This window comes from Ruegeria sp. BI11 (assembly GCF_056538005.1).
Genome location: NZ_JBQFSM010000006.1, coordinates 1 through 56980, shown reverse-complemented (window position 1 = coordinate 56980; position 56980 = coordinate 1). Strand labels below are relative to the sequence as shown.

General features: G+C 54.7%; 55 protein-coding genes (1 of these 55 cut by a window edge). 31 read left to right on the top strand and 24 right to left on the bottom strand.

Annotated elements, in window-relative coordinates; all coding sequences use genetic code 11:
- The 3 genes in view from ACR0DT_RS14090 to ACR0DT_RS14080 are tightly spaced (at most 2 nt apart) and all read right to left on the bottom strand, a layout consistent with a single transcriptional unit that may run on beyond the window.
- Positions 1–27 carry the 5' end (the start) of a dimethylsulfonioproprionate lyase family protein gene (locus ACR0DT_RS14090; RefSeq protein ID WP_480711359.1) on the bottom strand. The gene continues 546 nt to the left of window position 1, outside the view, so 27 of the gene's 573 nt are visible here — the first part of the coding sequence; it begins with the start codon at positions 25–27; the stop codon falls past the left edge of the window.
- Positions 28–29: 2 nt separating this feature from the next.
- The gene (locus ACR0DT_RS14085) at positions 30–1112 is read right to left on the bottom strand and encodes an alcohol dehydrogenase family protein (RefSeq protein WP_480711358.1); all 1083 of its coding nucleotides are present in this window, start codon (positions 1110–1112) and stop codon (positions 30–32) included.
- Positions 1109–3565 carry an FAD-dependent oxidoreductase gene (locus ACR0DT_RS14080; RefSeq protein ID WP_480711357.1) on the bottom strand — a complete coding sequence of 819 codons (2457 nt, stop codon included), beginning with the start codon at positions 3563–3565 and terminating at the stop codon, positions 1109–1111. Before ACR0DT_RS14080 ends, ACR0DT_RS14085 begins: the two co-directional genes overlap by 4 nt.
- Before the next feature lie 68 nt (positions 3566–3633).
- Between ACR0DT_RS14080 and ACR0DT_RS14075 the strand changes: the two genes are divergently transcribed.
- The 6 genes from ACR0DT_RS14075 (at position 3634) to ACR0DT_RS14050 (ending at position 8679) form a co-directional block, all read left to right on the top strand.
- Complete coding sequence (locus ACR0DT_RS14075; protein ID WP_480711356.1) at positions 3634–4521, top strand: MurR/RpiR family transcriptional regulator; 888 nt, start codon at positions 3634–3636, stop codon at positions 4519–4521.
- Positions 4518–5609: an aromatic ring-hydroxylating oxygenase subunit alpha gene (locus tag ACR0DT_RS14070; protein ID WP_480711355.1), complete on the top strand. Its 1092-nt coding sequence runs from the start codon at positions 4518–4520 to the stop codon at positions 5607–5609. Before ACR0DT_RS14075 ends, ACR0DT_RS14070 begins: the two co-directional genes overlap by 4 nt.
- Positions 5610–5625: 16 nt before the next feature.
- Positions 5626–6519: a hypothetical protein gene (locus ACR0DT_RS14065; RefSeq protein WP_480711354.1), complete on the top strand. Its 894-nt coding sequence runs from the start codon at positions 5626–5628 to the stop codon at positions 6517–6519.
- Positions 6464–7204, top strand: coding sequence for a sulfotransferase-like domain-containing protein (locus ACR0DT_RS14060; protein WP_480711353.1), 741 nt, complete (start codon positions 6464–6466; stop codon positions 7202–7204). Before ACR0DT_RS14065 ends, ACR0DT_RS14060 begins: the two co-directional genes overlap by 56 nt.
- A 17-nt stretch (positions 7205–7221) precedes the next feature.
- Positions 7222–7605 (top strand): carboxymuconolactone decarboxylase family protein, encoded by a 384-nt coding sequence (locus ACR0DT_RS14055; protein ID WP_480711352.1) that lies wholly within the window; start codon positions 7222–7224, stop codon positions 7603–7605.
- A gap of 282 nt (positions 7606–7887) precedes the next feature.
- Positions 7888–8679 (top strand): inositol monophosphatase family protein, encoded by a 792-nt coding sequence (locus ACR0DT_RS14050; RefSeq protein ID WP_480711351.1) that lies wholly within the window; start codon positions 7888–7890, stop codon positions 8677–8679.
- 3 nt (positions 8680–8682) lie between these two features.
- Here the strand turns inward: ACR0DT_RS14050 and ACR0DT_RS14045 are convergent, their stop codons facing one another.
- From ACR0DT_RS14045 to ACR0DT_RS14025, 5 genes are read right to left on the bottom strand one after another with little or no spacing between them, the layout of a single operon-like run.
- Positions 8683–9249, bottom strand: coding sequence for a histidine phosphatase family protein (locus ACR0DT_RS14045; RefSeq protein ID WP_480711350.1), 567 nt, complete (start codon positions 9247–9249; stop codon positions 8683–8685).
- Positions 9250–10320, bottom strand: coding sequence for an ABC transporter ATP-binding protein (locus ACR0DT_RS14040; protein ID WP_480711349.1), 1071 nt, complete (start codon positions 10318–10320; stop codon positions 9250–9252).
- Complete coding sequence (locus ACR0DT_RS14035; RefSeq protein ID WP_480711348.1) at positions 10317–12533, bottom strand: ABC transporter permease; 2217 nt, start codon at positions 12531–12533, stop codon at positions 10317–10319. The genes ACR0DT_RS14040 and ACR0DT_RS14035 overlap by 4 nt, the downstream gene beginning before the upstream one ends.
- Positions 12534–13559, bottom strand: a complete 1026-nt coding sequence (locus ACR0DT_RS14030) for an ABC transporter substrate-binding protein (RefSeq protein ID WP_480711347.1) — start codon at positions 13557–13559, stop codon at positions 12534–12536.
- A 59-nt stretch (positions 13560–13618) separates the two neighbouring features.
- Positions 13619–14083 (bottom strand): NUDIX hydrolase, encoded by a 465-nt coding sequence (locus ACR0DT_RS14025; RefSeq protein WP_480711346.1) that lies wholly within the window; start codon positions 14081–14083, stop codon positions 13619–13621.
- Positions 14084–14313: 230 nt separating this feature from the next.
- Between ACR0DT_RS14025 and ACR0DT_RS14020 the strand changes: the two genes are divergently transcribed.
- Genes ACR0DT_RS14020 through ACR0DT_RS13995 form a run of 6 tightly spaced genes read left to right on the top strand, consistent with a single transcriptional unit; the run spans position 14314 to position 19540 of the window.
- A complete protein-coding gene (locus ACR0DT_RS14020; RefSeq protein WP_480711345.1) occupies positions 14314–15123 on the top strand; it encodes a DeoR/GlpR family DNA-binding transcription regulator in 810 nt (269 codons plus the stop codon).
- 58 nt (positions 15124–15181) lie between these two features.
- Positions 15182–16156 carry a phosphate/phosphite/phosphonate ABC transporter substrate-binding protein gene (gene phnD / locus ACR0DT_RS14015; RefSeq protein WP_480711344.1) on the top strand — a complete coding sequence of 325 codons (975 nt, stop codon included), beginning with the start codon at positions 15182–15184 and terminating at the stop codon, positions 16154–16156.
- Between the two features lie 60 nt (positions 16157–16216).
- Positions 16217–17011 carry a phosphonate ABC transporter ATP-binding protein gene (gene phnC, locus ACR0DT_RS14010; RefSeq protein ID WP_480711343.1) on the top strand — a complete coding sequence of 265 codons (795 nt, stop codon included), beginning with the start codon at positions 16217–16219 and terminating at the stop codon, positions 17009–17011.
- Positions 17008–17823, top strand: a complete 816-nt coding sequence (phnE, locus tag ACR0DT_RS14005) for a phosphonate ABC transporter, permease protein PhnE (RefSeq protein WP_480711342.1) — start codon at positions 17008–17010, stop codon at positions 17821–17823. Before phnC ends, phnE (ACR0DT_RS14005) begins: the two co-directional genes overlap by 4 nt.
- Positions 17823–18638 carry a phosphonate ABC transporter, permease protein PhnE gene (phnE, locus tag ACR0DT_RS14000; RefSeq protein WP_480711341.1) on the top strand — a complete coding sequence of 272 codons (816 nt, stop codon included), beginning with the start codon at positions 17823–17825 and terminating at the stop codon, positions 18636–18638. The genes phnE (ACR0DT_RS14005) and phnE (ACR0DT_RS14000) overlap by 1 nt, the downstream gene beginning before the upstream one ends.
- The gene (locus ACR0DT_RS13995; protein ID WP_480711340.1) at positions 18602–19540 is read left to right on the top strand and encodes an HAD-IIA family hydrolase; all 939 of its coding nucleotides are present in this window, start codon (positions 18602–18604) and stop codon (positions 19538–19540) included. The genes phnE (ACR0DT_RS14000) and ACR0DT_RS13995 overlap by 37 nt, the downstream gene beginning before the upstream one ends.
- Positions 19541–19814: 274 nt before the next feature.
- On the opposite strand, the gene ACR0DT_RS13990 is transcribed toward ACR0DT_RS13995, so the two are convergent.
- Positions 19815–20576: a helix-turn-helix transcriptional regulator gene (locus ACR0DT_RS13990; RefSeq protein ID WP_480711339.1), complete on the bottom strand. Its 762-nt coding sequence runs from the start codon at positions 20574–20576 to the stop codon at positions 19815–19817.
- 129 nt (positions 20577–20705) lie between these two features.
- Between ACR0DT_RS13990 and ACR0DT_RS13985 the strand changes: the two genes are divergently transcribed.
- The 8 genes from ACR0DT_RS13985 (at position 20706) to ACR0DT_RS13950 (ending at position 31254) form a co-directional block, all read left to right on the top strand.
- Complete coding sequence (locus ACR0DT_RS13985; RefSeq protein ID WP_480711338.1) at positions 20706–22682, top strand: CocE/NonD family hydrolase; 1977 nt, start codon at positions 20706–20708, stop codon at positions 22680–22682.
- A 21-nt stretch (positions 22683–22703) separates the two neighbouring features.
- Positions 22704–24269, top strand: coding sequence for an ABC transporter substrate-binding protein (locus ACR0DT_RS13980; RefSeq protein ID WP_480711337.1), 1566 nt, complete (start codon positions 22704–22706; stop codon positions 24267–24269).
- 86 nt (positions 24270–24355) lie between these two features.
- Complete coding sequence (locus tag ACR0DT_RS13975; RefSeq protein ID WP_480711336.1) at positions 24356–25294, top strand: ABC transporter permease; 939 nt, start codon at positions 24356–24358, stop codon at positions 25292–25294.
- Positions 25295–25306: 12 nt separating this feature from the next.
- A complete protein-coding gene (locus ACR0DT_RS13970; RefSeq protein WP_480711335.1) occupies positions 25307–26164 on the top strand; it encodes an ABC transporter permease in 858 nt (285 codons plus the stop codon).
- Positions 26161–27141: an ABC transporter ATP-binding protein gene (locus ACR0DT_RS13965; protein WP_480711334.1), complete on the top strand. Its 981-nt coding sequence runs from the start codon at positions 26161–26163 to the stop codon at positions 27139–27141. The genes ACR0DT_RS13970 and ACR0DT_RS13965 overlap by 4 nt, the downstream gene beginning before the upstream one ends.
- Positions 27138–28061, top strand: coding sequence for an oligopeptide/dipeptide ABC transporter ATP-binding protein (locus ACR0DT_RS13960; protein WP_480711333.1), 924 nt, complete (start codon positions 27138–27140; stop codon positions 28059–28061). Before ACR0DT_RS13965 ends, ACR0DT_RS13960 begins: the two co-directional genes overlap by 4 nt.
- Before the next feature lie 11 nt (positions 28062–28072).
- Positions 28073–29722 (top strand): amidohydrolase, encoded by a 1650-nt coding sequence (locus ACR0DT_RS13955; protein ID WP_480711332.1) that lies wholly within the window; start codon positions 28073–28075, stop codon positions 29720–29722.
- Positions 29719–31254, top strand: coding sequence for a M81 family metallopeptidase (locus ACR0DT_RS13950; protein WP_480711331.1), 1536 nt, complete (start codon positions 29719–29721; stop codon positions 31252–31254). The genes ACR0DT_RS13955 and ACR0DT_RS13950 overlap by 4 nt, the downstream gene beginning before the upstream one ends.
- Positions 31255–31419: 165 nt before the next feature.
- Here ACR0DT_RS13950 and ACR0DT_RS13945 read toward each other — a convergent pair whose 3' ends face one another.
- From ACR0DT_RS13945 to ACR0DT_RS13925, 5 genes are all read right to left on the bottom strand, one after another.
- Positions 31420–32088 (bottom strand): GAP family protein, encoded by a 669-nt coding sequence (locus ACR0DT_RS13945; RefSeq protein WP_480711330.1) that lies wholly within the window; start codon positions 32086–32088, stop codon positions 31420–31422.
- A gap of 99 nt (positions 32089–32187) precedes the next feature.
- The gene (locus tag ACR0DT_RS13940) at positions 32188–33414 is read right to left on the bottom strand and encodes an HlyD family secretion protein (RefSeq protein WP_480711329.1); all 1227 of its coding nucleotides are present in this window, start codon (positions 33412–33414) and stop codon (positions 32188–32190) included.
- Positions 33407–33745 carry a hypothetical protein gene (locus ACR0DT_RS13935; protein WP_480711328.1) on the bottom strand — a complete coding sequence of 113 codons (339 nt, stop codon included), beginning with the start codon at positions 33743–33745 and terminating at the stop codon, positions 33407–33409. Before ACR0DT_RS13935 ends, ACR0DT_RS13940 begins: the two co-directional genes overlap by 8 nt.
- A 613-nt stretch (positions 33746–34358) precedes the next feature.
- Positions 34359–34817: a hypothetical protein gene (locus tag ACR0DT_RS13930; protein ID WP_480711327.1), complete on the bottom strand. Its 459-nt coding sequence runs from the start codon at positions 34815–34817 to the stop codon at positions 34359–34361.
- A gap of 6 nt (positions 34818–34823) precedes the next feature.
- Positions 34824–35087 (bottom strand): spike base protein, RCAP_Rcc01079 family, encoded by a 264-nt coding sequence (locus ACR0DT_RS13925; RefSeq protein ID WP_480711326.1) that lies wholly within the window; start codon positions 35085–35087, stop codon positions 34824–34826.
- A gap of 417 nt (positions 35088–35504) precedes the next feature.
- Between ACR0DT_RS13925 and ACR0DT_RS13920 the strand changes: the two genes are divergently transcribed.
- From ACR0DT_RS13920 to ACR0DT_RS13910, 3 genes are all read left to right on the top strand, one after another.
- Positions 35505–36872 (top strand): glycosyltransferase family 4 protein, encoded by a 1368-nt coding sequence (locus ACR0DT_RS13920; protein WP_480711325.1) that lies wholly within the window; start codon positions 35505–35507, stop codon positions 36870–36872.
- Between the two features lie 321 nt (positions 36873–37193).
- Positions 37194–38507 (top strand): oligosaccharide flippase family protein, encoded by a 1314-nt coding sequence (locus ACR0DT_RS13915; RefSeq protein WP_480711324.1) that lies wholly within the window; start codon positions 37194–37196, stop codon positions 38505–38507.
- Positions 38494–39309, top strand: coding sequence for a sulfotransferase domain-containing protein (locus tag ACR0DT_RS13910; RefSeq protein WP_480711323.1), 816 nt, complete (start codon positions 38494–38496; stop codon positions 39307–39309). Before ACR0DT_RS13915 ends, ACR0DT_RS13910 begins: the two co-directional genes overlap by 14 nt.
- A gap of 661 nt (positions 39310–39970) precedes the next feature.
- Here ACR0DT_RS13910 and ACR0DT_RS13905 read toward each other — a convergent pair.
- Together ACR0DT_RS13905 and ACR0DT_RS13900 are read right to left on the bottom strand one after the other, a co-directional pair.
- Positions 39971–40783, bottom strand: a complete 813-nt coding sequence (locus tag ACR0DT_RS13905) for a DEAD/DEAH box helicase family protein (protein ID WP_480711322.1) — start codon at positions 40781–40783, stop codon at positions 39971–39973.
- Positions 40784–40971: 188 nt separating this feature from the next.
- Complete coding sequence (locus ACR0DT_RS13900) at positions 40972–41670, bottom strand: hypothetical protein (protein WP_480711321.1); 699 nt, start codon at positions 41668–41670, stop codon at positions 40972–40974.
- Between the two features lie 369 nt (positions 41671–42039).
- Here ACR0DT_RS13900 and ACR0DT_RS13895 point away from each other — a divergent pair, with 369 nt between their 5' ends.
- The 3 genes from ACR0DT_RS13895 (at position 42040) to ACR0DT_RS13885 (ending at position 45622) form a co-directional block, all read left to right on the top strand.
- Positions 42040–42438, top strand: coding sequence for a nuclear transport factor 2 family protein (locus tag ACR0DT_RS13895; RefSeq protein WP_480711320.1), 399 nt, complete (start codon positions 42040–42042; stop codon positions 42436–42438).
- A gap of 770 nt (positions 42439–43208) precedes the next feature.
- Entirely contained in the window at positions 43209–43703 is a 495-nt protein-coding gene (locus ACR0DT_RS13890) for a DUF6714 family protein (RefSeq protein WP_480711319.1), read from the top strand.
- Between the two features lie 797 nt (positions 43704–44500).
- A complete protein-coding gene (locus ACR0DT_RS13885) occupies positions 44501–45622 on the top strand; it encodes a linear amide C-N hydrolase (RefSeq protein ID WP_480711318.1) in 1122 nt (373 codons plus the stop codon).
- Between the two features lie 225 nt (positions 45623–45847).
- Here the strand turns inward: ACR0DT_RS13885 and ACR0DT_RS13880 are convergent, their stop codons facing one another.
- On the bottom strand, positions 45848–47563 hold the full coding sequence (locus tag ACR0DT_RS13880) for an AfsR/SARP family transcriptional regulator (RefSeq protein WP_480711317.1): 1716 nt from the start codon (positions 47561–47563) through the stop codon (positions 45848–45850).
- A gap of 160 nt (positions 47564–47723) precedes the next feature.
- Between ACR0DT_RS13880 and ACR0DT_RS13875 the strand changes: the two genes are divergently transcribed.
- Positions 47724–47999 (top strand): DUF4242 domain-containing protein, encoded by a 276-nt coding sequence (locus ACR0DT_RS13875; RefSeq protein WP_480711316.1) that lies wholly within the window; start codon positions 47724–47726, stop codon positions 47997–47999.
- Between the two features lie 255 nt (positions 48000–48254).
- On the opposite strand, the gene ACR0DT_RS13870 is transcribed toward ACR0DT_RS13875, so the two are convergent.
- The 3 genes from ACR0DT_RS13870 to ACR0DT_RS13860 all read right to left on the bottom strand — a co-directional run bounded on the left by ACR0DT_RS13870 (position 48255) and on the right by ACR0DT_RS13860 (position 50104).
- Positions 48255–49133, bottom strand: coding sequence for an ergot alkaloid biosynthesis protein (locus tag ACR0DT_RS13870; RefSeq protein WP_480711315.1), 879 nt, complete (start codon positions 49131–49133; stop codon positions 48255–48257).
- On the bottom strand, positions 49126–49581 hold the full coding sequence (locus ACR0DT_RS13865) for a nuclear transport factor 2 family protein (RefSeq protein ID WP_480711314.1): 456 nt from the start codon (positions 49579–49581) through the stop codon (positions 49126–49128). Before ACR0DT_RS13865 ends, ACR0DT_RS13870 begins: the two co-directional genes overlap by 8 nt.
- 61 nt (positions 49582–49642) lie before the next feature.
- The gene (locus tag ACR0DT_RS13860; protein WP_480711313.1) at positions 49643–50104 is read right to left on the bottom strand and encodes a DMT family transporter; all 462 of its coding nucleotides are present in this window, start codon (positions 50102–50104) and stop codon (positions 49643–49645) included.
- Positions 50105–50210: 106 nt separating this feature from the next.
- Here ACR0DT_RS13860 and ACR0DT_RS13855 point away from each other — a divergent pair, with 106 nt between their 5' ends.
- The gene (locus tag ACR0DT_RS13855; protein WP_480711312.1) at positions 50211–50828 is read left to right on the top strand and encodes a TetR/AcrR family transcriptional regulator; all 618 of its coding nucleotides are present in this window, start codon (positions 50211–50213) and stop codon (positions 50826–50828) included.
- A gap of 87 nt (positions 50829–50915) precedes the next feature.
- Here the strand turns inward: ACR0DT_RS13855 and ACR0DT_RS13850 are convergent, their stop codons facing one another.
- On the bottom strand, positions 50916–51665 hold the full coding sequence (locus tag ACR0DT_RS13850) for an SDR family oxidoreductase (protein ID WP_480711311.1): 750 nt from the start codon (positions 51663–51665) through the stop codon (positions 50916–50918).
- Between the two features lie 95 nt (positions 51666–51760).
- On the opposite strand from ACR0DT_RS13850, the gene ACR0DT_RS13845 reads away from it, so the two are divergent.
- On the top strand, positions 51761–52675 hold the full coding sequence (locus ACR0DT_RS13845) for an AraC family transcriptional regulator (protein ID WP_480711310.1): 915 nt from the start codon (positions 51761–51763) through the stop codon (positions 52673–52675).
- On the opposite strand, the gene ACR0DT_RS13840 is transcribed toward ACR0DT_RS13845, so the two are convergent.
- Positions 52655–53620 carry an AraC family transcriptional regulator gene (locus ACR0DT_RS13840; RefSeq protein ID WP_480711309.1) on the bottom strand — a complete coding sequence of 322 codons (966 nt, stop codon included), beginning with the start codon at positions 53618–53620 and terminating at the stop codon, positions 52655–52657. The two genes, ACR0DT_RS13845 and ACR0DT_RS13840, sit on opposite strands and share 21 nt — an antisense overlap.
- A 184-nt stretch (positions 53621–53804) precedes the next feature.
- Here ACR0DT_RS13840 and ACR0DT_RS13835 point away from each other — a divergent pair, with 184 nt between their 5' ends.
- Positions 53805–54707: an SDR family oxidoreductase gene (locus ACR0DT_RS13835; protein WP_480711308.1), complete on the top strand. Its 903-nt coding sequence runs from the start codon at positions 53805–53807 to the stop codon at positions 54705–54707.
- 151 nt (positions 54708–54858) lie between these two features.
- On the opposite strand, the gene ACR0DT_RS13830 is transcribed toward ACR0DT_RS13835, so the two are convergent.
- Entirely contained in the window at positions 54859–55596 is a 738-nt protein-coding gene (locus ACR0DT_RS13830; RefSeq protein ID WP_480711307.1) for an SDR family oxidoreductase, read from the bottom strand.
- Positions 55597–55689: 93 nt separating this feature from the next.
- Here ACR0DT_RS13830 and ACR0DT_RS13825 point away from each other — a divergent pair, with 93 nt between their 5' ends.
- Positions 55690–56586: a LysR family transcriptional regulator gene (locus ACR0DT_RS13825; RefSeq protein WP_480711306.1), complete on the top strand. Its 897-nt coding sequence runs from the start codon at positions 55690–55692 to the stop codon at positions 56584–56586.
- A gap of 8 nt (positions 56587–56594) precedes the next feature.
- Here ACR0DT_RS13825 and ACR0DT_RS13820 read toward each other — a convergent pair whose 3' ends face one another.
- Entirely contained in the window at positions 56595–56750 is a 156-nt protein-coding gene (locus ACR0DT_RS13820; protein ID WP_480711305.1) for a hypothetical protein, read from the bottom strand.
- Positions 56751–56980 lie beyond the last annotated feature (230 nt).

Here is a 56980-nt window from a genome sequence, read left to right as displayed (position 1 = left end):
TCGAGCAGCCTTGAGAACGTCGTCCATCGTCACGGGATCACCACGATATTGCCGGTGTGTTTTTTGGCAATGAAAGCCGCCTGCGCCTCGCACAACTCCTCTAGCGGGTAGGTTGCTGCCAAGGCGGGCTTGATCTCTCCGGCCTCGATATATTTCACGAGGTTTTGCATTACTTGCGGGTCGATCACTGTTGAGCCGGTGAAGGTCAGGTCACGCAGATAGAAGGTGCGCAGGTCGAACTCGACCATTGGCCCGGCAATGGCGCCAGAACAGGTATAGCGCCCGCCGCGTTCCAGAATCTCGATCAGGTTGGGCCAATATGGACCACCGACCACATCGGCAACCACGGTGATCCTTTCCGCACCCAGTGCCGCGCGCAGGTTTTCTGGCGCGCGAGACAGTATCATGTCGGGCCCCAGTTCAGCCACGTCATCGTGCTTGGCTTCGGACGCCAATGCGATCACACGTGCGCCGCGTCGTTTGGCAAGCTGCACCAGCGCGCCCCCCACGCCGCCCGAAGCGCCCGGCACCAATACGGTGTCCTTTTCGGTCACGTTGGCGCGGGTCAACATGCCCTCGGCCGTCGAATACGAGCATGAAAACGTCGCCAGTTCCGCATCCGAGAGGTCCGAGTTGATCGGCACCGCATTCACCGCAAGCGTCGTGGCGAATTCGGCAAACCCGCCGTCCCGTTCCGAACCGAAATAACCCGTCTTATCCATGTTGCCCGGATCTTCCGGATCGCGCAGCCAGCCATCCGTGATGACACGCTGACCGACACGTGCACTGTCTACCCCCTCACCCACAGCAACGATTTCACCACAGATATCGGCCCCCTGAATGCGCGGGAAGGTGATCGGGTTGCCGCCCCAGGTGGGGTCCTCTTCGCCGACCTCTTCGAACGCACCACCGGTCGTCGCATCTGTGACGGTCTTCGAATACCAGCCGGACCGCGTGTTCACGTCCGTATTGTTCAAACCACAGGCAGCAACCTTGATCAGCACTTCCCCAGCGGCGGGTTCCGGGCGCGGCCAGTTTTCGTGCAGTACCATTTGTTCAAGACCACCATGGCCCATCGTGACCATAGCTTTCATTGTATCGGGCAGGCTCATTGAGCAATCTCCAGTATGGCATCGGTACGGGGCAGCATGCTGTCGGGATCATAGGCCGGTTCGCCCAAAACGCGGGCCGCGCGGGGTTTACCGTGGATCACGACCTGCAGCTCGGTCCCGGCAGTTGCCGCCTCGGGTTTGATGTAGGCAAAGGCGAGGATCTTGCCGACGGTATGGCCATAGGCCACCGAGGCGGTCGAGCCCACGACCTTCCCGTTCAACATGACGGCTTCGCCTCCGTGCCCGTCAATCTCACCATCCGGCTCGATCTCGAGATACGAGCAGACCCACGGCAGATCGGTGTTCAGGGTCTTGTCCTTACCCAGATAGTCCTTGTCGGTGCGGGCAAAGCGCAGCACGTCAGCTTCTGCCAGTGTGACTTCGTTGGTCAACTCGCCCGCGCCTTTGAAACCCTTCTCCATCCGCATCACGTTCATGGCAAAGCTGCCATAATCGGTGATGCCATGCGGCTCACCGGCAGCCCAAAGTGCGTTGTAAACGTCGAGGCAAGCGGCGTTGGGCATGTGCAGTTCCCAGCCCAACTCACCGGCATAGGACATGCGGAAGGCCCAGACTTTGTGGCCTGCGATGGTGATCTCTTGCGCCGAAAGCCAGCGGAACCCGGCATTGGTCAGATCGGCGTCGGTGCAGCGGGCCAGCACATCCCGCGACCGTGGGCCGTTCAGTGACAGGGCAGACCAGTCGGCGGACAGGGCAGTGATCTGCACATCCTCATCCGCGCGTTGTTGCGCCAAATGATCCAGAAGACGCTGTTCGAAGAACGCCGCGCAGACCAGATAGAAGCGATCTTCGGCCATACGGACAATCGTTGTCTCCAACTCGATCCGGCCACGGCGGTTCAACATATGGGTCAGCGTGATCGAGCCGACCTTTTGCGGCATCCGGTTGGCGGTCAAGCGGTCCAGTAGAGCGCAGGCGTCCGGGCCCGAGACCTCGACTTTGGTGAAGGCCGTGACATCCATGATGCCGACGCTTTCACGCACCGCTTTGACCTCAGCCGCAACCATATCGTCGGCCGGGGTCCGGCGGAAAGAGTAGTGATCGCGCGGCTCAACGCCGCCCCGTGCGAACCAGCGAGGGCGCTCGAAGCCGTAGACCTCCTCATGCACCGCCCCCTTGGATTTCAGCAGTTCATAGAGCGGTGACGGTTTGATCGGGCGCCCCTCCAGACGGTTGAAATGCGGGAAGGGGATTTCGTGGCGCAGGCAGTAATCCTCCTCGGCCTTGATCACCTGCCAGTTCTTGGTGGCATAGCTGCCGAACCGGCGCGGATCGTATTCGCGCATCGAGATATCCGCCGCGCCATGCACCATCCAGCGCGCCAACTCGCGGGTCAGACCCGGCCCCCAGCCAATACCGATCTGCGTCCCGCAGCAGCACCAATAGTTCCGCACACCCGGCGCAGGCCCGATCAGCGGGTTGCCATCCGGCGGGTGCGAGATCGCCCCGTGTACGTCGCGCTGAATGCCCAGTTCGGCAAAGATCGGCATGCGGTTCAGGCTTTCCTCAAGCCACGGCATCACCCGGTCGTAATCCGCGTCGAACAGCCAGTTCTCGTATTCCCACGGGCAGTGATCATGCCAGACCGAGTTCGGGTTCTCTTTCTCGTAGATTCCGATCAGACCGCGCTGCTGCTCCATCCGGATATAGCCCGAGACCTTGCGGTCATCGCGGATCACCGGCAGTTCCTTGTCCAGGTTCTGGAATTCGGGCACCGGCTCGGTCACGAAGTAATGGTGCGTCATCGAGGTCATCGGCAGTTGGAGCCCTGACCATTCGCCCATCTGGCGGGCATAGGTGCCGCCGGCATTCACCACATGCTCGCAGGTGATGGTGCCCATCTCAGACTCAACCACCCACTCGCCGTTGTCGGCCTGCGTGATGTTGGTCGCACGGCAATTGCGGAAGATGCGAACACCCTTCTGACGCGCGCCGGTTGCCATCGCCATCGTTACATTGGTCGGATCGACATGCCCGTCATCCGGCGTGTGCAGCGCGCCCAACACGCCTTCGAGATTGTAGAACGGGTGCAGCTCAGCCACCTTCTCGGGGCCAACCAGTTCGATGTTGAACCCCAGCGAACGGCCCACCGACAGGGTGTGGCGCAGCCAGTCCATCTCATCCTCAGTATAGGCCAAGCGGAACGAACCGCAGCCATGCCATGTGACCGGCTGGCCGGTCTCAGCCTCCAACTGACCGGAATACAGGCCAATGTTGTAATCCACACATTTGCCCAGCCCAAAGCTTGAGGTCGAATGCGTGATCTGGCCCGCCGCGTGCCATGTGCTACCACTGGTCAGCTCGGCCTTTTCCAACAGGACGGTGTCGTCGCCCCACCCTTCATGCGCCAGGTGATAGGCCAGACCGACCCCCATGACACCTCCGCCCACGATCACCACGCGGGCATGTGACGGCAGATTCTTCTCGGACATGATTTTTCCTCTTCCCGAGTCGCGTTTCTGCTCGACAGGCTAATTCCACAAATGTACCATCGTCAATCATGAATGACACAAATGTATCATCAATCGTTCTCGACCGCCTCACCGAGGAATGGGATGCCCTCACGCCCGAGGCGCAGAAGGCCGCGCGTTATGTGCTGGAAAACCCAACAGATGTTGGCGTTTCTACAGTGCGTGAGATCGCCGAGGCGGCCAAGGTCAAACCCAACACTTTCGTCCGAATGGCGCGGCAGGTGGGCTTTGACGGGTATGAGGATTTCCGCGCGCCCTTTCGCGACGCGATTCGGCAGGGCGGCGTGTCGTTTCCCGACCGCGCCCGTTGGTTACAGGATATCGGCAAGTCCGGAGAATTGGGCGGCCTATACGCCGACATGGTCGGTGCCGCGATCCGCAATATCGAAGAGACTTTTGCTGGCATTGACGCCGCAAGCCTAAAAGCGGCTGCAGAGGATATCTGGAACTGTCGGCAGATTTTTACCTTGGGTGTGGGCGTCAACAACTCCAACGCACGGAACTTCACCTATCTCGCCTCTACGGGAATGAAACAGTTTCACGCCATTCCACGCCCCGGCTCGACACCAGTCGATGATCTGGCATGGGCGGACCAACAAGACGTGCTGATCGCGATCACCTGCCACCCTTACCGCACCGAGGTCATCGAAGCGATCAAGCTGGCGCGGCAACAGGGTCTGACCGTTGTTGGAATTTCGGACAGCCCCGCCAGCCCGGTAATCCTGAACGCGCAGCATGGCTTTGTTGTGGCCGCCGACACACCGCAATTCTTTCCGTCATCCGTTTCAACCATCGCTTTGTTGGAAACACTGCTGTCATTCGTGATCGCAGTATCCAGTGATGAGATCGTTGAGCGGGTGGAACGGTTTCACCAACGCAGACACCAACTTGGCCTCTACGCGGAGGAGCCCGAATGAACGCACCCCTAACTCATTCCCTGGACGCGCAATACTATACCGACCCTGCGATTTTCGAGCAGGAGATGCAGGGTCTTCTGGCGCGAACGTGGCAATTCGCGGGCCACGTGGCGCAGGTTCGGGAAACAGGGGATTATTTCGCCTTTTCGATAGCCGGGCAAAACCTGTTCTGTATTCGCGGTCGCGACGGCGAAATCCGCACATTTTACAACGTTTGTCAGCACCGCGCGCATGAGATGGTGACCGGCGCGGGCAACACTCGCGTAGTCGTCTGCCCCTACCACGCCTGGACTTATGAATTGTCGGGTCAGTTGCGGGCCGGGCCGAACATCAAATCCGTTCCCGGTTTCGACCGCAGTGCGATCTGCCTGACTTCGGTTCGGACCGAGGTGTTCAACGGCTTCATCTTCGTCAACCTCGACGATGAAGCGGCCCCGATGGACGAGTGGTATCCTGGCGTGCGCGAGGAAATCCGAGCATTCGTGCCTCATATCGACGATCTGGAACCGCTGGAATGGGTCGAGATACCGGAAAATTGCAACTGGAAGGTCAGTATCGAGAACTACTCGGAATGCTATCACTGCCCGACCAATCACCCGACCTTTGCCGAAGGTGTAGTCAAGCCCGAGACTTATGACATTCAGCCCGATCCCAGCGGCGGCTACGTGCTGCGCCATACGACAGAATGCCAAAGCCTCGATAAGATGACCTATCCCGTCGACATGTCGGTGCCCCACGCGGGCGACTATCAGTCCTGGTTTCTGTGGCCGATGTTTTCGTTCCAGTGCTATCCGGGGAATGTGCTGAATACCTATCATTGGCGTGCGGTCGATGCCGACCACTGCACCGTCTGGCGCGGGTGGTACACCGAAGGCGGATCGGAAAGCGCCGTGATCCGGCAACTGGCCGTGCAGGACCGCGAAACCACGGTCGAGGAAGATATTCATCTGGTTGAAAGCGTCCATCGCGGCCTGAAATCCCGCGGCTATCGTCCTGGTCCGCTCGTGCTGGACCCCGGATGTGGAGTGATGTCGGAACATTCGATCGCGAGGTTGCAACAATGGATGCGCGAGGCCGTAGACATATGAAAATGGTAATCCGCCCATGCTGATGCCTGAAGACTGGCGCCCCGAACACAAGTTGTTTCCGCATCAGGTGGGCTTTACCTGCCCACCCTTCGATTTTGACGCAGCGCCGTCGGATTTTCTGCGAATGTGCCCCGAAACGGTCGGCGTGCATGGATGGATGCTGCATGTGCCAGACTATGTGCATGGGCTTGATCAGCGAAAACAGAATTTCGGAATGCTTGAGGATTTCGTACATTGCATGTCCCGCAACGGTGTCGATGTCTGCGGTCAGGTCGGTTCGAACTGGGTCCATGCCTGTGGATTGGGTGTTGAAGGTGTGCGACAGCATTGCGAGGACCTGTCCGACAAATACGGAACACAGTTCCACATGGCCGGTTACGCGATGGTCGAAGCTTTGCGTGAAATGAATATCGAAAAAGTCGCCCTGAACGCCGCCTATCATTGGCCCGAGTGGTGGCAGGGTACCGTCGGATTCCTGCAAGAGGCTGGATTTGACGTGCTGTATGCAGGCAACTTCCACGATCAGGGATGGTTTGCCAGTCAGGAAGAGGTAAATAGCTATCGCTGGGTGTTCGACGGCGATCTGGCGCTTAAAAGCTTCGAGTTCGTGGCCGATAAAGCACCACAGGCAGATGCGGTCCTGATTAACGGAATGTGCAATTTCCGAACCGGACCAAACGGCCTGCCGCAGCGTCCATTGCAGCTGGCGGATTCGCTGGAGGCGGCTCTTGGCAAACCGGTGATCGGCCATGACATCGCCCTCTATTGGCGGATCTTCAAATCTCTTGGCCTGGCACCCGAAACGCCCCAAGGCCAGCTTTTGAAACGGCTCTGTACCCGAAGGACCAAACCCCATGCACAAAATCCTCGCACTCTGGGCTGTGCCCCGGTCCACCTCAACAGCCTTTGAATGGATGATGCGACAACGCGGTGATCTGGATTGCCTGCATGAGCCCTTTGGCGAAGCCTGGTATCAGGGCGAAGACCCGCTGTGGCACCGTTTCCAGCCGGGTGACGTGACAACGCCCGGCCTGACACTCGAACATGTCTGGAAGGATATTCAAACGCGGGCCGAAAAAGGACCTGTCTTCATCAAGGACTTTCCGCACTACATCAATCATATGTGGGATGCAGATTTCCTTTCGCACTTCAATCACGCCTTTCTGATCCGCGACCCGGCGAAAACCATCACGTCCATGTATAAACGCTGGCCGGACTTTGCCGAGGGTGAGGTCGGGTTCCCTGAACAACGCGCACTATTTGACCTGCTAACAGCTCTGAACGGCGCTCCACCACCGGTGATCGACAGCGATGACCTGCTGGAAGACCCACACGCCATGACGCAGGCGTTCTGCGACGCGGTGGGCATCCCCTTCATTGAGGACGCCCTAAACTGGGAGGCCGGCGGCGACCCCTCGGCCCACAGTTGGTGGGATGGAGGCTCCTTCCACGCCAACCTCGCAAACTCGACCGGGCTTGCGCCGCAACCTCGCAAATACGTTTCGATCGAAGAGGCGCCAAATCGGGTCAAACAGGTGCATCGCCGGATGAAACCGCATTATGATCACCTCTACAAACACCGCCTGACGCGCTGAAGATTCGGAGATCTACCATGGCAGATATATTTGACGAAGACCTCTTCCTAATTGGGCTGGAGCAGCGCAAAGGCACCTTGGGTGCCGAGTATGTTGAAAAGAATCTTGCCGCCGCTGATGACTTTACCCGCCCTTTTCAAGAGGCAATGACGGCCTGGTGCTGGGGGTTTGGCTGGGGCGACAATGTGATTGACGCAAAAACCCGGTCGATGATGAACCTGTCGATGATCGGTGCGCTGGGAAAAATGCATGAATGGGAAATCCACTGCAAAGGCGCGATCAACAACGGCGTCTCGAAAGAAGAAATCCGCGCCATCATCCATGTGATTGGCATCTATTGCGGTGTTCCTCAGGCCCTGGAATGTTTCCGCGTTGCCCGGAAGGTTCTGGACAGTGAATAACGTCCTTGAACATCCTACTTAGAGCTCTAACTGATCCTTCCAGGTAGAATTCTTTTCTAGCGTTGCATCCGAACCTGGACTCAGCACCTATATGTGGGGCGAGTTCGAGAACGATCATCGCCGCCTTGCGACTCGTTCAACACCGAATTCGGTGCAATGAGCTTCCCCAGTTGCGGTTACGAACATGAGTGTCAAAACACGAGCGATACAACTCGGTGATTGCAAAACCATCACCTAGCCCTCAAAGTTCGCGGCATTTACCCAATTGAAAGGGGACTGACCGTGTCTCATTTTTTAGAACGCAGAGATTTTGCTATCGCGGTTTCCGAGGAAGCAGGGGCACTTGCAGCAAAGTACTTCTCGGATAGAAGAAATCTTGTTGTGGATCAAAAAGGCGCTCAGGACTGGGTGAGCGAGGCGGACAGGAATGTCGAAACGTTCATTCGCGAAAGGATCGCGGTTGCCTGGCCACAGGATGGAATTTTTGGTGAAGAACATGGCGCTACCGCAGGAGAGAGCGGCTTTGACTGGGTGATTGACCCAATCGATGGAACCACGAATTTCGTGAACGGCATTCCGGCCTGGACAATTGTTCTGGCTGGCGTCACCGAAGGGCACACTGAAATCGGCGTGATCCGTGATCCTAATGTAAACGAAAGCTTTGTGGCGACGCGCGGAGAAGGTGCGACTTTGAACGGGTCGCCAATTCACGTAGCCTCAGGCGTAGCACTGACAGACGGGACGGTCGCCGTAGGGTATTCGAACCGGGTCGAAACACGTCATGTTGTACCTGTCGTCGCTGGGCTAATCGAGCGCGGATCTATGTTTCACAGGAACGCAAGTGGAGCGCTTTCGCTGGCGTATGTCGCGGCGGGACGACTTCTGGGCTATGTGGAAGAACATATGAATGCCTGGGATTGTCTGGCCGGGCAGTTGCTGGTCGCAGAGGCTGGCGGCGTAATTGAAGATCAGAACGCCGATGAAATGATCCGAAACGGTGGGCGTGTGATAGTAGGAACGCCGGATGTCTTTGAGGCATTGTTTGAGATTGCCGAAGACGCATGGAGTAACTAGCCGCTAGACCAATGGGACCCATCCGGATTGCGGTTCAAGCGTCGAGAGGTCAGCCCACCAGTAATGACCTTGTGAGGGCTGATCGTACTGGCGGTCAATTGAAAAGCCAGAAAGTGCACACCACAGGAGTGTTCCAACCGCCCCATGGGTGATTATGGCTAGATCGCTACCGTCGTGTTCTCTTACAATCTCGGTGACCGTTTGATGAATACGTTTTTGCGCATCAATCGCCGTCTCCCAGCCGCGAAAACTGATTTCTGGTCGCGTGAAAAAAGCGTCTGCTGCTGCTTCAAAATCCGCCCGGGGTAGAAACCCTGTGGCGCTACGGTCGTTCTCGCCAAGGCCCGGGTGGAGGTGAATGGGCAAATTTCGAGGCGCCGCAAGGATCTCACCTGTCTCGCAGGCCTTTTGCTCAGCGCTGGTCCAAATCCGAGTAACCATTGCCATAACGCCGCTGGACGCGAAATCAGAGGCACGACGGCGGCCCGTTTCGTTTAAACCCCAATCCGTGACAGGAATGCCCGGGTCAATCGAGACCTCGGGATGCGTGATGATCAAGAGCTTAGACATCTAATCGGGAAGAAGAACCGGTCCTCGGTCGGCAAAACCCATCCGAGTTTCAGTTCCTGGCTCAAGCGGCGCATCCACATCTTCGTGAACAGCAAAGACCTGACCGAACGCACCGGTGAGTGTATATTCCATTCGGACGCCAACGTAAGTCGCCTTTGCCACCGTCGCTGGGATACCCTGATCTGATCCAATCACCAGACGCGATGGGCGGACTGCAATCGTTGCAGCCCCTACCGGCAAACCACGGCTCGGCAATGTATGTTGATAGCCTTCAATCTCGACAGTGGCGGTATCGCCATCAATTGCAACGATCTGGCAGGCGAGCAGATTTGCCTCACCTATGAAATCGGCAACAAACCGGTCATTCGGGGCATCATAAAGCTGGCGCGGTGTGCCCATCTGAGCGATTGCGGCGTTGCGCATAACGACAATTTCATCTGAAACCGCCAGTGCCTCTTCCTGATCATGCGTGACATAGACGACGGTCAGGCCAAGATCTTGCTGGATGGCGCGGATATCCTCGCGCACCTGACGGCGTAATTTGGCATCGAGGTTCGAGAGGGGCTCATCAAACAGAAGCACCTGCGGCTCAAGAACCAGTGCACGCGCGACGGCAACACGTTGTTGTTGGCCGCCGGACAACTCGGACGGGAGGCGGCTGTCAAATCCCTTTAGGCCGACCAACTCCAACCCATCCGACGCACGTTTACGGGCTTCGTCCTTTGCAAAGCCCGAGAACGTGAGGCCGTACATCACGTTCTCCAACACGCTCATATGTGGGAACAATGCATAAGACTGGAACACCATCGATACGTCGCGGTCGGTTGCGGGCAGCTTTGTAACGTCACGGTCACCAATCATGATCTTGCCCGAGCTTGCCATCTCCAGCCCAGCGATCATGCGCAAAGTCGTCGTCTTCCCGCAGCCCGAGGGGCCAAGCAGCGTAACAAGTTTTCCCGCTTCGACGTGAAGGTTGATGTCGTCGACCGCAACGACATCCTTGCCGAACACTTTCGACACATTTTCAAAACGAACCGGGGCGGCCTTTGAGCCGATTTTTCTGTCGGTCATGGCGAAGTCTCCGTTCCCAGCTGCGTGCGTCGGCCGATCTGGACCCGGCCAACGAGAAGTTGCAATAGTCCGACCGCCGCCAGCATCACGAAGATCAGTGTTGTCGAATAGGCGATGGCCAGACCGTAATCATTATTTTCGACCCGCCCGATAATATAGCTGGTCGCCATGTCGTACTCCGCGCTGACCAGAAAGATGACAGCGGAAATCGCCGTCATGGCACGGACAAAACTGTAGACGAGCGCGGCCAGTATCGCCGGACGAAGAAGCGGAAGGATGATATTCCGAAACGTCTGCCATGAATTTGCGCCAAGAGTCAGCGAAGATTCATCCAGGCTACGGTCCAGCTGCGACATGCTTGCGATACCCGCGCGAACGCCGACCGGCATATTGCGGAAGATGAAGCTGACAACCAGGATAACGCCAGTCCCAGTGATTTCGATTGGCGGAACATTGAAGGCAAGGATGTAGCTAACGCCGATCACTGTTCCGGGGATTGCGAATGACAGCATGGTGCCGAACTCAAATGCGTTCTTGCCCGCAAAATTCTGCCGGGTCAGCAGGTAGGCAGTCACCAGCCCAACAGCGGCGGTCAAAGGTGCGGCAATGGCCGCGATGGTGATGGTGGTCCAGAAACTGTCCCAAGCCGCCCCGGTCCAGCGAATGCCCTCTTCTTCGAAGCGAACGGAGAAAGCCGTGACATAGTGTTTGAGTGTAAGTGAGTTGTTGACGCCCCATAGCTCGACCACACTGCCATAGACGATCATCGCATAGACGATGATTGTGAACAGACCCCAACCAAGGGCCACGACCAGCACGGGGACCGACAGGCCGCCTGGCATCAGTGGGTGCACGCCTGCATCGCCTTTGCCGGTGACAGTGGTGTAGCTTTTCTTACCCAGCCAAACGCGCTGTGCGTAGAAAGCCGAGAGGGTAAAGAACAACAGCACCATGGCCAGAACCGCAGCGCGCCCCTGGTCGTATTGAGCGCCGACAATGGCAAAGAAAATCTCAGTCGACAGCACATCGAAGTTTCCACCAAGCACCAAGGGGTTGCCGAAATCCGCCATGCTTTCGATGAACCCCAGAAGAAAGGCATTGGCCAATCCCGGGCGCATCAAGGGTAAGGAAACGGTCTTGAAGGTCTGCCATCTGCTTGCTCGTAACGTCTGGGCGGCTTCTTCCATCGAAGGTGAAACGCCTTCCACTACGCCGATCAGAACGAGGAAGGCGATGGGCGTAAATGCCAGCGTCTGGGCAATCAAAATGCCGGGCATCCCATACAACCAGCGTGTTGGTTGGGTGCCAAAAAGCTCGGCAATGAACTGGGTGACCGATCCGGACAGGCCAAAAAGCAAGATCAGTGCAAGGCCGATTACAAAAGGTGGTGTGATGATTGGCAGGACGGTCAATGCCCGAAGCGCGCGTTTATAGCGGAAACCAGAACGTGTCACGACCAGCGCAAAGCACAACCCCAATACTGTTGTGATGAAGCCAACAAGGATGGCGAGGAACAGCGAGTTCCAGGCTGCCCCACATTTGGCACCCCAGAGACAACCAAGGCCCCAAAGCCTGTCATCGAAGAACTTTGAAAAGAAAACCGCAATGGAATAAGCCCCGTCTTCGGTTACGAAGGCGGCGAAAAGCATCTTGGCGATAGGGAAAAAGACAAAGGCTGTGACAATGGTGATCACGCCGCCGATCGCACTGACAACAAAGACGTCTCCGTTAATGGCACCTCGTGCGGCGATGCCTTGGGTCAGTAGGAACAGGAAGCTTGTTGCGCAGATCATCGCGCCGTAACCCATGCCAAATTGGCGGTCGCCAAGTTCGCCAAACACCGCTTCCAACCAAGCGAAGTTGAAGCCTCTGATACCGATACTGAACCCCTGAGCGATCAACCAACCGAAGCCGAGCGCGCCGGACAGGATCAATATACGCGCATAAAACGGGTCAGATTTGGCGCTCCGCAGTACCAGTATTGGCAGGGACAAGGCGATCAGAAGCGGAGCAAGCCAGAGTTTCTCACCTTGACCGACCAGAAAAGCCGCAGGCGCATAGTCTTCGTCAAACGGATATCCGTCCAACAGCCACTCGAACGACCATAGGCCCCCGTCGACCATGTACCACGGAAGCAGGCAGAATCCGACCCACCCAGCGATGATCCAGAAGACCAGAACCGGATGGGTCATTTTTGTTGTTTTTTCAGTCATTTACTGCGGTAGAACCGAAACCTCTTCATCCCACTTTTGCAGCAACCGCTTGCGCTCATCAGACGAGCCATACTTCTTGAAATCATAGTCAATCAGCTTGATCTGGCTCATGTCAGGGGCGCTTTCTGACGTTTCGGCACCTTTATTCGATGGCACCTGGAACGCATTGACCTGCAAGGCAAGGTTCTGAGCTTCGGGCGAAAGCGCCCAATCGTAGAACTTCTTTGCCTCTTCTTCGTTGCGGGCACCTTCGATAATCGACATTGAGCCAATTTCGTAACCTGTACCCTCGCAAGGTGCCACGACCTTGATCGGGAAACCCGAAACGGCCTGCTTCACCGCGTCGTGCATGAAGACGATGCCGATGGTATTCTCACCACGACCAGCAGCCTTGATTGGAGCCGAGCCTGATTTGGTGTATTGGTTGATGTTCGAATGCAGACCTTTCATGAAGTCAAAGCCCTCATCCTCACCGAATATCTGCACCATCGAAGCCAGCGTTGTATAGGCCGTGCCTGACGAGTTCGGGTTCGCCATCTGAACGTGGCCCTTGTATTCGGGTTTCAGAAGGTCTTTCCAGCAGGCAGGTTCGGGCAAGTTATTCGCCGCGACAAGGTCGGCATTGTAGCCATACCCAAGCGCACCCGAATAAATACCAATTGTCCTATTGCCAGCACTTTCGGCCTGAGAAATCGCCCAATCATGCAACTGGTCGCGCATTGGCGACATGTATTCCATCGTCAGACCTTCTTCGGCCGCCTGCAAATGCGGATCGCCCGTACCACCCCACCAAACATCACCTTTCGGGTTCGAGCTTTCGGCACGGATTTGTGCAAAGGTCTCACCCGAGGACTTCCGAGTCATGTTTACGTCGATGCCGGTTGCATCTTCAAAGCTACGCGCCATGAGCTGACACCAATCCTCCTGAGCCGAGCAATAGAAAGTCAACTTGTCGGCCTGCGCCGCCGACAGAGACGCGACCAGCGCAACCAGAGACCCTACGGCCGTAGATGCCAATGTCTTCATTATTTTTCCTCCCTTGGTGTTTAATGCGCCCGGGTTTCCCGGATCTTAAATGCTCTTCCTCATGCAGCCTTTCGGAGCTTATCTATGACAGTCTGTACTTCCTGATTGGCTGTCAAATCCTTCAGAAAATGCGACAAGTCTTTTTCGTCAACCAGCTTTGCCGCTTTGCCGGGCGAAAACCAGTGACGCGTCCGCTCATTTTTTTCTTTCCAATGTCGCTTCAGCTTTTCAACAATCATAGGATAAAGGGTGACGCGGCAATGGACATTGCTTCGATCTTCGTACGTCTTGTCATAGTAATAGTGTCCGATTGGCCGCTTAGAGATAGCGCCGATTGCACCTGCTTCTTCCAAAGCTTCGATTTCGGCGGCATGCCAAGGCTTTTTGCCGTCCATCAACCACCCTTTTGGGATAACCCACCGTCCCGTATCGCGTGAAGTGACCATCAGAACACGTAGCTTGCCAGTTTTGTCCCAGCGCATTGGAAGCGCTGCAATCTGATCTACGATTTCGCTGTCACTCATGCTGTCCCCCAATGCCACAGGGTTAAAAACCGTGAGGAGATTGTCTTTGGCGCCAATAAGACGGTTAAGACGTTCTTTTGGTATCTGATGAGCCTGTCCACTTTAACTGCGCTATTAAATTCTTGGGTTCCGCTGAATTCTCACAATCAAATGAGGGTTATGCAACAAAAATTATTGCAAAATGACCGAAACTCCACAAAATTGAGCTTTGAAAGTATTCGGTTCGTTGAATGTCCAAAACAAAAACGCGCGATAAGAAATCTGAAAAGAGTCAGGCTCGGGTAAAGAAGTCCGACAGACGGCAGCAGATTCTGCTGGAGTTGAAATTACGCCCGCACGTTCGCATCAACGAGTTGGCACAACGTTTCAATGTCTCGAATGAAACGGTACGTAGGGATTTCGACGCCCTGTCGAATGACGGCCTGATCGCACGTGCACACGGAGGGGCATCTGCCCCAGCACAAGGACACTATCCAAGCTTGGACGAACGGACCAGCGCGCAGATCGAAGAGCGCGAAAGGATAGGTGTTAGCGCAGCGGAACTAATTCAGAACGGCGAAACGGTCATGGTCGATTCAGGTTCGACTACCATCGAGATGGCACGTGCGCTGGCCTATCTGGGCACTCAATGCACGGTGATCACCAATTCAATTCCCATAGCAATGACTCTCGGCCCAGGGGCTTCACAAGTCATTCTGTGCCCCGGCGAATACTTAGCGACTGAATCTGCAACGATAGGAACCGAGACACTGGAATTCCTGTCCCGGTTCAACGTCGACAGATGCATGATTGGTTCCTCAGGGTTCTCAGCCGAGGGTCCTTCAGAAACAGTCCGCGGTTTTGCAGCAGTGAAAAGGATGATGCTGACACGCGCCGCAAAACGGCACCTTCTTATCGATTCCGGGAAATTTGGCCGCAAGGGTTTCGCTCAGGTTGGAGACCTTACCGGGCTGGATTCCATAGTCACCGACACAAAACCAACAGGAGATTTGTTCAATGTAATTGACAGTGCCGACGTCGATATTCTCGTCGCCGGGTAAGTAAAGATGAATAAATAACAGCGGCTTGCAATTATCCGCGCATAACTGGGAGGAAAACATGAAGATCGATATCAAACTATTGATTGGGGCATCCGCGATTGCGTTGTTGTCGCTTTCTGGGACCGCGTCGGCACAAGATTGTCCGCGCGGTGACCTGGATGAGCGATTTTGCGACGCCGACGGGGATTTGATCGCGGACATCCCAACAGATCCCTCCGAGCAAATAGATCCCGACACTTTGATTTTTGCATATACGCCGGTCGAAGACCCCGCCGTTTACAAAACAGCGTGGTCAGACTTTCTGGAGCATTTGAAAGCTGAAACCGGCAAAGACGTTGTCTTCTTTCCAGTTCAGAACAACGCGGCCCAGATTGAGGCGATGCGTTCGGGTCGCTTGCATATCGCAGGCTTCAATACCGGCTCCAACCCACTGGCGGTGAATTGCGCTGGGTTCCGTCCGTTTACGATCATGGCGTCAAAAGACGGAAACTTTGGTTATGAAATGGAAATCATAACCTATCCGGGGTCGGGCATCGAAAAGGTTGAAGACATCAAGGGCAAGCAACTGGCATTTACATCGCCCACATCCAATTCGGGCTTCAAAGCGCCATCGGCAATTTTGAAGAGCGACTTTGATCTTCTGCCCGAACGCGATTTCGAACCCGTCTACTCGGGCAAGCACGACAACTCGATCCTGGGGGTTGCTAACAAGGACTACCTTGCAGCTTCAATCGCCAACTCGGTTAAATCGCGGATGATTTCGCGTGACGTGATCAACGAAGATGATGTCATTACAATCTACAAATCGCAGACGTTTCCAACCACTGGATTTGGCACTGTTTACAACCTGACGCCCGAGTTGCAGGAGAAAATCCGTAACGCCTTCTTCAACTTCGACTGGGAAGGCACGACACTTGAGGCTGAGTTCTCGAAGTCGAACGAAGGCCAATTCCTGGAGATGACCTATCAGGAATTCTGGGATGTCATTCGCAAGATTGACGCAGCAAATGGCGTCTCCTACGCCTGTCAGTAATACTCCGATAATCTGGCGGGCCTAAACTGGCCCGCTGTCCACCCTTATCAGGGGCATTTTATGCTGCGTCTTCAAAAGCTGACGAAAACTTACAAGACCGGAGATCAAGCTCTGAAAGCAATTGATCTTGAGGTGCCTAAAGGACAGGTTCTTGCGTTGATTGGGCCCTCGGGCGCGGGCAAATCGACCATGATCCGCTGTATTAACCGTCTGGTCGAACCCACGAGCGGTGGTGTCCTTTTGGATGATGTCGATCTGACCAAACTCGGGTCTGGCGCATTGCGGAAGGCGCGCCGCGAGATGGGCATGATCTTTCAGGAATACGCCTTGGTCGAACGCCTCACGGTAATGGAAAATGTTTTGTCGGGACGGCTGGGATATGTGGGGTTCTGGCGTAGCTTCCTGCGGCGGTATCCGCAGTCGGATGTTGACGAGGCCTTCCGTCTGCTGGATCGGGTCGGGCTGTTACACATGGCTGACAAAAGGGCGGACGAACTGTCTGGTGGTCAACGCCAGAGGGTCGGCATCTGCCGCGCCTTGATTCAAAACCCGAAACTACTGCTGGTCGATGAGCCAACTGCGTCGCTCGACCCGAAAACAAGCCGTCAGATCATGCGACTAGTAACCGAGTTGTGTGATGAGCGCGGGCTGGCCGCGATCATCAACATTCATGACGTGGCACTTGCCCAGATGTTTGTTCCCCGCGTCGTCGGCCTTCGGTTTGGCGAAATCGTTTACGATGGTCTGCCTACGGGCCTCACCCCTGACAAGCTAACCGAGATTTATGGAGAGGAAGACTGGGAAGCGACCATCGAAAAAGTGGACGAAGATGAAGATGTCGAGGCTGCAGAATGAGTCATCGAGAACTAGATGACATGCTTGGAAAAGGCTGGCGCAAGCCCGCTTTTGTCAAAAATCCCTTGCTCCGCTGGGCATTATTTCTTGGTTTTTTCGCCTACCTGATTGCGGCCTTCATGACCATCGAAGTTGATTGGGGCCGGGTCTACGAGGGGTTGGATCGGGGATGGGCATTTGTACTTGCGTTTACCAGCCCGGACTTCATTTCGCGATGGACAGATATCTGGAGCGGCCTTCTGGAGAGTATTGTGATGACCGTGGCCGCGTCGGTCGTGGGCATCCTGATATCGATCCCGATTGGGCTGGGAGCTGCACGCAATATCGCGCCATTGCCAATATACATGATTTGCCGAGGTATTGTTGCGATAAGTCGGGCCTTGCAAGAGATCATTGTCGCCATTTTGCTGGTGGCTATCTTCGGCTTTGGTCCATTGGCCGGATTTCTAACGCTTTCCTTCGCTACTATCGGGTTTCTCTCTAAACTTCTGGCCGAAGATATCGAAGCCATGGACAAGGTTCAGGCCGAGGCGATCAAAGCTTCTGGCGCCCGGTGGCCACAATGGATCAACTATGGAGTTCAGCCGCAGGTAATGCCGCGGCTTGTCGGGCTTTCCATGTACCGGATCGACATCAATTTCCGGGAAAGCGCAATACTCGGCTTGGTGGGAGCGGGCGGAATTGGCGCGACCTTGAACACTGCGTTTGATCGCTATGAATACGACACAGCAGCAGCCATACTTATCCTCATCATTGGGATCGTCATGGCACTTGAATACCTTTCGGGAATTATCCGCGCGAGGGTTCAGTAATGCCGGTCCTTGAACGCGACGATGCGCAAATTTGGCGCCGGCGTACGACCGGTCAGAGTCTGGTTCGATGGTTCGGCTGGCTTTTGGGCGTCGCGGTCTTCGTTTACTGCTGGCAGCTCATATCGGAATCGACGACTTGGTTTTTTGTCTGGGATGCGCCTCGCATTGCCAACGATATATGGACCCGGGCAACGCCTCCCAAATGGGACTACATCACCCAACTGGGCCGCCCAATTTGGGACACCCTGAACATAGCCACTCTGGGTACTATCATCGCCTTGTTCATGGCGGTACCGGTGGCATTTCTGGCGGCACGCAACACCACCCCGTCGACTTTGTTCGTCCGGCCAATTGCCTTGTTGATCATTGTCTCTACCCGCTCAATCAACTCGCTAATCTGGGCGCTACTGTTGATCGCGATTATTGGTCCGGGCGTCTTTGCTGGTGTCATAGCAATCGCCATTCGTTCGATCGGGTTTTGTGCAAAGCTTCTTTATGAAGCAATTGAGGAAATAGACCACACTCAGGTCGAAGCGATCACGGCGACCGGTGCCTCGCGTTGGCAGGTGATGGCTTATGGGATCGTTCCGCAAATCCTACCTGCTTTTGCAGGCATCGCAGTCTTCCGTTGGGACATCAACATCCGCGAGTCTACGGTTCTGGGGTTGGTTGGCGCCGGGGGCATCGGGTTGCAATTGTCGGCTTCGCTCAACGTTCTGGCTTGGCCACAAGTCAGCCTAATCCTGATTGTCATTCTGGTCGCAGTTATGATCAGTGAATGGGTCTCGGCAAAAGTTCGAGGGGCGATCATTTGACCGATTTCTCTGCGCAAGAGGCTTTTGATGCCTACGAGGCTATACGACACCGCCTTCCGGAAACCAGAAATACTGAAGTTAGCTATCGTCAGGCTGAGACGCTAGAGGACTTGGCTCATGAGTTCGACGTGTTCCTTCTCGACGCTTTCGGAGTTCTTAATATTGGTGATACGGCGATCCCAGACACACCAGATCGGGTCAGGTCCCTGAAAGCCGCCGGCAAGCGTGTTCTGGTCGTGTCGAATGCCGCAGGGTTTCCCCACGCAACTCTTTTGAAAAAGTATTCAAGGCTTGGTTACGACTTTGCGCCGCAGGACGTGATCACCAGCCGGGCCACATTGTTGTCTGAGCTAAACGGTCAAAGTGGACTGCACTGGGGATTGATGGCGACCCCCAGCGCCGGCCTTCGCGACTTGGAGGGGTTGAAACTGTCCTATCTGGAGGATGACCCGCAGCTCTACGAAACTGTTGACGGGTTCCTCATGATCGGGTCTGCGGCATGGACGGATGAACGACAAGCCATGTTGGAGACCGCATTGCTGAGACGCCCCCGCCCGGTGTTGGTTGGCAACCCGGACATTGTTGCCCCTCGCGAATATGGGTTTTCCAAGGAACCTGGTCTTTTCGCACACCGCTTGGCAGACCGAACGGGAGTTGTTCCGCAATTCTATGGAAAGCCTTTCCGCAATATCTATGATCTTGCTTTCCAACGTCTTGGGCAAGTCGACAAATGCCGAGTTCTGATGGTTGGTGATAGCCTGCATACTGACATTCTAGGCGCGCGTAACGCCGGTGTAGTTTCCGCACTCATCTCAGGTTATGGCTTTTTCGCTGGGCATGACGTCAGAGCAGCAATCCAGCAGGCACAGATAGTGCCGGACTTTGTCGTGACCCGGCCTTGAGTCTTTAAGCGTTCATTTTAATGAGCCGGAATTATCAAAAGAACCGTTCTTGAGGCGGGATAAGGGACAATGCTTCCAGCAGAGTTGGTCAGTGCAGCATTGGTTCAGACATACGCGCGTAGTGCGGTGCGTAAAAAGCCCTGCTTTGGTGCCCAATACCCGCAGGGCAATCAAGAAGGGCAAACTGTAGCTAGGAGTTCCAACAGAGGGAATTCACTTTGCGGCACACGTTTTCCCGATGAAAACGCAAAACCATATGCGATGAAAGGTCGGTTCAAGCTTCGGTCAGATGCTTTCTGACGGTTGGATCGATCTTATTGCTCTGGATTGGATAGATACCACAAGCGGCAATTGCTTCCCGCGCTGATACGCGCTCGTGCAAGCGTTTCCAGATTGTTTTCGCAGCGTAGGGATGTGGGTATGGTCGCCATGCGACGCCCATGGTCATTCCTCGCAGGTACTTCAACTGCTGGCGGTGCGCGGAGTACAAGATGGTATTGGCAACGCTGCCTTCGCGTGCGAGCTCGTGTTCAGTCACGAAAATCCTGTTTCCACGCATTGTCACCAAACCAGCATAGCGCGAAATCTGATGCGTGCTTTTATCTGTTGATGTGGCAATTTCCCGGGAACGGATCGTGAAAAGGCCATCGATCTCCTGAATGCGGATCAACGAACAGAAGATCTTTCCTTCCCAGGAAGGCGTGCAGAAATAAGAATGATAGAACCCGGCATACCGCCTGAGGTTTTTCTGTTGACCCCGAAACGGGTCCAGAAACGCGTCTGTGGGCGTTTTGCCGATTTGTGGCAGGACGCCCTTTAGCATTCGTTCGAAGCTTGCTGTATCAGCGAAAAGCTCAGCCTCGGTCAGGTCGAAATGACGCGCTATCCGGCGCATGTTGTGGGCCGAGGGCAGGCTAGAGCCATTCAGGTAGCGATTGAATTGCTGCCTGTTGACGCCGATATCACGGCAAATCTGCGAAATATTGCCGTGTTCTGCGCATAGCGACTTTAGGTTGGCGGAAAAAAACTCTGACACAAGCAATACCTTTCGCGTATTGACGCTATTTTGCGACAAGTAGCATCAATTCGCACAAGATCGCACAATTTGTTTTCCCTGCAAATTGGTTTCTTCTTCGGCATCAGCTCGCAACAGACAAGCCTCCAGATGCCAATTCAAACCATCGAAAACACATGGATCACTCTCTCAGATGGGCGGAGGCTTGCCGCGCGTCTCTGGTTGCCCGAGACGGGCCCTGCACCAGCCATTCTGGAATACCTACCCTACCGCAAACGCGACGGCACAGCGCCGAGAGATGAAACAACACACACAGTATTTGCTGAGGCGGACTATGCCTGCGTCCGGGTCGACATAGCCGGTACCGGGGACAGCGAAGGACAATTCGACGATGAATACTCTGAGCAGGAACTGCGCGATGGAGAGGAGGTCATAGCCTGGATCGCCGCTCAGGATTGGTGTGACGGCCATGTCGGGATGATCGGAATTTCGTGGGGCGGATTTAATGGCTTGCAGCTGGCCTTTCGCCAACCACCAGCCTTAAAGGCTGTGATCAGTGTTGCCTCGACTGTGGATCGCTATGCGGATGACATCCATTTCATGGGTGGGTGCCTGCTGAGTGACAATATGAATTGGGGCAGTCAGATGTTTGCTTATCTGACCCGGCCCGCTGACCCGGACCTGCGTGCAGATTGGCGAGAGGACTGGCTGGCTCGACTACAAAACGTCCCGTTTTCGGCTGCAGATTGGTTACGACACCAAACCCGTGACGCCTATTGGAGGTATGGCTCTGTCTGCGAGGATTGGTCCGCTATTCAAGCTCCTGTTTTGGCGATCACAGGCTGGGCAGATGCTTATGTAAATGCCCCTCCGGCATTGGCCGCAAACCTGAGGGTCCCATGCAAGGCCGTCATCGGACCGTGGGAACATCGGTATCCTCATATCTCGAAACTTGACCCCGCGGATTTTCATTCCGAAGTCATCGGCTGGTTTGATCGCTGGTTAAAAGGGCAAGAGAACGGCGCTGAGGACCTGCCTGCGTACCGGACATATATGCAAGAACACTTTAATCCGACGCCGCAAAATGGCCCGCGGCAAGGTCGTTGGATTGCGGAAGCTAGCTGGCCGTCGCCGCACGTATCTGAAAAGACCTGGTATCTGACGGCTGACGGATTTTCCCAAAGCCCAGGCCCTGGCTCCCTAGCTATCGCGTCGCCTTGCCATGTTGGCATGCAAAGCGGGTATTTCTGTGCTGGCATGCGGATCGACAATGAACTTCCCGGAGATCAATCAAGCGATGACGCCTTGTCGGTCTGTTTTGACAGCGCGCCATTGCAATCGCCGCTGGAGTTACTGGGGCGCGCTAAACTAAAGTTTCAATTTTCAGTGGCTCAGCCTGTCGCCCAGCTTGTTGCGCGACTGTGCGACGTGTCGCCCGAGGGTGTTTCACAACGTATCAGCTATCGGTCGCTGAACCTCTGTCACTACCGCAGTCATGAAACGCCTGAAACCTTACAGCCCGGAGAGATCTACGAGGCCGAGATCGCTTTGAATGAATGCGCTCACAGGCTGCGAGAGGGTCACGTGTTGCGGCTGGCCCTGGCGACGTCCTACTGGCCGATTGTCTGGCCGGCGCCGAATTCTACCGAGGTGATTTTGCACTTGCAAAACTGCGCTCTGCAGTTGCCGGTGCGCGAAGTTGCGCAAGAAATGCAAGCCTCTGAACCTGGTCCGGCCCAGGATTTTCCGGCTCTTGCTGCTGAGCAACTGCGTGCGCCTGCGGCGCAATCCGAACAGACCGTAACTGAAGACGGCCGGGTGGTTCTGGAGACGTTCGATGATTACGGTAAAACACGCGATCCATACCACGATCTGATTGTCGGCAGCGACGTACGTATGCACTACGGCATTTACCCCGAAGATCCGTCGACCGCGCGTTTCGAGACTGCCTGGAATTTTACCTTTGAGCGGGTAGATTGGCAGGTCGCCATCTCGACCGAATGCCGCATGAGCTGCGACACGCAGAATTTCTACCTTTACCGCAGACTACGCGCCACGGAAGGCGCAGATGAAACCGAAGTTCTGACAAAGGAATGGTCTGAAATCATTCCGCGCGGACTTCTTTAACTTAATCCAAGGGAGGAAATCATGAAGATCGAATGGACAAAGGCCAATGTTGGTCGCAGGAAATTTTTGAAAGGCGCAACCGCACTTGGAGCGGCTACAGCGCTGCCGATGGGCTGGGCAAACCGCGCGTTTGCGGCCGATGACGGTGTTCTGCGGGTGCGAGCCTATGGTGATGCGCAGAACATGGATCCGGCCCATTCAGTCGGTGTCGTTGAAGAAGAAGTACATGCCTCGATCTACAATAAGCTGATCCAGTACAAGCCGGGCGAGGAATGGGGCTGGCAGTTGGATGCGGCGACGATGATCGAACAGGTCGACCCGACTCATATCAAGTTCGCATTGCGTGACGACATCGGATTCACCAACGGTTTTGGCGCCATGACCGCAGACGACGTCAAATTCAGTATGGAACGGATCGTGGACGACGCGACCGACAGTCCGAACAAGCCCGATTTGGGGCCATTCAGTCATGTCGATGTAACCGGTGAACGCGAAGGAACGATCGTTCTAAACAAACCATTCGCACCGATCTGGTCGATTGCCCTGCCTTACATTACCGGCAATATCGTCTCAAAAGCGGCGGTCGAAGCTGCCGGTGGTCGGATCGGTGCCGATCCGGTGGCAGAGTCCGGGCCTTACCTGCGGGACAGTTGGTCACCCAAGGAAAAGACGGTTCTCAAGCGCAACCCTGACTGGAAAGGGGATGCCCCCACTTGGGATACCGTCGAGATCTATCCGATCGACGATGAAAACACCGCCGAGATTGCATTTGAGGCAGGAGAGCTGGATGTGACCCGCGTGTCGCTGGGTTCAGTCGAACGTTATCGCACCGGGGTTCCCAATGGCGGATCTCTGGTTGAGAAACCCTCGCTTTACTACGTCTGGATGGGGATGAACGTCGATCATCCGAAGCTGCAAAATCAAAAACTGCGGCAGGCTATTCAGCACGCGGTGGATGTACCCAGCATTCTGGAAGCGGCATATTTTGGTGCTGCTGAACCTTCAACCGGTATCATTGCGCCAGGTCTTGCTGGGCACCGGCCGTCTTCACTTGTACCGCCAGAGGCAAATTTTGAGAAAGCGGCGCAGCTGCTTGCGGAATCCGGTGAGACCAATGTCACGCTGACCCTCGACACGCTGAACAAGACGACGTTCACTACAACTGCACAGATCATTCAAGCGACACTGGCGCAGATCGGGATCACGGTTGAAGTAAACGTTCTGGAATCCGGGGCGTTCTGGGCGTCTGGCGATAATGAGAACCTGCAGCTTGTTCTGAACCGCTATTCGATGACGCCTGATCCGTATTATGCGACGTCGTGGTTCACACCTGAACAGATCGGAAAGTGGAACTGGGAACGGTTTAACAATTCTGAATTCAACGAAATTCATGAAACTGCGGCGGCTGAAATTGATATCGCAAAGCGAGCGGAAATGTATCAACGCGCGCAGGACCTGATGGAGGAAAGCGGCGCTTATCGCTTCATCACCCACGAGGCCACACCGGTCATTCACAGCGCGCGCGTCATTCCTGCGCTGCGGCCAGATGGCCTGTCCCTGCTTCGCTATTTCGGCAAGGCGACCTGATCTCCCCGGGTCGACCGAGTGCGGCGGGCGGTTGACGTTCGCCGCACCAAAGACAACGCCACCAAGCCACAAGGAGCCAGTTGGCCATGCTGAATTTCGCAACCCGTCGCTTCGGGCTGTCGCTGCTCATCCTGTTCGTGGCGGTAACCGTCATGTTCCTGATGATCCGCGCCGTGCCCGGCGATCCGGTCCAAATCATGCTGGGTCCGCGCGCCACGCCCGAGCTTCAGGCCCAACTCACTGCGGCGCTGGGGCTAGATCAACCGATCTGGAAACAACTTTTGATCTTCTATGGGAACCTTCTTCAGGGTGACCTTGGAACCGATGTTTTCTCGGGCCGGTCCGTGACCGAGATTGTATTCCAGCAACTTCCATTCACGCTGGAACTGATTTTTGCGTCGATCGTGTGGTCTGCAAGCCTGGGAATTGCGCTTGGTGCCTATGCGGCTGCACATCCCAACACTTTGATCGACCGGATCGCCGCAGCAGTATCTGTCAGCTTCGTCGCCGCTCCGGCCTTTGTTGTCGCGCTCTTGGCCCTTCTGGTTTTCGCTGTGCACCTACAATGGTTTCCCGCCATCGGTGCCGGAGAAGGATTTTGGGATCGTCTCAATCATTTGGTCCTGCCGGCCTTCGCCATAGGGCTCAGTTGGGTTGGCTATATTGCCCGGCTGGTGCGAGCCTCGATGCTAGAGGTCATGGGTGAAAGCCATGTCCGCACGGCTCGGGCCTTTGGCATCGCTGAACGTCGCGTGGTCATGGTCTACGCGCTGCGGATCGCCATTTTGCCCGTGGTTACCGTGATCGGTGTCGGGATGGGCTTTCTTCTCAGCTCGGCTGTTTTTGCAGAAATCGTCTTTGCCCGGCCGGGTCTGGGCAAGTTAGTTATCGATAGCATTACCACCCGCAACTACCCGATTGTGATGGGCTCAGTCCTCATCTCAACGGCGTTGTTCGTAGTGTCGACAGCAATGGCTGATCTGATCAATGCGCTACTCGATCCGCGTGCGCGTACGGTTCATTGAGGAGGGTGAGTGATGGAAAAATCTCGTTCCGAACTTGGCCAGATCATAGTCGGGGTCTCTCGCGACCCGCTTGGTCTCATGGGTTTGATCATTGTCGGCATCATTGTGTTCTGCGCGATATTCGCGGCCTGGATCGTTCCCTATGACCCGATTGCCATGGACATCAAATCCCGCATGCAAGGTCCGTCCGCCGCGCACCTTCTGGGCACCGACCAACTGGGGCGCGACACGTTTTCGCGTGTGATTGCAGGAGGTCAGGTCGCGCTGAAGGTGGCATTGCCCGCCGTTTTCGGTGCGATGGCAATTGGCCTGACACTGGGCATGATAGCCGGATATGGGCCGAAATGGCTCGACAATCTGTTGATGCTGTTCTTCGATACCATTCGCTCCTTTCCGACGGTGATGTTCGCTCTGGCCGTTGTAGCGCTGGTCGGACCCAGCCTGCAAACGGTGGTGTTTGTGGTTATGGCAACTTCGATCCCGACCTATGGGCGCGTGGCGCGCACCCAGACGCTGACCTTGCGCAACTCGGAGTTCATTCTGGCCGAGCGGTCAATGGGGGCCAGCATGGCGCGCATCTTGGGTGTGCATATGTTGCCCAATATCATCGGTGTTCTGGCGGTGCTGGCAGCCATGGATATCCCCACGGTCATCGCGCTCGAAGCTGGCCTGTCCTTTCTGGGTCTGGGCGTGAAACCTCCGACCCCCAGTTGGGGAGCATTGCTCAAGGACGGCTATTCCCTGATCCGCCAAACGCCGTGGCTTGTTGTGGGAGGGGGCCTATCGATCATTCTGGCGACTCTTGGGTTCACCTTCCTGGGTGAAAGCCTGCGCGACGTGGTTGATCCGAAACTGAGGAAACAGCGATGACTGATACTCTTCTGGAAATCGACCGCCTTAGCGTCGATTACGAAACGGGCCGGGGTGATCTCAAGGCCCTGAGGGACATCACCTTCGACGTCAACAAAGGTGAAATCGTCGGCATTGTCGGGGAATCCGGTTGCGGGAAATCCACTTTGATCTCATCGATCCTGCGGCTGACCGCACCCAATACGCGGTTCCGCGAGGGAGAGATCAGGTTCAAGGGACAAGACCTGTTGCAGGCCTCGGAACGACATATGCGCGACCTGCGCGGAGCGGACATGTCCATTGTCTTCCAGGACCCGATGCAAACGCATAATCCGGTTCTCACTATCGGGCAGCAGATGCTGGACATTCAGCACCGCTCCAAACAGTCAAAAGCGGACAAATTGGCCCACGCAGCCAAGATGCTGGGCGCTGTCGGCATTCCCGATCCAGAAGCGCGTTTGAAGCAATATCCGCACGAATTTTCGGGCGGTATGCGCCAGCGGATCGCTATTGCGATGGCCTTGATGTCCGAGCCTGACCTTCTAATCGCAGATGAGCCGACCACTGCGCTGGATGCGACGCTTGAGGTGCAGATCATTGAGCGACTACAAGAGCTGCAGCGCGAGTTTCATTGTGCCATCCTGTTCATTTCGCACCATCTGGGCGTGATTGCAGAGCTCTGCGACCGGGTGGTGGTGATGTATGCCGGTGCGGTTGTCGAAAGCGGAGAGGTGCGTGAGATTTTCCACAATCCCAAACACCCCTACACGCGTCGACTGATCGAATGTGACCCCGGTCACATCAAAGAGCGCGCCCGCGTTTTGCCAACTATTCCAGGCGAAGTGCCCGATCTGGCCAACCTGCCGCAGGGCTGCATTTTCAGAGACCGTTGTGATCAAGCCATGGCGCGCTGTGCCACCGAAGTACCGCCACTGGAGCAATTGAAAGAAGGCCATCACGCCGCTTGCTGGCTGAACCACGAGGAGGTCACAACATGAGCTTGCTGAACGTCGCGGACCTTAAAACCAGCTATGGGCCGGTCAATGTTCTGGCAGGTGTCAGCTTTACCGTAGAACCCGGCGAGACCTACGCACTGGTTGGTGAAAGTGGTTCAGGCAAAACGACGGTTATTCGCGCGATTGCGGGACTTGCGCCAGCGCAAGACGGATCGGTCACGTTCGAAGGCCAGGAAATTCGAGGCGCCCCGGAAAGCGTCATGCGCCCGCTGCGCAAAGACATGGCAATGATGTTTCAAGATCCGGTCGGAAGCCTTTCACCACGTCTGACCATCCGTAGCCTGATCACCGAGCCCTACCGCATTCAGGGCATGAAGGACCGCGATCTGGATGCCGAGGCCAAACGCCTGTTGGAAATGGTGAACCTGCCGACGCATTTTGCAGATCGTTATCCATATCAGTTGTCAGGTGGTCAGGCACGGCGCGTGGGCGTCGCACGCGCGTTGGCGTTGGAACCCAAACTGATCCTGGCGGATGAGCCGACCGCTGGTCTCGATGTGTCGGTGCAGGGCGAGTTGCTAAACCTGCTCAACGACCTGCGCGAAAGGCTGGGTTTGGCGATGATCATCATCACTCATAACCTCAGCGTCGTGCGCCACGTGGCCGACAGAATGGGCATCATGTATTTGGGTCGTTTGGTTGAAGAAGGTACGACTGAAGCGATCTTCAACGATCCGCGCCATCCCTATACGCGCTGTCTTCTGAGCGCCAACCCAGAGCCCGATCCAGATGCGCGATTGGAACGGATTGCCCTCAAAGGTGAACCTCCCAGCTTGCTCAAGCGCCCTTCGGGATGTGAATTCCGCGAACGCTGTCCTTTTGCCAGGGACATCTGCACGCAGACCCCAGAATGGGAAGTCGACGGCGGCCACGGGCTGCGTTGTCTGGCCCCGCTGTCGTGATAGGAAATTCAATGCCAAGCACACTCTATTTCAACGGCACAATCCTGACGATGGATGCGCAGAACTCTTCACCTGAGGCGGTTCTGACCACAGGAAACAGAATTCAGGCTGTGGGCTCTGAAACTGACTTGCGCGCGCATATGCCTGCGGATTCAACCGAGCACGATCTACAGGGTCGCACTCTGATGCCTGCCTTTATCGATCCACACGGGCATTTTCCGGACCCCGGGTTCATCCGACTGTTCCGCGTTGACCTTTCTTCGCCTCCTTTAGGGGATTGCGAGCATGTGGATCAGGCGCTGGACAGACTTCGGAAAAAGGCCGACGCAACACCCGAGGGTGAGTGGGTCATGGGGGTGTCGTTTGACAATACGTCCATTCAAGAAGGTCGGATGCCGACGCGGGCCGAGCTGGACGAAGTATCGCAGCGTCATCCAATCTGGGTTATTCATGCGTCGGGCCACAATGGCGCAGCTAATTCTTTTGCGTTGGAAAGACGTGGCGTAGACCGCCAAACACTTGATCCAGAGGGAGGCCGCTTTGGTCGTGATCCCGAAACCGGAGCCCTGACCGGATTGATCGAAGGGTTATCGGCCATGGGTGAAATGGGCGACACCGATTTCCTGATTGATCGCGAAAGGTTCTGGCAAGGCTTTGATGCCTGTCGCGACGAATACCTGTCTTACGGGGTGACCTACGCCCAAAATGCCTGGGCGTCGCAAACCATGTTGGATCACTTCGCCAGCCTGCCCGCTGATCAAGATCCAGGAATTGACATAGAACTCTTACCCGTAGGGAGTCTTGAGCCAGAATTGTCCACACGCTGGGTCGGTGCGAATTGGCCCGGCAATCAACATTTCACTCTGGGTCCGCGCAAACTGTTCACAGATGGAGCCTTTCAGTTGCAAACGGCGTATCTGTCTGCTCCATATTTCAAACCGACAGATCCGGAACATCCTTGCGGGATGGCTTACACCTCGCAAGAAAAGTTGGATGCCGACGTCAGCAATCTCCATAGCACGGGTTTCCAGATCCATTGCCACTGCAATGGCGATGCTGGCGCGCAAATGTTCATCGACGCGGTCGAAAAAGCGCTCGAAAAGATTCCGCGTGCAGATCATCGTCACACCATCATCCACGGCCAAGCCCTGCGGGATGACCAATTGGAGCGCATGGCTCAGCTTGGACTTACCGTCAGCTTCTTTCCCGCACATGTCTATTTTTGGGGAGATCGCCACTACGACACCTTCTTGGGTCCTGAACGGTCCGAACGGATATCACCTGCGGCATCAGCTGAACGGTTTGGCGTGCGGTATACAATTCACAACGACGCCTCCGTCACACCCACGCGTCCGATCCATTTGGCCCATTGCGCGGTAAACCGGCAAACCGTTTCGGGTCGAGTGCTTGGTGAAAATCAGAAGATCAGCGTTCTTTCAGCCTTGCGTGCCCAGACCATCGACGCCGCTTGGCAGGTGTTCAAGGAAGATCAACGCGGATCTATCGAACCGGGTAAAGTTGCGGATTTTGCTGTTCTTTCGCGCAATCCATTGCACGCGCCGGAGCGCCTGAAAGATGCGCGGGTGCTCGAAACAATTCGCAACGGCCAAAGTGTATTTGCCACCGCATCTAAAGAACAAGAAATCGAACTTACAAAATGACAACCAAGCGTATTGCGATCGCAGGGTTTCAGCATGAAACTAACTGTTTTGGTGTGACAAAGGCCGGTCTGCACGAGTTTCAAATGGCGGATTCCTGGCCCGGAATGCTGCACGGTTCGCAGGTTACCTTGGAAACCGAAGGCATGAACCTTCCCGTCGCTGGCTTTGCTGCGGCGGCAAAGGCAGTGGGAATTGAGGTTGTCCCGATATTGTGGTGCTCTGCTGAGCCGTCCGCTCATGTTACCGATCATGCATTTGAAACGATTTGCGGGTTGCTATTGGACGGAATTCGCGACGCGGGCCACATTGATGGCATCTACCTTGATCTCCATGGGGCAATGGTCACCGAAAGCCTTGCCGACGGTGAAGGAGAGCTTCTGCGTCGTGTCCGTGAAGTTGTGGGGCCCGAGGTTCCACTCGTCGCAAGTTTGGATCTACATGCCAACATTTCAGCCCAGATGGTCGAACATGCGGATTATCTTTCGATTTTCAGAACCTATCCACACTTGGATATGGCAGAAACGGGCGCACGATGCGTTCCTGTCTTGCAGCAGCTGCTAGCGGGTGAACCACTATATAAGGCGTTCCAACCGGTGCCTTATCTTATCCCCCTGCACGCCCAACATACGGGTTCTGCACCGTTCGACGAAATCTATCAGTTGCCCATAAATTTTGAGCAGCAGGAAGTTCTGGCCGAAATCGCGCTTGGATTCACTGCGGCGGACTTTTCTGACACCGGTCCGTCCTGCATTGCCTATGCGAACACGAACCAAAAAGCCACCGTTGCCGCAAAAGCAATCGTCGACGTGTTTAAGTCTCGGGAAGCGGAAATTGATTGTTCGATGCTGTCTCTGGAAGACGCTGTTTCGAAATGTCGTGAGAAACGGGAAAAACCCATTGTTCTCGCAGATGTCCAGGACAACGCTGGTGCGGGCGGTACTTCAGATACCACCGGGTTGATGGCAGCACTTATTGATGGCGGAGTGAAGAATGCCTTGATGGGTTTGTTCCATGATCCGGAAAGTGCGCAACTAGCCCATGAGGCGGGTGAAGGGGCACTGGTCGATCTGGCGATCGGTGCAAAGTCCAATCTGGATGGTCACGTGCCGGTCAAAGCAGAGTTTGAAGTCCTGGCTTTGGGAGATGGCACTTGTCGCTATACCGGAGAAATGTATGGCGGTGGTGTAGCAACACTGGGCAGAACGGCGGCACTGCGTTTGGTTGGTCACGAGGCCGATATAGACCTTGTCGTCACAAGCATACGCAACCAATGTCTGGATCGTGCGCACTTTACCCATATCGGACTAACCCCTGAGGATTACTCGGTGGTTTGCGTTAAGAGCACTGCGCATTTCAGAGCGGATTTTGAACCTGTTGCAGGAGATGTTTTTGCTGTCTCCTCTCCGGGTGCCTTCCTCTGCGACCTCAATAAAATCCCTTACACCCGTATCAACAGGAGGCTCCCAAAGTCCCGTGGATCTGTTTTTGATAAACACAATTTTGACGGAAAAAAGAAACTCTCCGTTCTATGAGTTATGCCTGTTTAGGTATGAAACTATGCAGCCTCGTTGTGTTGGGACATTGAAAAACTGACACAACTGATTGGAAACACCGTTGGCCTGAACATCACCTCAAGCGACCACAAACATAGGTAATGGCTGTCAGCTCCAATTGGTCCTGTTCTGCCGAAGATGTGTTCACAGTTTTGCCAACGCTTTGAAGGCGACGATGACCCCAAGCACGGCCAAGGCGGTGGAGACGATTATAGCGTTATACTTAGTTAGAAATTTGTTGATGCTTTTCAGAGTGACTTCCGCACGAGACCCCAGCATCAACAAAAGTCCCAATGGAAGAGCTAAGCCGATGCTAGAAACGGTCGCAAAAGCCACCATCGCCAAAATCTGAGAGGCGGGCGTGTAAGTTTCGGCAGCAATGATTAACGCGCCGGAAACGAACAGCGCTGCATTTTTCGGGTTGAGGCTGGCCAAGCCTGCTCCGATGGCGAGTGCTTTCATTGGTTTCATCTGCTTGAAAGCAAGCATCCATTTCGGCTGTGCTTCATAGTCGCCCCCTGCGACCCAGTTTCGAACCTTGCGGGTAGCCAACACGATCAGGCCAAGCCCAAAAGCAAGTCGAAGCCAGATCACCCACCCTGCCGGAGCGTTTTGGCCGGGCGTACTGAGATCCGAAACGGCAATTGCAAGGCTTCCGACAAGGATCGCGCCGGAAACCCAGCCTGCAAGAAAGGCGACATAGGCATTCTTGCGCGGTTGGTCGGCAAGAAGCAGCGACACACTGACAAGCGGCAACGTCGCCAGGACAATACCAAGGCCGACAGGCAGGGCTTCAAGAAACGCGGCAAGCATTTGCGGCTTTCCAGCTTGTTTTGTCAGGTCTAATTCGCTTGCGTTGCCTGCTCCGACCTGCGACGGAGAGTGGCCGGGACCAGTTGAATTTTCCGGTCATTATGAAAAAACCAGAACCTTGACCGGCAGCAAAATTGCCTGCGCCCTTAGGACTATGGCATTTGCAATGCCCATGCCGTCTACGATGCGCGCGACAAATGCAGACAACCCTGTGATTTCTCCGTTTTCGATTTCTTCGGCTCGGCTGGTATAGGCGACACCTACGCAGGCGCTGCCTTGCGGGATTTGGTCCAAGTGGCTGGGGAAAATCGGCCGAAGAAAAACGGTTATTGTACCTGGCCGCGCTCGATCTTGTTGATCAAGCAACGCATCGCCCGGCCGGAATTGCCCTGCTGCTATGGCCTCCTGTATGTCATCGACAATCATCGGAATCACACTCAGTGGTTTGGACGCGCAGGTAATTTCAACCAGCATGCCAGGTCTCAGTACGCTTGCCGAAATCTGGCCAAAGGCCGCCACAAACCGCCCCTCTCCGGTGACATCCGGTACCAGAATGCCAGCCGGCCGCAGGATCGGGTTGACGATGTCGCCCGGCTTTAGAAGAAATTGAGTGACAGTCCCGTCCACCTCGGCAAACACCGTTGACTTGGCAATTTCATTCTCGGCTTCCCGCAACACGGCGCGCGCGCTCTCTCGTTGCGAAGGCAACAGAGTTGTCTGGCGCAGCTTTGCGCCATCAAGCGCCGCCATCGCAGCTGCCTGTTGGCTGGTCGCGCGTGACACGACCGTTTGCAGGCGTTCCAACTCCTGTTCGCTGACGGCAGCATCATTTCGCTCAGCCAGCAACAGGCGGCGTTCCAGCTCGTCTGTCGCCTGGGTAAGATCGGCCTCTGCCGCATCCAGCCCTGCTGTTGCTGCGGCTATTTCTGTCGAAACAAGACCAAGCGCGGCATCAATTTCCTCCATGCGGCGTTGCGCAGTGGCTGCGGCAGCTTCCTGACGAGTTGTATCAAGGCGGAAAATAGGATCACCGGCTTTCACTGACGCATTGTTGCCAACATAGACCTCGGCAACCCGACCGGGTCGGTCAGAAAGGACCGTCACCGTGCGAAACGCCGCAGATACGTTGCGTGTGGATGGATGAAAGTAGAAAATAACCGTGATCAGGGTCACGGCCAGTATCGCGCAGGCCGTTAACCCCCAACGCAATTCGTACCAAACATTGAACAGGGTGATTTCGTGGCCCCACCGCTTACCCTGTCGGTAGCGGCGGAACAGATAGTCGGGCAGGATCGTGATCAGGGCCGAGAATACAAGCTCAAGCATCGTCGACCTCTGGGTTCTTATCGGGAGAGCTCAGCGGAAACACCTCGTGCAAGGGCACCGCAGCGATCAGGATCGCGGCAATCCAAAACGCGTTGTTCAACGTAAACAGGGAAATCAAGCCCAGAATGCCCACGAGTTGCATCTGAACCTTGTGCGCACCCGCCGCCATACGGTCCGGAATGGCCTGAACTGTGAAGTAAAGCGCGCCGAAACCCAGCAGCACAAGAACAAGCACGCAGCCCACAACAATTAGGAAACCGTCAGTTTCACCCGGCAGCGTTACCCAGAATGGCAGCCTTTCCAGCGCGGCCTCTGAAATAGAACTGTTCATTCGAACCTCCGATTTTCAACGACCCTTCAATCAGTTAAGCGCGCGAAACCCAAAATATCAACGAATATGAATTATATTGGAAACCGGACGTTCCAGACTGGCTGGCGCGGGGCAGAAGATAAAACCTGCATTGCTATGAAGCTTGGTGAGTGACTTGGCGTTTTTTCTCAGGCCAGAATTCGCCAACGATGACAAAGGCGAAAATCACTCTTATTGCATTCCAGCCGCAGCTAGAATGAAGGTAGTTAGGGCCTAATGTTATAGTTTCTTTTGTTTCTGGGAATCCTGACAAGCCCGATCTACCTGCTGCCAAGTGGCTCGATTAAAATCTATCATCTTTCGTTGACCGCCATGTCTCTACTGGCTTTCATCTCAACCAATTCGGTCAAGAGAAACAATTTCACCATTCTGGCGATCGTTTTCTGCTACTACATCGTTGTTCGTCAGTGTTTTTCCTTGCTTTCAACCCCTATGCGTCAACGGTCTGCGAAACACTCTTTTCTGGGTGTTTCTTGCAATACTCGCCTATAGCGTCGATCAGACCAGAGCCGCTTACAAAAATAGGGACAGGCAGGAGGTCTAAGAACCGCCTGCCAAGGTAGCCGTTTCTTGATCAGATCGGCTTAATCTCGATGTTGTCCAGCCAGTAGTCGCCGCGCCCCAGAAAGTTATGGAAAAGCAGTACGTCGTCACCCGCACGAGCGGTGAAAGTCGCTTCATAGGTGCCTGACTGCCCGGCTGCGGCTTTGAGAACAGTGAGGGAGCCAGTCGGGCTGACAACACTGTTCACGTGAGCTGTGACGGCTGCGGTGCTGGCAGAAGCATCGATATCCGCAGTTAGTCGGTATTGTCGCCCCTCCACTAGGGCGTTTACCACCTGAGACACCCTGATCGCCGACTCTCCGGCAATGACACGCAGTCTTCCAGCTTCAATAGCAAGTGAGGTTGACCCGGCCGGTCGCCAATCAGTTGTTCCCGCTCCGAAGTTTCCGTTAGCTACCAGATTCAGCGAAGCGATGCCGCGTCGCGACCGCGCGGCTAGTGATGTGATGGAAAGCCCGAGACTGATCATATCAGATCACCAGAGAGCCAAAATGCTGCTTGCTGAACTACCGGTCGCATGAATACGAGTAAACCGCCCGGGCAAAAGCGAACCACTTGGGACGTTTCCATAGACTTCCGTCTCGCCAAAAATCGTGGTTGCCGTGATATTGCCGCCATTTCCGACCCATAGCGCCCGAGTAGCGTTGGGGAGATCAACGATATCGCTTGGGGTAATTGCGGCGTGATGTCCCTGAGGGCTATCCAGACCGGCGCGCTGATCTGCGAAATCATCTGCCATTAGTTTTCTCCTTGGATGGTTTGTGCACCCGACCAGACGGGCTTGTCTTCATTTCGAATGCGTAAGGTACTTCACCCACCTTCCAGAAAGTGTTTCCACCTCGTCCTCGCAGCTCAGTAATTCTTAACAATCCTGTGCCTAAAAGGTTTCAACTTGGCAGACACGATTGCATACGATGACACAGTGAACGTGCAGATGGCAGTCTGCGCTGTTGTATCTGCGTTATGAACACGCAGCCTCAATTACTTGACCAAGCCCGCTTAAATTTGAGGTTAGCCTGTCCTCCACATGAGGAGACAGATAAGAAGGAATAGCTACTTTAGTGATGAACAGATCACTGGTGTTTCGAAAGAACTTCAAAGCCATCAGCAACGTCGAGAAACAAGAGCACCGTTTTACCAAAAACGAACGCGATCGATGCTGGGCGTCAAGTCGTTTAAGTCTGTTGATGGTCTGATGTCAGCCGTACTAGCCAATTTAGACCGTGCGATACAACCTTTTTGGCCTGAGTTACCTAAAGGTTCCGCTCAAGAGGCCTTGACCGCAACCCATTCACAAGAAAGAAGCAGGAACAGTTTTAACACCCAAACGGCCCCGATCGGGCGGCTGAGTCAGATTAATCTTGGGAACAATATTACTTTGGATATTAAGAAGAAAATTGCGATAGGCGCGAACACGTCGCACTACGTGTGGCAAGCGCGCAGGAATCTAATCCGGGCAATCCAAGACGAGGGCCACGATGTCGTCATCGTGGCGCCAAAGGATGAATACACCGAGCCGCTGATGAAAATGGGCGTTTCCCATGTAGACGTGCCTATGAAAATGAACAAGAATCCGGTGTCAGATTACATTCTTTTTCGTCGATTTAGAGGGGTTTTGCAGCAGGTTAGCCCAGATGTATACCTTGGCTACACGATCAAGCCGAATATCTATGGCTCGCTCGCTGCGCACCAGCTGGGCATTCCCACGATCAACAACATTGCGGGATTGGGTACGGTCTTTGTGTCCGACAATTTAGTGACACGGGTCGCCAAGGGGCTCTACCGGATGGCATTAAAGCAAGCCGCTATGGTTTTTTTCCAAAACCCTGACGATCGCGAGCTGTTTACGAGCAACGGTGTCGTCCGACACAACAAGCACGACCTATTGCCCGGATCGGGCGTGGATCTCACAAAATTCTCTTTCACGCCTCTACCCGAGGAAGGGCGCGACGCACCTTTGCGCTTTGTGCTTATCGCGCGGATGTTGTGGGACAAAGGTGTTGGCGAATTCGTGGAAGCCGCGCGCGCTATCCGACAGCACCATGGCGATGTGCGCTTTTGCTTGCTGGGTTCGCTCGACAACGACAATCCGGCTGCGATCACGCGCGCGCAGATGGATGAGTGGGTAAATGCCGGTGACATCGAATACCTGGGCTATTCGGACAACGTGGTGCAGGAAATCGTAGAGTCAGACTGCGTCGTGCTGCCCTCGGCTTATCCCGAGGGCACGCCACGCACCCTACTCGAGGCCTCGGCTGTGGGGCGACCGATTATCACTACCGATGCCCCCGGTTGCCGCGAAACCGTGGATGATGGCGTCAACGGATTCCTGTGCGGCTTGCGTGATGCAGCCGACCTTCAGAACAAAATGGAGCGCGTGATTGCACTTTCCCCTCAGGCACGTAGCGAGATGGGTCGCGCTGGACGCTCCAAGATGGAGAACGAGTTCGACGAGAGCATAGTTATCGGCAAGTACGTTGAGGAAATCCGAGCGTTGTGTCGGACAAGACAACAGTCGACGTAGCCACGCAGAAAGCAAAGGTGGCTCTGCTGAGTACGGCGACCGACCATGCATCATTGAAGCATTTCCCAAAAGCGCCAAACGCGTAGCTCCACAACATTCACAACTCGCCTTAATCCGTATGCGGGCGGCCTAAATTGTGACCGTCCTTCTGCACTTTATTTTCGTTCGGAGCGGCAGAAATACCTCAGTGGGCAAACATTCCTGCAAACCTGTCGCTTCGTGATAGAGCCTTTTGAAACAATCCATTAGAGCCGCCATCGCTGGCCCCGGAATAACTTCAAGAGGGCAACGCAATGAGAACGTCACTCAGGAGACGAAGACATGATCCGCGGTATTCTGAGTAAAAGCCTTGGGACAGGGGCGTTGAAGGTCTCGCAGGCGCTGATGGGTGTCCTTGTGACCATTGTCTTGGCCCGAATTCTTGGTCTTGCTCAGTTCGGTCTTTTCTCCTTCGGCCTGGCCGTGGCTACCGGTCTTGCGATTCCGACAAAGAACGGCATTACAGAACTTGTCGTGCGCGAAGTTTCCCGTGCAGCCGACGCAAACGATCCCGCAAAACTGCATGGCGTTATGCGTTGGATTCTTCTTTTCAGCACCATCTATTGCGTCGTGGTCGGCGGTATCGTTGCGTTTGTCGCTCTAACGTTCTTCCCGACCAGCGATCTCGCGTTTTCAATTGCCATTTCCACACTGCTGCTACCCGGGTTTTCCTTGATGGGAAACTGGTCCGGCGGTTTGCGAGGCCTGGGAAAACCAGTAGAAGCACTCTTTCCCGATACAGTGCTGCGCCCGGTCCTTCTGATCGTTATTTCGCTCTTGCTCAACGTTGTGCTACCCGGAGCGATGACGGCAGCCCACGCTACCTTGGCAATGGTCGCAGCAGTAACTTTGTCCGCAGCGCTTAATCGCTCCCTGTTTTGGCGCAAAGTTCCAGCCGCACTTGCTGCTACAGACAAGGTAAAAATTGAACACCGCGCGTGGCTACGATCTGCTATACCATTTACTGCTATCGGCGGCGTGCAAGTAGCGACACGGCAAGCGGATCTGATCCTACTTGGGCTCTTGATCGGGGAAACGGCGGTTGGCGTCTATCGAATAGCCCTGCAAGGCGCAATGCTGGTAGCTTTTGGGTCGCAGGCCGTGAATGTTGTACTCGCGCCGCGTCTAGCCCAACTGCGCAAAGGTCTGAACCATGACGAGTTAGTCGCCCTACTGCGTACCAGCATCATATTGTCGCTTTGCGTAGCGGTGCCGGGGCTGCTGATTTATGCGGCCTTTGGTGAACAGATATTAGCCCTACTCTTTGGAGTAGATGCCATGGCTGCGCAGATCCCACTGCTGATCCTCTCTGCCGGCAATACTTTGGCCATGTTAAACGGCGCGGTCATCCCATTGCTCAATATGACAGGCAACGAGAATCGTACTCTCTTGTCGTTTGCACTGGCATTGGTTTCTACCATCGTGCTGAATTTGGCACTCATTCCTTTCTTTGGAGCGACCGGCGCTGCCATGGCCGCATTCCTGGCCATCGTTGTCTCAAATCTTGCTCTAAGGCACGCAGCGATTATTAGTCTTGCGATTGACCCGCCTACCACTCTTTTCAGACAAAGGGTTCCGAAAAATGATCACGCCTAAAAGATCTAAACCTACCGCGCTTGTGGTGGGTCCGATGAAGTGCGGCACAAGCTGGATTCACGAGTATTTCGAAAGCCGCGGGGACATCTGTCTTCCAAGTGGCGTCAAGGAGACATTTTATTTCGACAGGTACCATCACCGCGGGCTGGCTTGGTACGAAAAACACTTCAGGCACTTTGACCCTGATCAAAACGTCAAAATCATCGAAGTGGGCCCCTCCCTTTTTCATGTCGCTAGTACCGCCGCCCCGAAGATTGCCGAAGAATTAGGCGATATTCCAATTGTTGTGACCCTGCGCGATCCAGTAAAGCGAGCATGGTCGCACTATCAGCATATGGCCCGTGGCTACACGAAGCTGCCCCTGCAACAAGCGGTGCAAAAGTATCCTGAGATCATTGATGCAAGTCGGTATTCTGAGCACCTGCCAATCTGGAAGGCGCATTTCAGTAGTGTCACCGTTCTTCTACAATCAGATCTGGCCGAAGATCCTGACGGCTATGTAGAGACTCTCTCAAATGGGCTGGGGTTGCCGATCAAAGACGCTGGAATTATGGCCTCGCGGCGCGTCAATGAGGCAACAGCGCCAAGATCGTATGTTCTCGCGCGCATCGGACGTTACAGTGCTCGTGCGCTTCGGTTTATTGGGCTATATTCTGTTGTAAACGCGCTCAAGAGTGCTGGTCTAAAAACGATTTTTTATAGTGGTGGCAAAACAACGAAGCTAGCCCCGACTGACAGCGAATTGAGTTTCCTCGAAGACTTGCTGGCATCTGAACGTCAATTTCTGTCTTCTTACATCTAAGACACGAGATTGAATTGTTGTGTCGGTCGTACTTGAAATCAGGTCCTTGCTCATTGTGTCGCTTCTGATTTAAGCAAAACAATCGCTTTATCCTAAACAACCCGGCCACGAATACAGTGGCCACATGGAGCATTCGTGGATTGCTGTCGGAGATTCAGCTGCTGCCCAATAGCGGGCGACTTACTATAGAACTTGTTGGGAGAACTGGCGGGTCTTTTGGCGCTTAAAATAAAGCAGAACGTCCGCAGCGATGTTTCTGCAGGCGGTTTTGAGACTTTTGGATGCGGGAGTATGATTTACACATCTGACCTACCGCTTATGAGCCTGACTGGGTTTGATCGCTGAACAATTAGTCCAGTGAACTGTTTGCGGATCGAACGGGCTGCCTGTATTCTGGTTGCGGGAGTAGGATTTGGCCTTTGCCGAACGTCAGCGGAACTATTAATCTAACAGGCCAACTTTACGCATGCTCTGGCTGTTTGAATTAATGACCGCATTGGGACGGATGGCAGACCCAGCATTGAAGTGCGCTAAAGATGTCTTGCGGATTTTTCCGCCATTGGCTCGCTTGCGCCGGAGGGCCGCAGACAGGCCAGTTTGGACCTTCGCAACCAAGCTTAGCGGTTTCGGATATACCAATGGAGCTGACTTTTACCCGGGACTACACTTGATACCAGTTTTCGACGTCTCGGGCGACTTCCTCGACTGTGAAAGCAGCCTCTACCTCTGCGACAGCACGTTGCACTTCGTTTGGGCTTGCACTGAGCTCCAAGATGTTCGCATTCAGGTCATGGGCTGATCCGGCATCTGAATAAATCGTATCGACCGCAATTCCGATGGCATTTCGGTGTTGCAGCAGGTGCTCAAAAAACCGCAAATAGATCGTCTCCTCGTACGGGGAGTGAATATCCACCTCAGAGACTAAGCCCAATTCTGCGGCTTTGGCGCATGTCTGGCGCCAAGCCAGTTCCATTGTCGATGGTGGCGCATCTCTGGCCTCATCAGGATGTTTTGGGTTCGCAAACGTAGACCTTCGGATGGCTTCGAGATTGGCGCGCAAGCTCTTTGTGGGAACAGGAAAGATGAATGTGGTTTCCTCGGAAGCTAAGGCTGGTTCAACCTGATCCGGCTGCGCCTGGATGAACTCGGAAAACCTGTTTCCGATGATAGGGACTTCACCGATAATCATGTCTGTGAGGTCGGTTTTCTCTGCCAGCCATCGCGCCAGGGCTCTCCGACCCCACAATCCAGCTGCCCTTCGTATCAACGGATGAGTTCCATCCGAAACATCTGGATACTTTGTTAGTATGTCTTTGGTCTGAAACGCCGCGAGCCCCTTATCCCAACGCATGATATGCACGCGACGTCCCAAGGAGACCGAAATGGATATCTGCTGACGCAACAGGAATGACTTTCCAGATGCTGGTAGTCCGGTGAAGAAAACCATGCGGCAACGACGAGCAGCGTCGGCCAAGTGTCTTCCAATCTCAGTGTCCGCAAAACTGTCGATAGAAATTGCGAATCTCCTAATTCGGTGTCGGCCACAGGCCGAAACGGCAATTGGGCTTTGCTGCCCAAAAACCGTTTCCAGAACGCGACCTTTAAAGCCAACCAGACAATATCAGGTGCAATGCGGGTGACACGCGCACCAATGCTGCCTGATCAGTCAGTTGCGAAGCAATAAAACAGGCCCGCCCCGCCAGAACGTGGCAGATGTTCCTCCCCGCAACCGCGCGAGCCGTGCGATGAGTTCCAGGACAACATGTTTCGGGCATCGTTGAGACCTACACGGTCATGGTGTCCGACAATCGCAGACCCGTCTTCACTATTCGAAGTCCAGTTGCTGCATGTCGTGTCACCACCTGCCGTCGAGAAATATCCAGCGGAATCGGAGCCAGTAAGAATGTCATGTTTGTTCGGCTGACTGCCACGCCCATTGACAGGGTTGCCGTTTTCGTCGAGCGCGGTCTGTAGATTGATATTGACACCGTCACTGTGCAGGTCTTCAACATTGTTGGCGATAAGCTCTCCATTGGCATTATACCAAGGACCCGACCCGATCCGGTCGCGTGCAGATATGCCATTGGTGATTGTCATCGGGTCAGTGCTGCGATCAATGGACATTGAGGTGCTCAGATAGGCCGCAAAAGTTTTCGAAGAACCGGCCGCGGAAGCAAGTGCATTGCAATGAGCATCGGCACCTTCGAGGCCTCCTAGATTGGCACCATCCCCCTTGCCTACACTCGTGATGAAGAACGACATCTCCTCACCTGCCGATTGCGCCTGTGCGGCCGTTGCGAAACAGCAGATTACCAGTGCAGCAACCCCATGAACAGTTGTTCTTTTGGTGAACTTCGACATGTTTGTCTCCCTTCGTGCTGAGTAATCACTGATGCTAGTCGTATGCTCTGATTGGGTCCACGGAATAGCGCTCACGAATTTGGGAACGTGGCAGTGAAGCGCGCGAGACATGTGCTGGTGGAATATCGGTTGGCTCAGACGTATGGCCGACTTTCGTCACCTCCGCAGAAAACAGAAATTTGGGTGCGTCCGACGCTGTCGCTGCGAGTTTTGCGAACGCCCGGTTCGGAGGAGTGCTCTTTCGCTGCGCTGGGATTGAACGCCTAAAACGCGGATACCTATGACTTATTGCACGTACGCGTCTAAGATACATCCATGGTCTCACCTTCAAAGCCAAAGAGCGGCCATGTCCGAGAAAGGGCAACCGAAATGTTGTTTGCTGATGCGCTAGAGAAAGCTTCTTCGTACGCTGCTGCCTGGAGTTCCAACGATCCAGCGCAGGTAGCGGCACATTTCGCTGAAGATGGGGCGGCACGGCTCAATTCCGGCAAAGCAATTCGAGGTCGGGGAGCGATTGCTTCGGATTACGCAGCACCGTTCTTCCGTGATTTTCCTGGTTCTTCTGTGATGCTGCATGATTTTCGTTTATCAGGGAACCACGCTCTCTTCACCGGTATGCTCGTCGGTCCCGGAAAGCGTGAAGATTCTCCTGTTCGCCTGTTGGGCTGGGAGGAGTGGACCCTCGACGAAAATGGCTTGATACAATTGTCTTTGGTTTGGTTCGACCGCGACGACCATGCCAGACAGGGCGGTGGCACTTTCTCATAGTAATATCGCCACGCAAAGCGGGTATTTTAGCATTTGAGAAGGCAGCAAAGCTGATCCTCAGCAAACGAAAACTCGTTTACGTATTCGGTCTAACTATGCGGAATGCACTCGCAGCCAACTGTGACAGGTGCAGTACCTCCTACCAAATGCGTACCCAATTGCGATTGAAGTGAGATGGCAGGTGGGCTCCAATGGCATTCGTTGCCGAGGTGGTCACACAGTCTTCTGCATCTACTGCGGTAGGCGCCAATGTTTGGGTATACATTGTTCCTCGCAGGTGACGGGTTTTCCGACCCTTTCAAAGCGATACCCAGTGGCGTGGAAGCAAATGCGACCGCCGCGACGGTCATTCAGTTCGATGGTCCAGGCAAATTCCGAATATTCTTTTCCGTGGATCCGAACCGGTTCTCTGGACCGGGTAATCCGGTCAATTGGCAGCGGTGTTATGGTCGAGTCCGGAAACGAAAAGCAGACTGACAGATCTGAAACGCCCTCGAAACACAGGTTGACCTGGCAAACGGAAAAACTGAAATGCCCGTTGTCCTGCCTGATCCACTCCTCAATGTGGTCGATATCGAGTATTAGTTCGCTCACCCAGTCATTGTTGTATGGGTCAGGCGAAATCAATTTTAGGGCATAAATGGAATTGTCGTGGAATTCATGACTGACGTCCTGAAAGAGCCTCTGTCCGTTGTCCATCGCAATCACTCGAATCCGAATTTTTGCTGATACGCTCGATCTCAGCGTTTCAGCCAGTTTAAGATGGCACCATGCCAAAGGTAACAACAACGGAAGCTCTTGCAACCCAGATCATTGCTGCATTTGATGGTCTTGATCCACCTGCTGATGATGAACTTCTTCACCCCGAATGTATGGATGACGTGGATATTCTTGAATTCTACGGCGGGGTCAAATGGCATGAGATGACCGATCAAATGATCGTATACAGCTACGCTGCCCCGACGGCTTTCAGCGCCAAAGCCTTTCAGTACTACTTGCCCGCGTATCTGATATGGACTCTGCGAAATTCAGACAGTCCGGAATATGCCGGTGAAAGCATTCTACTTGCACTCGACCCCGGCACATCGAAAGAAATGCTGCATGAGTTCAGGAAGTCCAAGTTCAACCAATTGACGCCTGTACAGAAAGAGGCCGTTTTGAGGTTTCTGTACTATTTCTGCGACCATCCTGATCTCGGTGAATTTGCAGAAGCCGCTTTGGTCAATTACTGGATTGAAAAAGGCGTGTGGTCACCGGTTCGATGATTTTTACATATTTGATGTGGGCCTTCGCAGCGCTTTTTGTCCTAACCGGTTTACCGTTGGCATTAACCGAGAATGAGCAATGGTAACAACTATGGGAAGGAACCAGTGCACGGTCACTTAGACTTTTTGCCATTTCGATGGCAGCGGATGGTTTACTCAGAGGCCAGATAAGATTTCATTTCTCGATTATCCGCCGCTCCAGCCAGCCGCGTTTGTTCTTCAGCGTTATCGCATTGGTGTTCGCAGCCGGCGCCCTTGTCATCATTGCTGCTATATGGGCGATTTTCTTGAAGGATTAGTAGGAATTGCCCAGCACGGTGTGACTTCAGAACCAATGGGCCAATTTAGTCTGAACGAATACGACCTTTGCGATTTCGTTGGTTTGTCAATTTTCCATGCTTTCGAACCAGTCGAACACCATAGTACCCCACTCCATTGAGAAGGAAGTATTGTAGCCTACAGCATTGCACATTCAGCGGGTGCAGACGGAAAAGCCCTAAACCGATCACCCGAGTGGAGCACATGGATGACGGAAGGGTCGGCATAACCTCTGGATGTTTACAACAATCAGAACGGGCAATTGGGCTCAGTGTTGCCGTTCTCCGCAGCAAGCATGATTGGCTGGTCTCAGCCCAAACCAGACATTCAGAGTCGGAATTTGCAAAGTCCGAGGGACGGAATAGGCGGACTTTCTCGCCAATTTAGAGATCATGCAAACTTCATTCAACTTGAGAACCAGTGTGGTAGCTTGATTGAGTGAGTTCATGAGATCAGATCAGTCCAATTGGAGAACGACCATGCGTCATTTCAAGTTACTTCGAACATTGCCGAAAGCGACCATAGCCTTTGTGGCTTCAGTATCGATGGCTTGGGGATGTACTGGCATCATGTTGACGGGGCAGGATGGAAGCATCGTTCGCGCTAGGACCGCCGAGTGGGGGCCGTTCGATCTTGAGACAAAGATCAACATTATTCCCCGAGGTTTCACGTATTCCGCAGGCGAAATGCCAGATGGGCAAGACGGAGCAAACTGGACGGGTCGTTTTGGGATGGTCGGTATCAGCATGCTGGATCATGGAGCTCCCGCAGATGGGATCAACGAAGCTGGATTGACCGCCGGACTGTTTTATCTGCCCGGATTTACCGAGTATCAGGAGTACGATTCTGACCTTGCCGACAACACGATTCCCGGCGATCTGCTCGCCAGCTATGTTCTTTCCCAGTTTGAGACAGTTGAAGAGGCTGCCACCGGGTTAGCGAATGTCCGTGTCGTCGGGGTTGTGGATGAGACACTCGGATTTCCCTTCCCATTTCATATGTTGGTTGCTGACCGGTTCGGCGGAAGGATCGTTGTTGAGTACATTGATGGCGAACTGACGATTTTCGATGCTCCGCTTGGGGTGATCACCAATTCGCCAAACTACGATTGGCACATGACCAACCTAAACAACTACGTAAACCTGTCGGCACTCGGGCTTCCGGAAGTTGAGGCAAGCGGCGTGACCTTCGCGCCCCTTGGCGCCGGGAGCGGCATGATAGGGCTGCCTGGTGACTTCACACCCCCATCCCGGTTTGTCCGTGCGGTCGCCTTTTCCCAAACAGCGCGGGAGACGCATGGCGGCTATGACACCGTGCGCGAGGCGTTCCGTATACTGGACAACTTCAACATTCCTGCCGATGCAGCGGAGGGCGCGCAAGACGATGTGCAATCGGATGACCTGCTTTACAGCGCAACACAGATCACGACCGCTGCGGACTCCTTGAACCTCGTCTACTACTATCACACGATGTACGACAGAACGGTGCACATGGTTGATATGAAGCAGATTGACTTCGGAGCCATGGGAAACACAATGATCGTCTTTGAGACCAGCGGTGATCGCGAACCCACGTTGGTCGATGTGACCCCGACGAATTGACGCGATACCACGCGGGCCATGGCGGCATCATCGCTGGCTGCGGCCCAAAACAAGTTCGAAATAGAGGACTTTCCGCCCCAGCGAAACTAGCAGTGTTGGGCTCGAAGTCGCGTTCGCCACTGTTCGCAATAGTGACTGGAGCAGTCCAAACCGGACTTTCACTACTGAGCTTTGCAAGTCCTGGAACAGACTTGGCGGATAGTCGGTTAGCTGGTTCAAAAAACTCTAATTCAAACTAGATTTTGTCGAGCTCAAAGCAGACATTGCGAAGTCCAAGTGCGCGTCGGCGTGCGTCTTGGCAACCAATGGCAGAAGCTCTCTCGCCAGCGACTTGGCGTCCCTATCATCGCCACGCAACTGGGACAGGCGTACTTGATCGGCAAGGATTTCAACCAGTAGCCCTGCGTAAAGATCAGTAACCGAGCAGCACCTCTCCCGTGAGTGCGCCAGCCATTTGCCCGCCTCGGAATAGTTCTTCGCATCGACTTGGACCAAGGCAAGGGATCGAGCTGCTGCTGCCTGCCAACAAGGATCGCCGAGTTGATTGCTGAGAGCGAGGGCTTCTTCAAGATCATTCAATGTGGAATTGCTTACTTCGTGCAAGGCGAGCCTGACCTCTGCGAGAAGCGAAACGGCCCACGGTCGGAAAGCAAGCCAGCGAGTGCCATCACAAAGATCCAAACATTGAGTCAGCCAGTCTCGGGCCTCATGCGCGCGGCCTGCACGAAGCACACCCCGCGCACCAATACCCAGGGCCCAGATTTCGCGTCGGTGATTACCCGCTGTGCGGGCGAGTTCAAGTGCCTGTTGGAAGTGTGATACACCAAGCTCCACTTTCCCCCAATCAACCAGATTGAAACCAATGAAAGCATGGATGCTTGCCAAGCAGTCTTCGTTGCTCTTTGCATATCCGAGCGCGTCTTCAAGGTATCGCGCAGCCGATGGCCGCCGACCGGAAAGAGCTTCGCTATAACCCAGTTCACAGAGAGCCTGCGCTGCAATCTCCGAAGACCCGATCCTGATGGCGAGATCGGCTGCGCTCTGAAGCGCGAGTGCACCCTCGTCATCGAAGCCACGGATTGCGTGGATCAACGATGTGCCCAGTTCTTGAAGCGCCAAGGCTTGTAAATAGTCATTGCGAGCGTCTTCAGCGTCTTCCGCCGCGCGCCTCAAACAATCAATTCCGGCATCCACGGCACCGGCTGAAACCGCCGCCTTTCCAGACTTAATTAGCGCATCTATCGAGGCGTTCTTTGATACCCCTTGTGGCGCGCCCGCTATGGACTTCCGTGCGGCAATCCGCAACGCCGGCGAGGGCTTCTCGCCCGTTTCTTGCAGAATGCGCGCCTCGGTCGCGTCGACATGTGCAACGGCTGCAACCATCTCGCCGGAGGTGGCAAGGCACTTGACGAGAATGATGTGAGCAGATTCGTCGAGAGGACGACATGTGACTGCCCTTTCAGCGAGAGTGCGGGCCTTCGGATAATTGCCCGCAGACAACGCGCGCATGCTTTCTCGCCGGAGCAGGCCGTACAACTCGCTGGTTAAGTGCTCACGCTCTATCATCAACCAGGTTTCAAATTCTGCACAGGAGGCGGGTTCAACTCCGTCAAGGAAACGGGTTGAGTCCGTTTCCGGAACTTCCCCAGCAACCAGCATCCAAACATCTACATAGCTATCTGCCGGCAGGTTGAGCGTAATGGGATCACCCTGCAACGTCTCTGCGCCCAAAGCCTTTCGAAGAGAGGCCAAGCACCAGCGCAACGCTCCAAGCGGGTCGTCTACATCGGCGAAAATCTCGGCCGCTAGTTCGCGGCGACCCAACGGACGTCTGGCTCTCAGCAGCCGCGCCAATACTGCCCAGGGCTGATGCCCTGGAACCGTGCATTCAATTCCGTCGCTAGCGATGATCCTTGGCTTGCCAATCAAGTGTATCTGCAAATGCGCCTATCCCTTTCATTCTTACATTTGCTTCTAACACAACGACCGTGTGAGAATGCGTGAGAAAGAAAATTCGAGAAATTTGCTACCACACACGCCGCCACTCATGGCGCCCCCTAAAACTGCCTTTCATTCAACCAAGCAATGGAAAGGAAGACTAATGCCGATGTTTCTCGTAGAGCGGAATATCCCCGGTGCCGACACGCTCACGCAAGAAGAACTCAGGGACATTTCCGCAAAATCCAACAGCGTCGTGGAAAATCTCGGTGTGCCCTATACTTGGCATCGGACCTATGCAGCTGGTGACAAGCTTTATTGCGTCCATGAAGCCGACAATGCGGAGGCAATCTATAGCCACGCAAAGAACGGTGGGTTTCCCGCCGACTTGGTGGTCGAGATAAAGAATATCTTTGGACCCGAGACCACCGCCGCTTAGAAACCAAAACTTGACTGAGGCTGATAGAAATCAGCCTCCTAAAGCGCCAGCCGACAACATACACCTGCGCCTCAAAATTGCGACGGTTTGGGCAAAACTTGCACGGGGGCTCCGCCTTGCCGTTTCTGCGGTCATCACGGTTGGCTGGTCGCAGCCCAATCCCGACATTCATCACCGAGCTTTGCAAACTCCGACATGCGCAACATTGCTGCCGCCCCCGAGGCCAAGACAAAGTCAGCTAAGGACACACTCATCTCACATGTTCGCTGCCTCAGCCACTCGTATCTTTATATCTTTTCTCTGCGTCCATGCTTCCATGTTTTGCTGTACGAACTGATCGATAGAGGTTGGTTGTGATCCGGTCAGCTTCAGTACACTGTTAGTGACGCGATCCTCTGACCCGCCAGCAATTACACCGTCCATTGCCGCCAGAGTTCTTGCGTATTCTTCCGGCAATCCGAGGCTTTGATGACGCTCTGCCAGTTCATCGACGGTTAGGCGATGATGGGTGATCTTCCGCCCCAATTGATCGCTCAGTCTTTCGGCAACGACATCATAAGAAATCGCTTCCGGGCCAGTGAGTATATAGCCAGTGTTTTCGACTGATGGAGTGACCAGCAGCGCCGTTGCACAGGCTGCTATATCGCCAGCGTCGATAAAGCCAACTCGGCCGTCCTCTGTCGCTGTGTAGATGGCGGACTCTTCGCGAATGGGATCTCGGTGATGAAGCTCTGAGAAGTTCTGCATGAACCAGGTTGGACGCAAAACGGCCCATTCTGGTGCGTTGGAGCGCAGCCAGGCGTGAACTTCACCCATCATGGGTCCGCCTTCATCTAAAGAAGAGGCACTGAGTAGCACGAAGCGTTGGACACCCGCGACAAGTGCCGCCTCAAGACCGGGCTGCATTGCTCCCAGTGAATCCACCGTGTCTGTTGGTGCTACGAGGTAGACAGCCCTGACGCCTTCGAGAGCATCCGTGAACGTAGACGGATCGCTCCAGCCGAAGCGCACGTCGTTTTTGTTCTGTGGGCTGCGTGTTCCCACCCTGGGGGCCAGCCCTTTTGCACGTAGCTGTTTGACGACGCGGCTTCCCGTTTTTCCGGTGCCGCCAGTGACAAGAATGGAACTAGTCATCAATAAAACCTTCCAGCTTGGACTTAAGAACTTCGACGCCGCCGACTGCGTTCAGCAGAACCAGAGGATTCCAGTAGTCGCGATAGCGCGTGATACGTCCGTTTTGGACCTCGATGACCGAGATGTAATTCTGGTCGTAGCGCCCGGCCTCGCCTTTACCTTTGCAAGAGAACTCCAAAACAAAGGTTTCACCGTCTTTGGCAACATGGGTGACTGCCGGGCTCATGGATTCAAAGCTGATGAGGCCCCCGGCTATTGGCAGATAAGCGGCCATCGTGTCTCGGCCGCGGAGTTCTCGCACCGAGCCTTCTGGCGAAAACGGGAACTCGAACACGATGCCTTCGTCACACATGTCCAGAAAGTTTTCGCCTGCTTCTGCGATGATTGCATCTCCGAGGGCGCCGCGCAGCATCGCGCCAAAGCTGGGTATGTTATTCGATTCAGACATGATCTCCTTACCTCTTGTTGTTTTCTTTACGGGAGGGTTGTTCTGTGAGTGATGGCTTGGCTTATGTCGCTTTTCCAAACTGCATGATAAGGACACCCGAAATCGACAGCACAGCACCAGTGATGCGATAGAAGTCTGCTGGTCGAGGAGCGTTTCCAAGAAGCCCGTTCTGGTCCAGGATGAGTGCCATCGTCATTTGTCCTGCGACAACAGCAGCAACAAAAGCGGCGGCCCCAAAGCGTGGGATCAGAGCCATGGTCGCCATCACGTAAATGACACCGATCACACCTCCTACCCACGCCCAGGGAGGAGCCGCATATAGTGATGATAAGCTTGGCAATGTCGGACGGAGCCAAGCGACCCCAACCATCAGGCAAACGAATGAAACTCCAAATGACAACAAGGTTGCCCAGAGCGGGTGACCAGCCGCGCGGCTGAGCTCTGCGTTCATTCCGGCATGGATGGGTATCAAGGCCCCGCAAAGCAAAGGCGCAAACCACAGAATTGCGATTTTCGGGTCCATCTTCGCGTCCTTTCCACAAGTGCCAAAATTGGGTTGCAGTATTTAGGGGTTTGCCCCAAACTGCGTCGGAACGGTACTGTCTCGTCCTACATAAAGGAGAATCACGATGGAACGCAATAGTTCCGACGTAAAAAATTCTGATCGGCCGCGTCGGAAGCCGGCCGGGGCTGCCGTTTTGCAAGACACGGTGACGGATTCAATTCAACGCGCATTGTTCGAAGAATGGGCGGAAACCGGGTATTCTGCCCTGCGTATGGAGCGGATTGCGGTGCGGGCTGGTGTTGGGAAAGCTGCGCTTTATCGCAGGAGCAAATCCAAGTTTGAACTGGTGACCGAAGCGGTAAAGTCGACAGCAACGAATATCACGCCTATTCCGGACACAGGATCATTTGAAGGCGATGTTCTCAGGTTGATGCACCGGATGGCAGCCACGCTGCGGCACCCGCTTGTGCGACGCATTCTGCCGGACCTCCATGCGGAGCATGCTCGCTCAGATGAGCTTGCTGAACTTCTGGAAAGCGTGACGCGGGATCGCCGGGCCCAGGCAATGGTCATGTTGGAAAGAGCAGTTGAGCGCGGTGAACTGAATGCAGACGTGGATAGGGGTGCGGTGTTGGATATGTTCATCGCGCCGATCTATTGGCACGTGATCGTTCAGCACAGGCGGGTGACGTCCGCTGACATCAGGCGGTTTTCAGGCCTCGTGCTAAGTGTTTCGAAGTGAGCGCATGTCCAACGTTCAAAGAAATGACCGGCCCATTGGAGTCGGCCATTCTAATTTTTCAGGGTGGTCTTGTTGTAGTTGGGTGGATTAGGCCGCCAAAGCGACCGAGTCCTTACCGGCAGGGAGCCGAAGTGGGCATGTGCTGTCGGTGGCGGCTCTCCAGACTGCCTGAACAACGTCCTCGGAGAAGGTGAATTCCTTCCCGTCTGCATTCATGAAAGCCGCCATGGTCTGCTCGACGAATGGCCTGTAGTCTTCAGGCGTTTCATTGGCTTCTGACATCAGTGCCATTGCGTTCTTGCCAAAATTCGTCGTTGGGGCCTGACCTGGTAGAACGATGTGGGCGCGAATGCCAAGAGGGGCCAGTTCAAGGGCAAGACATTCGGTGAAGGCGTTCACTGCGGCCTTGCTTGCTGTGTAGGCCGAAGCCTGCGGCAGCGGTTTGAGTGTGACGCTGGAAGAGACATTCACGATCACCCCTGATCCCGTGGCGCGCATTTGTGGCAGCACGGCACGGACCATTTCCATGGTGCCGAACGTGTTGGTCTCAAAAATTCGGCGCAGGTTATCTTCTGATGTGCCCTCGAAAGGGGAAAGCCAGCCGACGCCTGCATTGTTCACCAAAGCGTCGATGGGGCCCGCAGCTTCCACTGCCTTTGTGATGCTCTCGCTATCCGAGATATCCAATGGCAGGATCGTCAAACGATCCGAGGCCGGGAATAGTGCTTCATCTGGCTTACGCATTGTTGCGATAACCGACCATCCCCGTTCGAGAAAGAAGCGCGCAGTCTCCAGCCCAAATCCCGAAGAACATCCTGTAATCAATACGGTCTTCATGACGTTGTCTCCTATTCGTTGATGCCTTGAAAGTAACCAACGTGGGAGGTATTATATATAATCAATCATCCATTATTTGTTATTGATGGTCCAAAATGGCAGATCCATTCTCTGAAATCATCTCCCTGCTACAACCTAAAGCGTCCTATTCCAAACTGGTGCACGCATCGGGGCCGTTTCGGGTTCATCGTGAGGATGTAAACGAGGCCTTCTACTGCTCACTTCTTACCGGACGTGCGTGCCTGGAGGTCGAGGGGAAAGAGCCCCTGGCTTTGAATGCGGGTGATTTTGTGCTGATCCCAGCGGTCAAGTCATTCACCTTCTCAAGCATGGATCCTCCACCACCCGCTGATTTGGTCAACCACCCGGTGGAGGGTAAAGACGGAGTTTTCCAGCTTGGGGCGGCTGATGCGGATCCAGAGGTTCAACAACTCGTAGGCCACTGCACCTTTGCCAGCCCTGACGCTGATTTATTGATCTCTCTACTGCCAGATCTGATCTTTGTCCGCGGTGAGGGTCGGTTGGCTGCGCTTACGGGGCTTGTTCGCGATGAAGCTCGCGCAAACCGGCCGGCGCGAGATGTGATCGTCGAGAACCTATTGCAAGTCCTACTGATCGAAGCCTTCCGGTCTGGCGCGGACCCGGCACCGGCTTCTGGCCTTTTACGTGGATTGGCAGACATGCGAGTTGGACCCAGTTTGCGAGCCATGCACGCGGCCCCGGCTCACAGCTGGACTGTTCAAGCTCTTGCAACCGAAGCCGGGCTTTCTCGATCTGCATTCTTCACACGGTTTGAAGGGCTCATGGGAATGCCACCAATGAGCTATTTGCAGAATTGGCGGATGACATTGGCAAAACACATGCTCCGGGCGGGTAATCTCAGTATTGCTGAAATCTCCGCTCAGACCGGATATGGGTCCTCCAGTGCCTTCAGCACCGCATTCTCCCGCTATGTTGGATGCCCTCCCGCACGTTACTCAAAGACAAATCTACTGGAAGCTTCGGGGTAGGTCCTCGACGGTCAAAACAGATTCCGAACTACCGTTGGAACGCTCATTCACATACTGACGCGGCGGGCGACCCATCACTCTTTTGAAAGCCGTGTTAAATGCGTTTTCGGACTTATATCCGAAGGCATCAGCGACGGTCGCTATGGTGCATCGGGATGACAGGAGTTGGTCGCTCGCTTTGATCATTCGAAGAACAGCAAGATATTCCATGGGACTTTGTCCCGCAGCTTCTTGGAAGCGCCTCGCAAATACTGATCTCGACATACTTGCGACTTCAGCCAATTCGCCCAGTGTCCATTTCTTGCCGGGATCACTGTGCATTGCAGTCAGCGCCAAAGCTAAGCGTGTGTCAGCGAGTGCCTTAAGCCAGCTCAGTTGGGTATCCTTCTCCGCATGATGATGACGCAGGGTCTGGATCAGGACCACGTGCGAGAGGTGATGAGCAACCAAGGCACTACCCGGACGAGCATCAGCTAGCTCTTCCAGGATCAATCCTACTGAGTGAACCAGATGGGCGGCGATCTCTTCTTGCGCCGGAATAACCATAATCGACGGCAGCATCGAAATGAGCCTGAATGCGTGAGCTTGAGAGACGGTAAAGCGGCAACTTGCAATCATTGTGCCCCCGCCACCGTTGATAACCGCTGGCTCCTTTGAAAGTGGCGCTGTCAGAAGCTGCTCTACGGGTTCGGCTTCAAGAGAAGGATCGGTCTTGATCGCAAAAGGACGACCCGTCGGTAGGATAAAAAAGTCGCCTTCCCTAACCAGAACGGGTTCTTTGCGGCCCTCAACAGAGACCCAGGCATCACCAGAAATCATGGCGTTGCATTTCAGAGCACCCGCCTGATCGGGAAAGCCAATCGCAGAGGGATGCCCAAGGTCGAGAAGACCTGCCAGATGGCTCTGAGGTTTCAGGATGGAGAGGATGTCAGAAAGAGGGTCCACGTGATCTCTGCCGATTTGGAATGTATCGGAACTCTATCAGCTTGAAGCCATTCCTCCAAGAGATTGGGACGATTGCGAAGACATTCGAGACATTCAATTATTGATAACGCCATTTTCGCCGATACATTTAATGGCAAAAAACCTGAGCCGCTGCGCAGGTTTCAACACTTCATAGGAGATATCAATGCGCGTTTTTTTAACCGGAGCCACTGGCTATGTCGGATCTGCCGTCGTCCGCGAACTATTGGATCACGACCATTCGGTCATCGGGTTGGCTCGCTCAGAATCCTCCGCCGAGGCCTTGAAAAAAGTCGGTGCTGAGGCACACCACGGCGACCTTGAGGATCTGGACAGCTTGCGCACAGGCGCCGCTCAGGCAGACGCTGTGATCCACCTTGGTTTCAACCACGACTTCTCGAAATTCGCAGAGAACTGCGCTCATGATGCCGAAGTGATCCGTGCAATCGGAAGCGAGTTGGCAGACTCTGACCGGCTGTTCCTCGCGACATCCGGCACAGCGATACTGACGCTAGGTGTTGAGTCCAAGGAAGCAGACCTTGCTCCGACGGGCGACATGGTAAACCCCCGCGTAGCGACTGAATACGCAGGCGCGGATATAGCGCAGAAAGGTGTGAAGATTGCTGCTGTGCGACTCGCTCCTTCGGTACACGGCGCAGGCGATCATGGCTTTGTCCGGATGCTGGCGGACATCGCAGCGCAAAATGGTGAATGCGCTTACATCGACGAAGGACAAAACCGCTGGTGCGCCGTCCATCGCCTGGATGCAGCACGACTTTACCGGCTGGCTTTGGAGCGCAACGAAGGTGGCATTCATTACCACGGTGTTGCCGAAGAAGGCGTGCGTTTCAAGGATATCGCCGAGGCCCTTGGTCGCAGTCTGGGGTTACCAGTCTCGTCCAAAACCGGTGACGATGCGCAAGCCTATTTTGACTGGTTCAGTTTCATGGCTGCTTCAGACAGTCCGGCATCGAGCACATGGACCCAAGAGGTCCTGAACTGGTCTCCATCAGAGCCAAGTCTCATTGCAGACATTGATGCTGGACTCTACAGCTCATCGAAGGATTAAGGAGGAAAAGGGTAGATAGGCATCAGATTTCAGCTTGGACGTCTGCCGGATTGTAATTCTGATAGCTACCATTCGCGCTAGGTGAGATTGATAGCTATCTCCGCACTTCCGCCATTTGGTCAGAAAAGCATAGCTTTCCGAGAGGAGTGTCTTAGACGACACCGCCATTGGCACGCAGTGTTTGACCACTGATCCAACGGCCATCCGGTCCGGCCAGAAGCGAAACAGCAGCAGCGATGTCTTCGGGCGTTCCGAGCCGGCCAAACGGGTTCATCTTCTTGATGTTTTCAATCAATGCTTCGGGTTTTCCATTGATAAACAAGTCGGTCCCAACCGGCCCCGGCGCGACGGTATTAACGGTGATGTCACGTGAGCCCAGTTCTTTGGCCAGCACATGGGTCATCGCTTCCACCGCAGCTTTTGTTGCCGCATAGACCCCGTAGGTCGGCTGATAGAGCCCGACAACACTGGAAGACAGGCTGACAATCGCGCCACCTTTGTTCATGCGGTTGGCAGCCTCGCGCATGCCGCGAAAGACACCGCCAATGTTGATGGCGCAGTGAGCCTCGAAGTCAGCATCGGAAGTAGATGCAACTGCGCTCAGGCGCATTATACCCGCGTTGTTGACCAGAACATCGACAGAGCCGAATTCCTGTTCAGCCGCATCGAACAAACTTGGCATGCAGGATGGGTCAGAAATGTCACCCTGAACTGCGATTGCTTGGCCGCCAGCTTTTTTGATCGCGTCTACAATCTCGTTCGCTCCGACCGCATCACTTGCATAGTTGGCAATGATTGTGTGGCGATCCTGAGCCAGGCGGAGTGCGATGGCTGCACCAATCCCTTTGCTGGCGCCAGTCACAATTGCAGTTCGTTGTCCGTGTACCATGTCAATCTCCTTTCTGTTTGAAGCGAAGATAGACGGAGAATTGATCCAGATAATGTGTCTTGAATTGGAATGACAATTCGGTAAAAGCGAACAATGATCGATAGACTTGAAACCATGCGCCTGTTTGTTCGGGTGCTGGAACGCGGCAGCTTCACAAAGGCAGCTTCTGACCTGAACATTCCGCGGTCTACCGCAAGTGAAGCCATCCAGAGGCTGGAGCGTGACCTTGGTAGTCGGCTGCTGGATCGAACGACACGCCATGTTTCTCCAACACCGGATGGGCAAGCCTATTACCAAAGATGCGCGTCCATTTTGGGTGATATTGAAGAAGCTGAAGGCGCATTGCGTGGGCACGAACCGTCAGGTCTGCTTCGCATTGATGCCCCCGGTACGCTGACGCGGGTCTTTCTTCTACCTCACCTGACTGATTTCCTTGCAAAGTATCCCAAGATCACCCTTCAACTCGGTCAGACCGAGCGCCTGGTGGATCTGGTGCGCGAGGGCGTTGATTGCGTCATCCGCGCCGGCATTCCTGATGATAGCGGAATGATCACGCGACACCTGACAGACCTTCCGGAGATCACCTGTGCAAGCCCGGAGTATCTGGCCAAGTTTGGCACTCCCACGTCGGTAGACGATCTGAAAGGTCATCAGATGGTCGGCTTCCTGTCTTCGCGCACTGGCGCCGTATTGCCGCTGGAGTTCAAGATCGGTGGCAAGCTTAAGGAAGTTACGTTGCCAGCGCTGGTTACAGCAAATGACGCAGACACAGTGCATGAGTTGATCCGAGAAGGGTTCGGGATTGGACAAGCTCCGAAATATCGTTTTCTGGAAGACTTGAGAGCGGGACGCCTTGTAGAAGTTTTACCGGATGCGCCACCATCGCCAACCCCGTTGGCTGCATTTTACCCACAGAATCGACAACTCTCCCCGCGCGTCCGGGTTTTCCTCGATTGGGTCGTTCGCATTTTTGACAAGGCCGCGCTTTGACCAAATGTTTAGGGCCGTCCGCTCGACTTTGCAAAGTCAGCTTTCTGCGCATCGCCGACATTGTTGCGCCAAGCAGCATCGGTTGATTTGGGCTCATCGCTGACGTTCTCTGCAAATAGGAGCAATGCCTGTTCTGGCGGCCAAAGCGACCGTTCGTTCAGCACGCGTAAATTTCCGCTACACTGCGAGGTTCAGTCCCGCAGCGCAAAGGACCATCAAGCACTAGCCGTCAAACGTGTTACGATCCAACATGAACGGGATGGCGTGCAGATCGAGTTGGAGGGTGCCCTGCTTGCTTCCAGAGTGCTTCCAGTGGCTACGCGCCGAATGCAGAAAGCCCCGCGAGTTGCGAGGGTAAATGTATGATATACTGTGCTAAAGTTGGTTGCGGGAG

Bases quoted from the DNA above. Each gene is read 5' to 3' on its own strand.
- ACR0DT_RS14085 (WP_480711358.1), bottom strand. From the start codon at position 1,112: ATGAGCCTGCCCGATACAATGAAAGCTATGGTCACGATGGGCCATGGT.
- ACR0DT_RS14080 (WP_480711357.1), bottom strand. From the start codon at position 3,565: ATGTCCGAGAAGAATCTGCCGTCACATGCCCGCGTGGTGATCGTGGGC.
- ACR0DT_RS14075 (WP_480711356.1), top strand. From the start codon at position 3,634: ATGAATGACACAAATGTATCATCAATCGTTCTCGACCGCCTCACCGAG.
- ACR0DT_RS14070 (WP_480711355.1), top strand. From the start codon at position 4,518: ATGAACGCACCCCTAACTCATTCCCTGGACGCGCAATACTATACCGAC.
- ACR0DT_RS14065 (WP_480711354.1), top strand. From the start codon at position 5,626: ATGCTGATGCCTGAAGACTGGCGCCCCGAACACAAGTTGTTTCCGCAT.
- ACR0DT_RS14060 (WP_480711353.1), top strand. From the start codon at position 6,464: ATGCACAAAATCCTCGCACTCTGGGCTGTGCCCCGGTCCACCTCAACA.
- ACR0DT_RS14055 (WP_480711352.1), top strand. From the start codon at position 7,222: ATGGCAGATATATTTGACGAAGACCTCTTCCTAATTGGGCTGGAGCAG.
- ACR0DT_RS14045 (WP_480711350.1), bottom strand. From the start codon at position 9,249: ATGTCTAAGCTCTTGATCATCACGCATCCCGAGGTCTCGATTGACCCG.
- ACR0DT_RS14040 (WP_480711349.1), bottom strand. From the start codon at position 10,320: ATGACCGACAGAAAAATCGGCTCAAAGGCCGCCCCGGTTCGTTTTGAA.
- ACR0DT_RS14035 (WP_480711348.1), bottom strand. From the start codon at position 12,533: ATGACTGAAAAAACAACAAAAATGACCCATCCGGTTCTGGTCTTCTGG.
- ACR0DT_RS14030 (WP_480711347.1), bottom strand. From the start codon at position 13,559: ATGAAGACATTGGCATCTACGGCCGTAGGGTCTCTGGTTGCGCTGGTC.
- ACR0DT_RS14025 (WP_480711346.1), bottom strand. From the start codon at position 14,083: ATGAGTGACAGCGAAATCGTAGATCAGATTGCAGCGCTTCCAATGCGC.
- ACR0DT_RS14020 (WP_480711345.1), top strand. From the start codon at position 14,314: ATGTCCAAAACAAAAACGCGCGATAAGAAATCTGAAAAGAGTCAGGCT.
- phnD (WP_480711344.1), top strand. From the start codon at position 15,182: ATGAAGATCGATATCAAACTATTGATTGGGGCATCCGCGATTGCGTTG.
- phnC (WP_480711343.1), top strand. From the start codon at position 16,217: ATGCTGCGTCTTCAAAAGCTGACGAAAACTTACAAGACCGGAGATCAA.
- phnE (WP_480711342.1), top strand. From the start codon at position 17,008: ATGAGTCATCGAGAACTAGATGACATGCTTGGAAAAGGCTGGCGCAAG.
- phnE (WP_480711341.1), top strand. From the start codon at position 17,823: ATGCCGGTCCTTGAACGCGACGATGCGCAAATTTGGCGCCGGCGTACG.
- ACR0DT_RS13995 (WP_480711340.1), top strand. From the start codon at position 18,602: ATGGGTCTCGGCAAAAGTTCGAGGGGCGATCATTTGACCGATTTCTCT.
- ACR0DT_RS13985 (WP_480711338.1), top strand. From the start codon at position 20,706: ATGCCAATTCAAACCATCGAAAACACATGGATCACTCTCTCAGATGGG.
- ACR0DT_RS13980 (WP_480711337.1), top strand. From the start codon at position 22,704: ATGAAGATCGAATGGACAAAGGCCAATGTTGGTCGCAGGAAATTTTTG.
- ACR0DT_RS13975 (WP_480711336.1), top strand. From the start codon at position 24,356: ATGCTGAATTTCGCAACCCGTCGCTTCGGGCTGTCGCTGCTCATCCTG.
- ACR0DT_RS13970 (WP_480711335.1), top strand. From the start codon at position 25,307: ATGGAAAAATCTCGTTCCGAACTTGGCCAGATCATAGTCGGGGTCTCT.
- ACR0DT_RS13965 (WP_480711334.1), top strand. From the start codon at position 26,161: ATGACTGATACTCTTCTGGAAATCGACCGCCTTAGCGTCGATTACGAA.
- ACR0DT_RS13960 (WP_480711333.1), top strand. From the start codon at position 27,138: ATGAGCTTGCTGAACGTCGCGGACCTTAAAACCAGCTATGGGCCGGTC.
- ACR0DT_RS13955 (WP_480711332.1), top strand. From the start codon at position 28,073: ATGCCAAGCACACTCTATTTCAACGGCACAATCCTGACGATGGATGCG.
- ACR0DT_RS13950 (WP_480711331.1), top strand. From the start codon at position 29,719: ATGACAACCAAGCGTATTGCGATCGCAGGGTTTCAGCATGAAACTAAC.
- ACR0DT_RS13945 (WP_480711330.1), bottom strand. From the start codon at position 32,088: ATGCTTGCCGCGTTTCTTGAAGCCCTGCCTGTCGGCCTTGGTATTGTC.
- ACR0DT_RS13940 (WP_480711329.1), bottom strand. From the start codon at position 33,414: ATGCTTGAGCTTGTATTCTCGGCCCTGATCACGATCCTGCCCGACTAT.
- ACR0DT_RS13935 (WP_480711328.1), bottom strand. From the start codon at position 33,745: ATGAACAGTTCTATTTCAGAGGCCGCGCTGGAAAGGCTGCCATTCTGG.
- ACR0DT_RS13930 (WP_480711327.1), bottom strand. From the start codon at position 34,817: ATGATCAGTCTCGGGCTTTCCATCACATCACTAGCCGCGCGGTCGCGA.
- ACR0DT_RS13925 (WP_480711326.1), bottom strand. From the start codon at position 35,087: ATGGCAGATGATTTCGCAGATCAGCGCGCCGGTCTGGATAGCCCTCAG.
- ACR0DT_RS13920 (WP_480711325.1), top strand. From the start codon at position 35,505: ATGCTGGGCGTCAAGTCGTTTAAGTCTGTTGATGGTCTGATGTCAGCC.
- ACR0DT_RS13915 (WP_480711324.1), top strand. From the start codon at position 37,194: ATGATCCGCGGTATTCTGAGTAAAAGCCTTGGGACAGGGGCGTTGAAG.
- ACR0DT_RS13910 (WP_480711323.1), top strand. From the start codon at position 38,494: ATGATCACGCCTAAAAGATCTAAACCTACCGCGCTTGTGGTGGGTCCG.
- ACR0DT_RS13900 (WP_480711321.1), bottom strand. From the start codon at position 41,670: ATGTCGAAGTTCACCAAAAGAACAACTGTTCATGGGGTTGCTGCACTG.
- ACR0DT_RS13895 (WP_480711320.1), top strand. From the start codon at position 42,040: ATGTTGTTTGCTGATGCGCTAGAGAAAGCTTCTTCGTACGCTGCTGCC.
- ACR0DT_RS13890 (WP_480711319.1), top strand. From the start codon at position 43,209: ATGCCAAAGGTAACAACAACGGAAGCTCTTGCAACCCAGATCATTGCT.
- ACR0DT_RS13885 (WP_480711318.1), top strand. From the start codon at position 44,501: ATGCGTCATTTCAAGTTACTTCGAACATTGCCGAAAGCGACCATAGCC.
- ACR0DT_RS13875 (WP_480711316.1), top strand. From the start codon at position 47,724: ATGCCGATGTTTCTCGTAGAGCGGAATATCCCCGGTGCCGACACGCTC.
- ACR0DT_RS13870 (WP_480711315.1), bottom strand. From the start codon at position 49,133: ATGACTAGTTCCATTCTTGTCACTGGCGGCACCGGAAAAACGGGAAGC.
- ACR0DT_RS13865 (WP_480711314.1), bottom strand. From the start codon at position 49,581: ATGTCTGAATCGAATAACATACCCAGCTTTGGCGCGATGCTGCGCGGC.
- ACR0DT_RS13860 (WP_480711313.1), bottom strand. From the start codon at position 50,104: ATGGACCCGAAAATCGCAATTCTGTGGTTTGCGCCTTTGCTTTGCGGG.
- ACR0DT_RS13855 (WP_480711312.1), top strand. From the start codon at position 50,211: ATGGAACGCAATAGTTCCGACGTAAAAAATTCTGATCGGCCGCGTCGG.
- ACR0DT_RS13850 (WP_480711311.1), bottom strand. From the start codon at position 51,665: ATGAAGACCGTATTGATTACAGGATGTTCTTCGGGATTTGGGCTGGAG.
- ACR0DT_RS13845 (WP_480711310.1), top strand. From the start codon at position 51,761: ATGGCAGATCCATTCTCTGAAATCATCTCCCTGCTACAACCTAAAGCG.
- ACR0DT_RS13835 (WP_480711308.1), top strand. From the start codon at position 53,805: ATGCGCGTTTTTTTAACCGGAGCCACTGGCTATGTCGGATCTGCCGTC.
- ACR0DT_RS13830 (WP_480711307.1), bottom strand. From the start codon at position 55,596: ATGGTACACGGACAACGAACTGCAATTGTGACTGGCGCCAGCAAAGGG.
- ACR0DT_RS13825 (WP_480711306.1), top strand. From the start codon at position 55,690: ATGATCGATAGACTTGAAACCATGCGCCTGTTTGTTCGGGTGCTGGAA.